The organism is uncultured Rikenella sp. (assembly GCF_947628055.1).
Taxonomy (GTDB): Bacteria; Bacteroidota; Bacteroidia; order Bacteroidales; family Rikenellaceae; genus Rikenella.
In genome coordinates, this window is record NZ_CANQYJ010000005.1 from 1 (window position 1) to 40,782 (window position 40,782).

Annotated in this window: 33 protein-coding genes and 1 tRNA gene; 21 read left to right on the plus strand and 13 right to left on the minus strand. The window is 57.9% G+C overall.

Translation table 11 applies throughout. The annotated features are described in order from the left end of the window. Positions 1–109: 109 nt before the first annotated feature. The gene (gene trkA, locus Q0Z93_RS00845; protein ID WP_298061618.1) at positions 110–1,450 is read right to left on the minus strand and encodes a Trk system potassium transporter TrkA; all 1,341 of its coding nucleotides are present in this window, start codon (positions 1,448–1,450) and stop codon (positions 110–112) included. An 82-nt stretch (positions 1,451–1,532) separates the two neighbouring features. Here trkA and Q0Z93_RS00850 point away from each other — a divergent pair, with 82 nt between their 5' ends. From Q0Z93_RS00850 to Q0Z93_RS00920, 15 genes are all read left to right on the plus strand, one after another. Further along, positions 1,533–1,796: a hypothetical protein gene (locus tag Q0Z93_RS00850; RefSeq protein WP_298061620.1), complete on the plus strand. Its 264-nt coding sequence runs from the start codon at positions 1,533–1,535 to the stop codon at positions 1,794–1,796. 188 nt (positions 1,797–1,984) lie between these two features. After that, positions 1,985–4,300 (plus strand): DUF4493 domain-containing protein, encoded by a 2,316-nt coding sequence (locus tag Q0Z93_RS00855; RefSeq protein WP_298061623.1) that lies wholly within the window; start codon positions 1,985–1,987, stop codon positions 4,298–4,300. Positions 4,301–4,313: 13 nt separating this feature from the next. Next, complete coding sequence (locus Q0Z93_RS00860; RefSeq protein WP_298061626.1) at positions 4,314–5,771, plus strand: DUF4493 domain-containing protein; 1,458 nt, start codon at positions 4,314–4,316, stop codon at positions 5,769–5,771. 77 nt (positions 5,772–5,848) lie between these two features. Next, positions 5,849–8,149 carry a DUF4493 domain-containing protein gene (locus Q0Z93_RS00865; RefSeq protein WP_298061628.1) on the plus strand — a complete coding sequence of 767 codons (2,301 nt, stop codon included), beginning with the start codon at positions 5,849–5,851 and terminating at the stop codon, positions 8,147–8,149. A 137-nt stretch (positions 8,150–8,286) separates the two neighbouring features. Then, positions 8,287–9,030 carry a hypothetical protein gene (locus Q0Z93_RS00870; RefSeq protein WP_298061630.1) on the plus strand — a complete coding sequence of 248 codons (744 nt, stop codon included), beginning with the start codon at positions 8,287–8,289 and terminating at the stop codon, positions 9,028–9,030. Between the two features lie 21 nt (positions 9,031–9,051). After that, positions 9,052–10,704: a PCMD domain-containing protein gene (locus Q0Z93_RS00875; RefSeq protein ID WP_298061632.1), complete on the plus strand. Its 1,653-nt coding sequence runs from the start codon at positions 9,052–9,054 to the stop codon at positions 10,702–10,704. 242 nt (positions 10,705–10,946) lie between these two features. After that, positions 10,947–12,809 (plus strand): YVTN family beta-propeller repeat-containing protein, encoded by a 1,863-nt coding sequence (locus Q0Z93_RS00880; protein ID WP_298061634.1) that lies wholly within the window; start codon positions 10,947–10,949, stop codon positions 12,807–12,809. Between the two features lie 4 nt (positions 12,810–12,813). Beyond that, positions 12,814–14,013, plus strand: a complete 1,200-nt coding sequence (locus Q0Z93_RS00885) for a hypothetical protein (protein WP_298061636.1) — start codon at positions 12,814–12,816, stop codon at positions 14,011–14,013. Between the two features lie 99 nt (positions 14,014–14,112). Beyond that, positions 14,113–14,838, plus strand: a complete 726-nt coding sequence (locus Q0Z93_RS00890; protein ID WP_298061637.1) for a hypothetical protein — start codon at positions 14,113–14,115, stop codon at positions 14,836–14,838. Between the two features lie 104 nt (positions 14,839–14,942). Beyond that, positions 14,943–15,260, plus strand: a complete 318-nt coding sequence (locus Q0Z93_RS00895; RefSeq protein ID WP_298061639.1) for a hypothetical protein — start codon at positions 14,943–14,945, stop codon at positions 15,258–15,260. 28 nt (positions 15,261–15,288) lie between these two features. Continuing rightward, positions 15,289–16,296 (plus strand): dihydroxyacetone kinase subunit DhaK, encoded by a 1,008-nt coding sequence (locus tag Q0Z93_RS00900; protein ID WP_298061640.1) that lies wholly within the window; start codon positions 15,289–15,291, stop codon positions 16,294–16,296. Positions 16,297–16,445: 149 nt separating this feature from the next. Further along, a complete protein-coding gene (locus Q0Z93_RS00905; protein ID WP_298061643.1) occupies positions 16,446–17,084 on the plus strand; it encodes a DAK2 domain-containing protein in 639 nt (212 codons plus the stop codon). A 240-nt stretch (positions 17,085–17,324) separates the two neighbouring features. Beyond that, the gene (gene lsrF / locus Q0Z93_RS00910; protein ID WP_298061646.1) at positions 17,325–18,203 is read left to right on the plus strand and encodes a 3-hydroxy-5-phosphonooxypentane-2,4-dione thiolase; all 879 of its coding nucleotides are present in this window, start codon (positions 17,325–17,327) and stop codon (positions 18,201–18,203) included. A gap of 15 nt (positions 18,204–18,218) precedes the next feature. Next, a complete protein-coding gene (locus Q0Z93_RS00915; protein ID WP_298061648.1) occupies positions 18,219–19,175 on the plus strand; it encodes a hypothetical protein in 957 nt (318 codons plus the stop codon). 28 nt (positions 19,176–19,203) lie between these two features. Beyond that, positions 19,204–23,271, plus strand: coding sequence for an SUMF1/EgtB/PvdO family nonheme iron enzyme (locus Q0Z93_RS00920; protein ID WP_298061650.1), 4,068 nt, complete (start codon positions 19,204–19,206; stop codon positions 23,269–23,271). Positions 23,272–23,478: 207 nt separating this feature from the next. Here Q0Z93_RS00920 and Q0Z93_RS00925 read toward each other — a convergent pair whose 3' ends face one another. Next, entirely contained in the window at positions 23,479–24,651 is a 1,173-nt protein-coding gene (locus Q0Z93_RS00925) for a M20 family metallopeptidase (protein ID WP_298061652.1), read from the minus strand. 135 nt (positions 24,652–24,786) lie between these two features. On the opposite strand from Q0Z93_RS00925, the gene Q0Z93_RS00930 reads away from it, so the two are divergent. The 4 genes from Q0Z93_RS00930 to Q0Z93_RS00945 all read left to right on the plus strand — a co-directional run bounded on the left by Q0Z93_RS00930 (position 24,787) and on the right by Q0Z93_RS00945 (position 28,781). After that, a complete protein-coding gene (locus Q0Z93_RS00930; protein WP_298061655.1) occupies positions 24,787–25,800 on the plus strand; it encodes a 4-phosphoerythronate dehydrogenase in 1,014 nt (337 codons plus the stop codon). A 96-nt stretch (positions 25,801–25,896) separates the two neighbouring features. Beyond that, positions 25,897–26,934, plus strand: a complete 1,038-nt coding sequence (locus tag Q0Z93_RS00935; RefSeq protein ID WP_298061657.1) for a quinone-dependent dihydroorotate dehydrogenase — start codon at positions 25,897–25,899, stop codon at positions 26,932–26,934. 5 nt (positions 26,935–26,939) lie between these two features. Then, positions 26,940–28,250 (plus strand): CinA family nicotinamide mononucleotide deamidase-related protein, encoded by a 1,311-nt coding sequence (locus tag Q0Z93_RS00940; RefSeq protein ID WP_298061659.1) that lies wholly within the window; start codon positions 26,940–26,942, stop codon positions 28,248–28,250. A gap of 15 nt (positions 28,251–28,265) precedes the next feature. Then, a complete protein-coding gene (locus tag Q0Z93_RS00945) occupies positions 28,266–28,781 on the plus strand; it encodes a histidine phosphatase family protein (protein ID WP_298061661.1) in 516 nt (171 codons plus the stop codon). 158 nt (positions 28,782–28,939) lie between these two features. Here the strand turns inward: Q0Z93_RS00945 and Q0Z93_RS00950 are convergent, their stop codons facing one another. The 5 genes from Q0Z93_RS00950 to Q0Z93_RS00970 all read right to left on the minus strand — a co-directional run bounded on the left by Q0Z93_RS00950 (position 28,940) and on the right by Q0Z93_RS00970 (position 33,030). Beyond that, positions 28,940–29,269 carry a hypothetical protein gene (locus tag Q0Z93_RS00950; protein ID WP_298061663.1) on the minus strand — a complete coding sequence of 110 codons (330 nt, stop codon included), beginning with the start codon at positions 29,267–29,269 and terminating at the stop codon, positions 28,940–28,942. Further along, the gene (locus Q0Z93_RS00955; RefSeq protein WP_298061665.1) at positions 29,266–29,802 is read right to left on the minus strand and encodes a sigma-70 family RNA polymerase sigma factor; all 537 of its coding nucleotides are present in this window, start codon (positions 29,800–29,802) and stop codon (positions 29,266–29,268) included. The genes Q0Z93_RS00950 and Q0Z93_RS00955 overlap by 4 nt, the downstream gene beginning before the upstream one ends. Continuing rightward, a complete protein-coding gene (locus Q0Z93_RS00960) occupies positions 29,786–30,445 on the minus strand; it encodes a hypothetical protein (protein ID WP_298061667.1) in 660 nt (219 codons plus the stop codon). The genes Q0Z93_RS00955 and Q0Z93_RS00960 overlap by 17 nt, the downstream gene beginning before the upstream one ends. An 802-nt stretch (positions 30,446–31,247) precedes the next feature. Next, positions 31,248–32,045: a 1,4-dihydroxy-6-naphthoate synthase gene (locus Q0Z93_RS00965; RefSeq protein ID WP_298061669.1), complete on the minus strand. Its 798-nt coding sequence runs from the start codon at positions 32,043–32,045 to the stop codon at positions 31,248–31,250. Positions 32,046–32,199: 154 nt separating this feature from the next. Beyond that, positions 32,200–33,030: a DUF2807 domain-containing protein gene (locus Q0Z93_RS00970; protein ID WP_298061671.1), complete on the minus strand. Its 831-nt coding sequence runs from the start codon at positions 33,028–33,030 to the stop codon at positions 32,200–32,202. A gap of 406 nt (positions 33,031–33,436) precedes the next feature. Here Q0Z93_RS00970 and pdxA point away from each other — a divergent pair, with 406 nt between their 5' ends. Further along, positions 33,437–34,663: a 4-hydroxythreonine-4-phosphate dehydrogenase PdxA gene (pdxA, locus tag Q0Z93_RS00975; RefSeq protein ID WP_363291334.1), complete on the plus strand. Its 1,227-nt coding sequence runs from the start codon at positions 33,437–33,439 to the stop codon at positions 34,661–34,663. Between the two features lie 43 nt (positions 34,664–34,706). Further along, entirely contained in the window at positions 34,707–35,660 is a 954-nt protein-coding gene (metF, locus tag Q0Z93_RS00980; protein WP_298061673.1) for a methylenetetrahydrofolate reductase [NAD(P)H], read from the plus strand. Positions 35,661–35,761: 101 nt separating this feature from the next. Here metF and Q0Z93_RS00985 read toward each other — a convergent pair. The 6 genes from Q0Z93_RS00985 to mnmH all read right to left on the minus strand — a co-directional run bounded on the left by Q0Z93_RS00985 (position 35,762) and on the right by mnmH (position 40,410). After that, positions 35,762–35,833, minus strand: a tRNA-Glu gene (locus Q0Z93_RS00985). Positions 35,834–36,355: 522 nt separating this feature from the next. Next, positions 36,356–37,429 carry a selenide, water dikinase SelD gene (gene selD / locus Q0Z93_RS00990; protein WP_298061675.1) on the minus strand — a complete coding sequence of 358 codons (1,074 nt, stop codon included), beginning with the start codon at positions 37,427–37,429 and terminating at the stop codon, positions 36,356–36,358. Continuing rightward, complete coding sequence (locus Q0Z93_RS00995) at positions 37,416–37,625, minus strand: DUF3343 domain-containing protein (protein WP_298061677.1); 210 nt, start codon at positions 37,623–37,625, stop codon at positions 37,416–37,418. The genes selD and Q0Z93_RS00995 overlap by 14 nt, the downstream gene beginning before the upstream one ends. Next, positions 37,622–38,743 (minus strand): aminotransferase class V-fold PLP-dependent enzyme, encoded by a 1,122-nt coding sequence (locus Q0Z93_RS01000; RefSeq protein WP_298061679.1) that lies wholly within the window; start codon positions 38,741–38,743, stop codon positions 37,622–37,624. Before Q0Z93_RS01000 ends, Q0Z93_RS00995 begins: the two co-directional genes overlap by 4 nt. Before the next feature lie 21 nt (positions 38,744–38,764). Then, a complete protein-coding gene (gene yedF, locus Q0Z93_RS01005; RefSeq protein WP_298061682.1) occupies positions 38,765–39,388 on the minus strand; it encodes a sulfurtransferase-like selenium metabolism protein YedF in 624 nt (207 codons plus the stop codon). Then, positions 39,385–40,410, minus strand: a complete 1,026-nt coding sequence (mnmH, locus tag Q0Z93_RS01010; RefSeq protein ID WP_298061684.1) for a tRNA 2-selenouridine(34) synthase MnmH — start codon at positions 40,408–40,410, stop codon at positions 39,385–39,387. The genes yedF and mnmH overlap by 4 nt, the downstream gene beginning before the upstream one ends. Between the last annotated feature and the right edge of the window lie 372 nt (positions 40,411–40,782).

The window sequence follows — 40,782 nt, forward strand, 5'->3', positions numbered from 1 at the left end:
CGGCAGGCTCAAGAGATGCGCAAGCATCTCAAAAAGTTTTTCTGGTTCTCTTTGTTCACAAAGAGAACAGTTCCCTCCCAAACGCGTACAATAAAACTAACGTACTTAATCAACCGAAGAACGCCCCGACTTTTCCGATCGCGCTCGGCAGAGCGAACACCACCACCCGGTCGTACGCCTTGATCTCCACATTTCCCGTCGCAATCATCGCCTTATCGCCCCGCACAATCCCCCCCACGATCGCCTCGCGCGGGAAATTGATATGTTTGATCTTCCCCCTCGTAACCGGACTACCCGGCTTGACAATGAACTCCAGCACCTCCGCCTCACACCCGTTCAGACATTTGAGCGCCTGCACATCCGTGTTCATCGTAAAACGGAAAATCGAGCTCGCCGTGATCAACTTCTTATTGATGATCGTATCGATGCCGATACTCTCCGCCAGCGAGATATAGTTCATGTTTTCGACCTCCGCGATCACCTTTTTGACCCCCATCCGTTTGGCCAGCATCGCCGCCAGGATATTGGTTTCCGCCCTTCCCGTCAGCGCCACGAAAGCATCCATCTTGTCCAGCCCCTCCTCGATCATCACCTCGCTTTTTCGGCCATCCTCAGCGATGACCAGCGTATTGTCCAGCATCTCCGCCAGCTTGTACGCCTTTTCCGGATTATAGTCCACCAACTTGATATTGATCTCGTTCTGGAGCTCTTTGGCGATGCGCCGCCCGATCCGCGAACCGCCGAGGATCATCAGGTTCTTCACCTCGATATTCGGCCGTCCCGAGAACTCCATGACCTTTCCCACCGAGCCGCGGCCCGAGATGACATACACCGTGTCCCCCTCCTCGAACAGATCCTCCCCGCGCGGGATGATCGTACTTCCGCCGCGAGATATGGCCACCGTGCGGTACTCCAGATTTTCCCTGTCGCGCGTGATCTCGATCAGAGTATGCCCGACCAGCGGCGACGAAGCATCGAGGCGGAACACCACCAGAGACAACTTGCCCCCCGAAAAATCGACATATTCCGACGTAGACGAATGTCCCAGCAGCGTGATGACCTCCTGAGCCGCCACCTTCTCCGGATAGAACAGGTAATCGATCCCCATATTGATGAAGACCTCCTTGTTATTCGGCTTCAGGTACTCATCATTATCGATGCGCGCGATCGCCTTTTTGGCCCCCAGTTGTTTGGCCAGCGTCGCCGAGAGGATATTGGTATTCTCCTCCGGCCCCACCGCCATGAAAAGGTCGCAGTGCTGGACCTCGCCCTGGGTCAGCGCATCGAACGAAGTGACATCGCCCTCGATAGTCAGCACATCGGAGACCGCCGCCAGCTCGTCGAGCCGTTTTTCGTCATCATCGATGATCGTGATGTCATGGTATTCGTTGCTGAGCATCTTGACCAGGTGTCCGCCCACCTCGCCGGCTCCGGCTATGAGAATCTTCATGTTCGTTCAGGTAACAATTTACAAATTTAGGGAAAAATTGCACTATTTTTGTTTTCGACAAGCAGTCTTTTAACACTTAGATATGTCGACCGCACTGATAACCCTGTTGATAGCCATTGCCGCGGTAGCCCTGTTCGTGCTCGGGCTGTCCATCACCCTGATTCGGAAAGGGCATAATATAGAGAGCGACGTGGGGAGCAACCGCGAAATGAAGAAGCGCGGCATCGAATGCGCTTCGGCCCAGATACGCCGCGAAGAAGCCGAGAGGCTGGGCAATAAATCCTATTTGCCGGCCGGCTGCGACGGCACGTGCGGCAGTTGCGGAAAGCAGGGAGAATGTCAGTGATGCTGATAAAGAGGACACTCGTGGTCAGATTTTCGGATAAGTTGGTCTTTTGTTAATTTATTGAAAATAAACGGGTTATTTGCTCATTAATTTCGATGGGAGGTATTGGTGGTTAAGAAAAATCGTGTACCTTTGCCTCGTGAGTATTTGTCAGAAAAGACAGGTTTTGTTTCATCAAAACTCTATAAATGAGCAAACAGAGACTCAGATTTCGGAATGCCTTGTTGGCGGTTGGGGTTGCTGCCGCGGCGGCGGTATCTTGCACTGAGCGCGGCGAGGCGCCGTTCGGGACGACAGGCGACGCGGAAGTGTGTTTGTCGGTGGGCGTGGATGCGACTGAGAATGAACAGGCGATCTCCACGAAGGCGGGACAGCCGACGCTCGATCCGTACAAGGACTTGGCGGTCTATGTGATTAACACCCATGAAGATACGTTGGCCCGGTGGGCATCGTTCGACGCCGTGCCGGCGACTTTGAGATTCACGCCGGGGGCTTACAAAGTGGTGGCGGAATACAGGCCGGCGGGGTTCGATCTGCCGGCTTTTGAAGCCTATCTTTACCGGGCTGAAGAAAAATTCGTCGTCCGGTCGGGCGACCGGCTGCAACTCGATCTCGTGGCGAAACTGGCTGCCTCTAAGATTTCGGTCGAATTCGATCCGAGTTTCGATCATTACTACCGGAGTTATTCTGTGGACATCCGTACCGTAGGTGTGGATTCGCTGCGTTTTAAGAAAGGCGAATCCCGCTGCGGTTTTTTTATGCCGGGGAGCGTGCGGATGCGGTTCAACCTCGTGACCCAGGAGGGGAAGGAGCTGGTATTCTCGCCGGCGCCGCTGGCCAAGGCGAAGGCGGCGGACTATTATAAGCTCAAGTTGAAAGTCACTTCGACACAAGGCGATGCACAGGTGATCGTGGTCGGTTCCGACGGTACGAATCCGGAGAAAGAGGTGATGATCGAAGTGCCGCAGTATTTTCTGCCGAAAGACAAGCCGGAGATTACGTCGATGAAGGGGTTTGTCAGCGGGGCTTCGCAGAGTGTGTTCGAGGGCGAGGTGTCGCAGTGGAGCATGGCGGCGACCGTACCGGGGGGGATTTCGTCGTTCGTCATTCGGATGAATGACGGGGCGAGCGGCGTGTTGGGGCAGAAGTTGGGCGGGGTGGATGCTGTCGATTTGGCAGGGCTGGCGGCCGACGATCCGCTGCGGGGGCTTTTGAAAGAGGCAGGGTTTGTGTGGTGCGAGGGGCTGAACTCGCCGGAAGATGCCGCGATTGCGACGAACGTGTGGCTCGACTTCACGGATGCGATGGTGGCGCAGGCGGACGGGAGTGCGGCGCAGTACGATTTCAATATTGAGCTGACGGACAATTACGGCCAGACCCCGGATGATGGGGGGACGGGAGTTTGCCCGTGCGTGGTGAAGGCGGAGATCAAGATTCCGACGGTGCTTTTTGAAGCGCCGCAGCCGGGAGATGTGTGGACGGCGCAGACCGAATTTACGGTTAAGACTGATTACGACGCGATGAGCGGGGTGAAGCCGAAGCTCCAGTATCGTCGAAAGACGGCGACCGAGTGGAACAACACGACGGAGGGGGACAACGTGACGGTGACGGCGCAGCCGAACGACAACGGGATGTATGTCTTGCGGTATAAGATGACGGGTTTGCAGCCGGGGACGGACTACGTTTTCCGCACGGAGACCAGCGGACGCTACAGCGGCGAACAGGCGGTGACGATGGAAGCGGATACGCAGCTGCCGGGGTTCGAGTATACAGAAGAATCGGTATTGTATGGAAAGAAACTCATCTTCAATTCGTGGCAGACGCGAAATCCGGCTTCGGCGGGACAGATACAGTCAGGAAATTTGGGGGCCAACGAGTTGACCTGTCTCAATACCACTTACCTCGAACAAATTAACGGGGAATCGTGGGTTGCGATGAAAACCGCTTACTGGGGGAGGGCGGAATATCGAGCATACGCATGGAACGCTTGGCAACACGACCCTTCAAAACAGAATATCACGGCTGGAATTCTCTATTTGGGGGCTTATAATTATGAGTTATCGTCCAAAGAATCGAATAAATCTCCGGGTATACAGGTGCATAAATATGAAGAATTGACTTCCGAAACGCTCGACCGGGGGGTGGCATTCGCATCGCGGCCGACGGCGTTGAGCCTCGACTATATCTTCCAGCCCAAAGACGATGACGGCAATCGGGATCAGGGATATATCTGTGTGGTGTTGTACGGGACGGATGCGAATGGTGCGGAAGTCGAAATCGCAAAAAAAGAGGAATATCTCGATCCTCATGATCCGAAATTGTCTTCGACGCCACTGACGATACCGATCACATATACGAATACGGAACTGAAAGCGACCAAAATCGACGTTTTCTTCAGCTCCAGCGAAAATTACGGAAAAGACGACGAACCGAAGTGCAACGGGACGACATACGTCGGGAATATCCTGAAAATCAAGAATCTCAAACTGAATTACGAACGTTAAAGCAACGCAGATAATGAAAAGATATAACTTCCACAGCAGCCTGCTGGCAGCCCTTTCGGGCGTAGGGATCATAGCCGCGGTTTTGACCTCCTGCGTCGATGCCGAAGACCCTTACAATCCGGGCACGAAAAACGAAGGACGCATGGGAACCCTGAGTATCGGCTCGCTGGGGCGCGAAGGCGATTTCATCGTGGTGGAAAAAGGCGCCGACACCAAAGCCGACGGCGCCGCGGTGCCCGACGTGGCGACATTCCGCGTTGCCGTGCTGGACAGCAAGGGAGAGAACGTCGTGCACAACAACCTCACGGGCACAGACTATAAGTGGGACACCTATGCCGAGGTCGAGGGAGAAACGGTGACGATCCCTTCGGGAAAATACAAACTCGAAGCCGCCAGCTTGCCCGAAGAACCGCTCGCAGGGTGGGACACGCCCTATTACTATGGCGTAAAGGACTTTACCGTACGCATTTCCGAACTCACGAAAGTCGATTTGGTCTGCAAATTGGCCAACGTCAAAGTGACCGTCGAATGGGATCAGGAATTCCTTGACAAAGTGGATCAACCGCAGGCGGAAGTCTATTTCGACGACACCGATCCCGCGACGCTTCAGTACAAGCGCCGGAACCTGATCTGGTCGGCGACCGAGACCCGCGCCGGGTATTTCAAAGTGCCGGACGACGCGAAACTCTACATCAAAGTGACCGGTATCCGGAAAGAAGATGGCGCCGCGCTCGGCGAAGGAGCGGGACAGACCGAGATCATTTCGGACGTAGCCGCCATGCAGTGGCATAAGGTCAGGATCGGGTACCAGCAGGCCGGTTCGCTGTCGGCATCGGTCAAAGTGGACGCCACCACGATCGACTCGGAGCATACGGTCGAAATACCGGACGGCGAAGGAGTGATCGACGGCGGCCCGAACAACGAAAACTGGGACAGCGAACCCGGGAACGAGCCTGGAGGCGAACCGGGGGGCGACGGTCAGGACGCTTTGGACATCGTCGGAGCGAACTTCAACGGCGAGGCTTTCGATATTACTCAACAATTGACCGTATCCGTAGCCGATCAGAACCGGATCGACGTGCGCTTCGACGCCGCGAAAGGGATCGACCAGCTCTATGTGACGATTGAATCGGACGCATTGGCGGCTTTGCTGCCGGGGTTGGGGCTGGCCAACGGGGTGGCATTCGACATCGCCAATCCGCCGGCAGCATCCGAAAAGCCGGAAGACGTGAGCGAGGAGATGTGGTGGGTGAATATGTTCGCGAATCCGCAAATCGGCATCCTCGACCCGGCCGTGCCGATCAAAGGGAAAACCACTCATACATTCTCCGTGGGCGGGCTGATGGAATTGCTGGGGGGCGTAGCCGATCCGGCGGGGAACGGACCTGCAGTGCATAAGTTCGGTCTGAAGATGGTCGATGCGGCGGGTGCGGTGAAAGAAGCGACCTTGTCGATCTACCTGACGGAATAATTCACGCGGGGGAATATGCCGCCTGTCGGGCTTGCGTGCCGGAGAGAGCGGGAAAATATCAAAGGAAAAGAGTTGTCATGAAGCGCTTTGTATACAGTAACATACCGATCGTTTGGCTTGCGTGCTTCGTACTGCTGTGCGGGTGTTCGCGCAGCGGGTTGGACGTAGGCGAGGGGGCGGTTTCGTTCTCCTTCACGGAAGACGACGCCGTGCGGGTGAAAAGCGGCAATGCGGGACTTGCGAACCTGCACTACACGGTCGACATCGTCGATCGGCAGGGCGACACGGTAGCGCATTACGACGATTACCACACCGTGCAGACGATCCGGCTGAAAGAGGGCGTCTATACGGTTTATGCGGCCGCAAGCGGAGAACCGTCTGCGGAAAACTCGGCGTTCGGCGCGCCGCGGTACGGCGGGGCGGAGACGGTGACCGTCAGGGCGGGCGAAAACACCTCCGTGGCGATGGTCTGTACCTTGGCGAACGTGAAAGTGACCGTCGTGGATTTCGAGCAGGACATCAAGGACAACTTTCCGGAATACAGCCTCGTGATCAAGCCGACCGAAGATTATACGGGGAGCGATACGCTGACCTTCACGCAGGCCGATGCGGACGCCGGGCAGATCGGGTGGATCGACCGGACGGAGAATGGGCGGTTCGTGTTGATTTTCCGGGCCGTCAATAAGCAGAGCACGGCGAAACGGCAGACCTACATTCGGACGATCACCGATGCCGAGCCGGCCGATTTTTATCGATTCACAGTGAAAATGAATCCCGTCGGCAATCAGTCGGACGGAGGGACGATGTTCCGATTGTCCGTGCAGACCGATACGCAAGAGTACGAGTTCCCGTTCGGAGTGAAAGAGCATACGCAGCCGGTTCCGACCGTGGGCAGGACAGACGGCGGGAATATCCGCGAACCGTTGGTGACCAATGTGGACACGCGGGACGGGGTGATGCGGCTGGATGTGCATGCCGCGGCAGGCATACGGCGGCTGCGGATTCGCCACGAAGATACGAAAGTGCTGCGGGAGTACGGTTTGCCGGGGCTGGTCGAACTGGGCGGAGACAACGATGCGGCGGCAGACGAGGCGCAGCGGGCGGCGCTGGCGGGGATTCTGGCCTGGAGCGACGGCTCGGTGGTGGGCCAGACCGATACATGGCTCGATTTCTCGGGACTGATGAATACGGCGCAGGTGGGGGGAGCGTTGTTGCCGGAGGGAATTTATACGGTGGATGTCGAGATATACGATTTCGACAATCAGTTGGTGACGCAGCGGGTGACGATGTCTGTGGCGCGCGACTTTGCGGCGGGGACGGCATTGGAGGCCGCTTTGGTGAACGGGGTGCCGGGGGTAGGGGCGAAGTATGCCTATGTGACAGCACAGTGGTTAGGGAGCAGCACGCCGGCGGGATTAGGATTCGAGTATCGGGCGGCAGGCAGCGGAGACGACGCATGGGTGAAGGTGCCCGCGGCGAGTGCGGATATAGACGAAGCGCAGAAGAGTTTCCGGGGATTGCTTACGGGATTGCAGCCGGAGACGACGTATGAATTCCGTCCGGTGGGCGACGGCTTGATGCCGGGAGTGAGTGCGAAGTTTACGACCGATGTGCTGACGGAAGTGCCCAATCTCGGTTTTGAATACGGCTCTACCGGATCGTTCGACGGGGCAAATGATGTGTACGATCCGAATATTCCGGGACAGGAACGGTTCTGGGCGACGGGGAATCCGGGAGGAAAATTCAAGATGGCGGGTATGGGTTTGGGCCAAAATGTGACTTTGCCGGTGACAGGTTCCGAGGCGCATACGGGGACGGCTTTGTGGATGAAATCGTATTATGTCAGTATATTGGGCATAACCAGTCTGGCTACGGGATCGGTGTATAGCGGAACGTTCGGGCCGATCAAGTCGGCGCCGACCAACACTACACAACAACGGGCATTGGTGCACTATGGGCAGCCTTATACTGCGCGGCCTCTGGGGTTGAAAGGGTGGTACAAATACATTCCGCAACTGATCAATCGGGACATAGACAATAAATTCCCCGAGTTGCAGGGACAGGAGGACAAGTGTAAAATCTACATCAGTTTGGAAGTTTGGGGGAGCAGCGTTACTTCGCGGCCGGAAAAACCGATCGTGGTGGGGTACGGAGAGTTGTTGTCGGGAGCCACGCAGACAGTTGCGGATAACAACGGCTATGTACCGTTTGAATTCCGGATCCAATACGACGCCGGCAATCTCGTTCGGCCCGACCATATCGTCATGTGCGCCACGTGCAGCTACTTGAGCGACGATTTTTGCGGGGGAGAGGGGAGTGCGCTTTATATCGACGATTTTGAACTGATCTGGGAACCGGATAAGCTGTCCGGCAACTGATCGGCACATGCGAGAACAAGAAAAAAACAAGGCTTTCCGGTCGACAACGACCGCGGAAAGAAACTTTTTGCGCAAAAACCGGCTCCCCATTTTGTGTAAACACCCGACGAAACTTATTCAACGAGCATACGAACCTGATGAGAAAAACCCTATATGCGATCGTTCTGGCCGTCTTCGCGGCCTCCTCGACAGCGAACGAAGCATCCGCCCGCGAGAAATTCGACCGGGGGATCACCGTGCAGACATTCATGCCCAAAGGCATGTGGTTCTTCGGCGGAAATATATCCTACACCCAGCACAACAACGACGATTTCCAGATGTTCGGGCTGCTCAAAGACTTTTCCAGCCGAGGATATACATTCGCCGTGCGGCCGATGGCAGGCTATTCCTTTGCCAATAACCTGGCCGCAGGCGTCGCATTTACCTACGAACGGAGCATGCTCCAGATCGACAACGTCAGTCTGGCATTAGGCGACCTGAGCTTCGACGTCTCCGACTATTACAACATCGAACACGTCTATACCGGCACCATTTTTCTGCGGAATTATATCAACCTTGGGAACAGCCGGCGTTTCGCCCTGATCAACGACCTCAAGCTGCAGCTCGGCGGCGGCCAGGGCAAGATGATCGACGGCGCCGGAGACGATATGAGCGGAACCTATACCAAAATCTATAAACTCGGTTTGGTCTGCTCGCCGGGAGTAGCCGTATTCGTCAACGATTTTGCAGCCGTGGAAGCGACCATCGGCGTACTCGGATTTCAATACAAACGCACCGAACAGACCACCGACCAGATACATCACGCATCGCGGCAGACCAGCGGCGCCAATTTCAAGATCGACATCTTCTCCATCGCCTTGGGGATGACTTTCTATTTATAAAGGATGAAGCCGAAACAGGATATGGAAAACAGATACCGAAAGGTTGTTGCAGGGGCGGCAGGGATGTTGGCCATGCTGGCGACGGGGTGTATAAAGAACGACATCCCCTTCGAGATCGTTCCGGGGAATATAACCGAGATGGACATCCGCGGAGCGGAATCCGTCGAGTTGAGCAACTCCGACCGGACGATCGACGTCGTGCTGGCCGACACGGTGGATCTGAGACAGGTGTTTCTGAACGACTTCCGGATAACCCCGGACTCCCGGATCATCAACAACGTGACCGGACAGGAGCTGGACACCCTCGACTCCTATTACCTCGACCTGACACAAGGCAGCTCTGTATATGCGATACCGGAGGACAAACCTTATACCTTTACCGTCATTACCTACCAGGACTACGTCTGGACACTCAAGGCAAGCCAGAATATCGAGCGCGTATTCACACTGGCCGGCAGCCAGCAGATCGGCGAAGCCAAATTCAGCGCCACGGGATACAGCGTGGTCGCTTACGTGCCCGAGAGCGTGCCCCTCACCGGCATCGACATCCAGGAACTGAAATTAGGGCCTTCCAATGCCACGATGGACTGGGTGCAGGCGGACGGAACCGTGGTCGAGAATGTGGATCCGAAGACGGTTCATGACTTCACCCTGCCGCAGCATTTTATCGTCAAATTTCTCGATATAACCCAGGAATGGACCGTGTCGGTCGAACAGTCGGCACAGTACATTACCGAGATGTCGGTCAATCCGTGGGCGAAATTCGCATATCTGAAAGCGCAGGGCCTGACCTCGGCCGGCGACTGCAAATTCCAGCTGCGCAAAGCCGGAGCCGGGGACGATGCCTGGACGGATGTGCCGGATGTGACGGTCGACGGCGTGACCTTTACGGCGGTAGCCAAAGGGCTCGAGCCGGGGAAAAATTATGAAGTGCGGGGCGTGATCGGCGAAAATTACGGCGACGCGACCGCTTTTACCACCGAAGCGGCGGCAGAGGTGGCCAACCTCAATTTCGACACCTGGACACAGAAAGGCAAGAACTGGTTCCCCAATGCGGACGCTGCCAACTCCTATTGGGCGACAGGGAACGAAGGCGTGACCATTTACACGGCAGCCAACAGCGTCCCGGTGGAAGGCGCGGGGAATGCCGTGGAAGGTAAGGCCGCGCGGCTCGAGACAATCGGCAAAGTGCCCTTGGTGACGATCGCAGCCGGAAACCTCTTTACGGGGATCTACAAGACCAATCTCGGCAATCCGTCCACCAGCGCGACCATGGGACGGCCTTATACCAGCCGGCCGACCCATCTTCGGGGGTGGTACAAATACACGCCGGCCGAAGTGACCACCGAAGGGAATAAATACAGTCCGGCGAAGCATCCCGATGCGGTGGGAAAATTGGATTACTGCACGATCTATATCCGGTTAGAGGACTGGGGCGGCGCGACCGAACGGCCGGCCAATCCGACAGTGATCGCCCGTGCGGGGCTGGAAGACAACCAGGTCGTGTCGGAATACAAGCAATTCGACCTGAAATTGGAATACGACGATATGGAAGCCAAGCCGACCCATATCGTGATCGTTGCGTCATCGAGCCGATACGGCGAGGACTTCTGCGGCGGGCCGGGCAGCGTGCTCTATGTCGATCAATTCTCACTGGGTTTCGACTACGATTGACCTTTCCCGAAAACGGCGATCATAAGGCGAAAAAACCGATAGAGGGCGTCAAATGCAAGGCCGGTGCGGAACTTCGGTTCCGCACCGGCCTTTTGCTGTCGCCGCCATACCTAAAATAAGCAGGCAAACGTTTGCATAAAAAAGGGAAAATCCGTAATATTGTAGGTTTCATTACGGATCAGGCGACGCACTATCCGTAAGAAACACCCAAACACACCACTGCCTAAACTGCTAACATCGATATGAAACGTTCACTATTTCGCACCTGCCTGGCGGGCGGGATGATCTTATGCTGCATCTCGGGCGCAGGGAATCACTTTCCGGCCGTTTCGGCTGCACAGCCGGGTTCGGCCCAAGGAGCGCCGGCCGAGGCTGCGGCGAATGCTCCGCTGTTCGTCACCGACATCGCCGTGCTTTCCGACGGCCGCGTCGTGACCTCCAATAAAGGGAACAAATCCGTGCGGATCTATGCGCCCGCCGACTTTACCGTTCCGGTCAAGGAATGGGTCTTTGAACAAATACCGACAGGCGTGGCGGTCGGGACGGCGAACGGCACGGTCAAGATTTATGCGACCACATTTGAAAAACGGGGGACACTGGAAGTGATCGACCTGGCCTCGGGCCGTGTCGAGCGCTCCATTCCGGTGGGATCGGGAGCGACATCCCCGGTGGTTTCGCCGGACGGGACGAAAGTCTATGTGATGAACCAGTTCGCCAATACCGTCGCCGAAGTCGATCCGGCCGGCGGCGTCGTGCTCCGCACCGCGCAAGTGCTGCGCGAACCGAAAGGCGCCGTAGTGTCGAAAGACGGGAAATACCTCTTCGTCGCCAACTTTCTGCCGCAGCAGCGGGCCGACCTGGACTATGTGGCCGCCGATGTCTCGGTGATCGACCTGGGGACCTTCAAAAAGATAAAAGACATTCAGCTGGCCAACGGAAGCAATGCCCTGCGGGGGATTGCACTCAGTCCGGACGGGAAATACGTGCTCGTTTCGCACAATATGGGGCGGTTCACCGTGCCCACCTCGCAGCTGCAGCAAGGGTGGATGAACACCAGCGCGCTGAGCGTGGTCGACGCCGGGAAACTCACCTTCGAGGGAGGGATCGTGTTAGACGAACCGGAACGCGGGGCGGCAGGCATATGGGACATCAAGAGCGTCGGGGACAAAATCTACGTGACCCATTCGGGAACCCACGACCTCAGCGTGATCGACTATCCGGCCATGAAAGCCAAACTCACCGCCTACACCGGGACAAAAGAGCAGCTCTCGTATGACCTGCGGTTCCTGTACGGGATTCGCGAGCGGATTAAACTGGCAGGTAACGGGCCTCGGAAGATGGCCGTGTCGCAGGACGGCAGCCGTATTTATATTCCGACCTATTTTTCGGATACCCTGAACATCTTCGACGCGGCAGCCGGTAAGACGGGCGGAATCGCGGCTATGGTCGAAAATCGCAGGGAGAGCGACGCACAGGCAGGAGAACGGATATTCAACGACGCTGCATACTGTTTCCAGAACTGGCAGTCCTGCAACGGCTGCCATCCGGGCGAAGCGCGGAGCGACGGCATGAACTGGGACCTGATGAACGATGGGATCGGCAATTCCAAGAACTGCAAAAGCCTGCTGTACTCGCATGTGACCGCCCCGAGCATGATCTCGGGGATACGCGCCGATGCAGAGACCGCGGTGCGCAAAGGCTTTACCCATATCCAATTCCACGACATCCCGGAAGAGATGGCCGAAAAAGTGGACACCTACCTCAAAGGGCTGAAAGCCGTGCCCAGTCCGTATCTGGTCGACGGACAACTGTCGGAAAAAGCCAAAGAAGGGCGGCGGATATTCGAGAAACTCAAATGCGGAGAATGCCACAACGGCGAATACTACACCGACCTGCAGATGCACCGGATCGGGGAAGACATCGAATTTGAAAAAGGCTGGGACACGCCGGCCTTGCGGGAAGTGTGGCGCACCGCGCCGTATCTGTTCGACGGACGCGCGGCTACCATGAAAGAAGTGTTTGAAGTCCACAGACATGGCATCGAAGGCAAGAAAGTGAGCGCCAAGGATATCGACGCATTGGTCGAGTACGTCAATTCGCTGTAGGGTTATGGGATTCAACGTAGTTTATCATATCGACAAAGTCTGGTTCCGGGACTTCGGCGAGATGGTCGGCGAGATGCTCGACAAACTGACCGTGACCTGCGAGCGGGGGCATATTGTGCCGCTGCGGCTGGTGTTTTTCGGCAATCCGGACGACAACAGACAATACACGGCACATCGGGAATGGCTGCTCGGCCTGATCCGGGAGCGGTGCGAACGGTTCGGCTGGCGGATGCCGCTGGTGAGTTACGTGGCCCAGAAATCCCTGGATTCGGGCTTGGTGATGGAATCGCAGTGCATCCCGCAAGAAAAATCGCCGCTCGTGCAGGATAAAGCAATTGTTACGGCTGCAGGCCGCGTGCGTTATTTTACCGTCGAAACCGAAGAAGGGAAACGGCTGTTTACGGAAGGAATCCTGCCATCGTCGATCGATGCACCGATCCTGGAACAGTCGACCGAAGTGCTGGGCAAGTTAGGAACCGTGCTCGACGCCGAACAGATGGACATCAACACGATTGTGCGGCAGTGGAATTACATCGAACGCATCACCCATGTGCCGGAATACGAAGGGGCGAATCAGCATTACCAGGACTTCAACGACGCCCGGTCCCATTTTTACGCTAAGACGCGTTGGGAAAAAGGCTATCCGGCCGCTACCGGGATCGGAACCTCGCACGGAGGGATAATGGTCGAGGTGGATGCAGCGGTTCTCAAATGTCGCAAATGTGCGGCAGTGGCATTGGATAATGCCTTGCAAGTGGCCGCTCATGACTATTCGCAGAACGTGCTGATAGGCGTAGCCGACAAGATATTCCGGCACAAGACCACACCCAAGTTTGAACGGGCCAAAGCCGTGATCACCCCTGCTTCGGGATTGCAAGTCTACATATCCGGCACCGCAGCCATCCGCGGGGAAACGTCCCTGGCGGACGTGGGAATCGAACGGCAGACCTTGACGACCTTGGAGAATATCGAATACCTCATCTCGCGCCGGAATCTGCGCAAACATGGGATCAAAGCAGAAAAGACACCGGAAATACAAATTTTTCGCGTATATTTGAAAAGTGAAAACCTGCTCGAGCCGGCGCGGAAAATCATCTGCGAGAAATATCCGCATGTAGAGGCTTTGTATGTGCTGACAGATGTGTGTCGCGACGAACTGCTGATCGAGATCGAAGGCGTGGCGGTTGCGGAAGATTGCGGATAGGCGGTGCCTTCTGCAAGAGCCTTTCGCTGCCAAAACTTGGCGGCCCGCAGCCTGAAATTGAATGGAAAAACAAACTGAAAAATATAAAAAACTGACACCATGAAAAAAACAAACATGTTCAAAACATCGCTTCTGGCCGCATCCGCAGCGGTCGTGACTTTCGCCATGACCTCGTGCGGCGGCTCTTGTCCCGCAGATGCACAGAAAGGTGATTCCACCGCAGTAAAAACCACAGAAATGAAAAAAGCACCGTACCAGAAAAAGTACACCAACGCCGACTTCTACGACGCACAAGGAAACTTCAAACAGGACGTCGCCAAGGAAGCATTCCTCGACATGTTCGCCTATTACGACGTTCCGTTCACCCCGTTGATGGAAAAAGACATTTGGTTCACCGACTTCGGCCTCGGCGATTTTGAAAACGCAGGGATGGGCGGAATCTTCTGGATCAACGACTCGACCGAAGGGTACTTCGCACACAGCATCTACCTGCTGCCGGGCCAGATGATCCCGGAACACAAACACGTCAAGACCACTTTCCCGGCCAAGAAGGAATCGTGGTTAGTCGACAAGGGATGGGTCTACAACTTCTCCGAAATCGGCGAACCGACCGAAGGGGCGGACGCCTTGATTCCGGCATCGCAGCTGGCTACCACCCTGTCGAAGAATTATGTGAAACAGAACCTCGGCGAAGTGCTCACCATCAAAGCGCCGGAAAGCTGGCACTTCATGATGGCCGGGCCGGAAGGGGCTATCGTATGGGAATTCGCCAACTATCACGACAACGCAGGCCTGCGGTTTACCCAGCCGAAAGCAGCGCTGTAATCTCTTTCATCGAAAGCAAAACCTATGGCGGAGGCGGGGAGCAGACTCCATCGTCCTCCGCCTTGTAACAAAAACTAACCCAACAAAAAATCACAGACCGAGTTATGAGAACATTCGACCATGTAGGCATACCGACCACCGTATCCAAAGCCGGAGAGGTGTATAACGAAGGAATGAAAGTGTGGCTGACCGATTTTTCAAAAAGCCCGAACCGCATCGAGTGGCTCCGGTTCGACCCCGACTCGTGGATGCCGCAGTTGATTCAGAGCACCACCCATATGGCCTACCGGGTGACCGATCCGGAAGCGGAGATGGCCGGGAAGACCGTGCTGCTGCCCCCGACCGACTGCGGGGGAGGAAACTGGATCGCCTTCGTCGAAGAAGAAGGGATCGCCGTGGAACTGATGTGGCAAGTGAAATAATAACTCGATTAAAAGCTTTGATACAGAGATGAATAAATTTATCAACTCGACAGAGAACATTACCGCGGAGTTGTTGGAAGGGTACACCATGGCCTTTGGCGATACGGTACGTCTGGGGGCGGAGAATATTGTCGTGCGGACCCAACCTAAATCAGAGGATAAAGTGGCCATTATCGCATTCGGAGGCTCCGGGCATGAACCCGCAGTAAGCGGATTCGTGGGCGAAGGGATGCTCGACGCTTCGGTGGTCGGCGACATTTTCGCCGCACCGGGAGCGCAACGGTTGTTCCAGGCCTTGCAGATGTTCAAGCGGGACGCCGGAATCTTGCTCTTGATTCTCAACCACTCAGGGGACGTGATGAGCGGGAACATGGCCATGCAGCTCGCGGCACGGGCAGGGATCAAGGTGAAATCCATAATGACCCACGACGACATTTCAGCCGGGCTGGATGCCGCAGATGAAGATCGGCGGGGATTGGCAGGGGCCGTGCCGATGTACAAGATCCTCGGCGCCGCGGCGGAACAAGGGAAATCGCTGGACGAACTGATCGAGATCGGCGAACGGTTCAACAAACAGATTGCGACGCTGGCGGTAGCGATGCGGGCATGCACCCATCCGCAGAACGGAGCGACCATTACCGAACTGCCGGAAGGGATGATGCAGATCGGGATGGGGCAGCACGGTGAAGCGGGACAGGGCGGGAATGAACCGCTCGTTTCGGCGGACGCCACCGCGGAATTTATGGTCGGGCAGCTCATGAAGAAACTCGATTTGAAGGGGGGGGATAAAGTGCTGCTGTATATCGACGGGGTAGGCTCCACGACCTTGATGGAACAATTCATCATCTACCGGGCGGCGGCCAAGAAATTGGCGGCGGCGGGGATTACCGTGGCGGACGGATATGCCGGCGAGCTGCTCACCGTGCAGGAACAAGCCGGATTCCAGATGATTCTGGCCAAATTGGACGACGACCACCTCGACCTGCTCAAGAATTACAAATCCGACGCACCGTACTGGAAACGGTTCGGGAAGTAAGATTTACGGGCGAGATTTTGCATAGTGGGGCGGCTTTGTCTTTCCCCGAGAGACCCTCTGTTCCCTGACCCAACAGGGGGCAGAGGGCATAGGGGTTAAATGAGGAAGCACTTTTGTTACGGGATACTACTAACACTAAAAACAGATATATGACCGGAAAACTGACTGTACCGGATTTCCAGAAGATGATTCAGCGCGCATTGGCAGATGTCACGGCGCGGGCGGGCGAGTTCAGCGAACTCGACGCCGTGATCGGCGACGGAGATCACGGAGAGGCGATCGTCACGGCGTTGAACGCCATAGCGAAAGTCTCGAATGCAGAGGATGCAGCGGGAAAAGATTTCAAAACCCTGTTAGGAGATATGGGCTTCGGCGTGATGATGGAGACCAGCGGCTCGACCTCCACCTTGCTGGGAGGCTTGCTGCTCGGGATGAGCGACGGGGTTCCGGCGGCAGCCAAAGAACTCGATGCACAGCAAGTGAAAGCGATGTTCGGCGGCGGTCTGGCGGGAGTGCAGAAGAATACCAAAGCCATGCCGGGGGACAAGACCATGATGGACGCCTTGTATCCGGCAGTCAAAGCGATCGAAGCATGCGCTTCGGACGATGTGGCGGCGATCTTGAAAGCCGGTGCCGATGCGGCAGCGGACGGAGCAGCCAAAACCGTGCAAATGAAAGCCAACTTCGGACGGGCGCGGAACTACGGCGAAAAATCGGTGGGACATGCCGATAGCGGGGCATCGTCATGGGCTTGCATGTTCGGCGCTTTCGCGGCAGCGGTGGAATAAATCCCGCGGATTATATCGATCGTCTTTTTGCGCGCCGTCGGCCCGAAATATGAAGGGCGATTCCCCTGCTTCGCGGGATGATGGTTAAGTCCTTTTGCGGGCCGCAGCCTTTCCCGCGGAGGCCTGAAACCCTATAATCGCTTGCGCGGATGGTTGCGTTCCCCGCAGGCTGCGTCCGCAGACAAACGCGGATAAGTGTAATTCTTTTAATTAAAACAAACAAGAAAAACAGATACAGTCATGGCAGATATGGATGGGATCCTTGAGAACAAGGACAAAGACTACGGCATCGGGATTCCGGTAGCCCACCAGAACTACTTCGTCAAAGGAGCCGACCACCTCGGCTGGGGGATGAAAGACCGCCTTTCCAGGATATTCCGGCCGGCTACGGGGCGGACCGTGATGCTCGCATTCGACCACGGATATATCATGGGGCCCACCTCAGGGTTGGAACGGCTCGACTTGAACATCGTGCCGCTGATCAAATATGCCGACTCGCTGATGTGCACCCGCGGGTCGCTGCGGGCAGTGGTGCCGCCGACGTTCAACAAAGGGATTTGTCTGCGCTACTCCGCCGGGTCGTCGATCCTGACGGAACTCAACAACGAATGCGTGCTCGATCCGGAAGAAGCCGTGCGGGTCAATGCTTCCGCCATGGCCGTGATGGTGGCCATGGGGAACGACAAATTCGAGGCCAAGACAGTGGAAAATCTTGTCCGGACGGCAGATGCAGGGTACAGATACGGGATTCCGACCATGGGGGTTACTGCCGTCGGGAAAGATATGGCGCGGGACTCGAAATACTTCGGGCTGGCATCGCGGGTATGCGCGGAAAATGGGGCCAATATCGTGAAGACCTACTATTGCGACGGATTCGCCAAAGTGGTCAATGCCTGCCAGGTGCCGATCGTCATCGCCGGCGGCAAGAAACTCGAAGAACGGGAAGCGCTCGAACTGTGCTACAAAGCGATCAACGACGGAGCGATGGGGGTGGACATGGGACGGAACGTCTTCCAGTCGAAATGTCCGGTTGCGATGATCCAGGCGGTTAGCGCGGTGGTGCACGACGGACTGACGCCGGAGCAAGGATATGAAATGTACAAAGACTTGTCGAAATAAATTCCACCTGAAGATATGAAACCAGTGATTCATACCGTTTTCGGAGCAGCGGCCCTGCTGGCCGTGTCTGCGGCAGCCTTGACATCGTGCGGCCCACAGCCAGCGGCACCGCAGGACAAGATATTGATTGCAGGATCGTTCTGGGACACCATTGCAGTGGTGAACCGCAGCGCAGGGGATGCGATCGAGTGGAAATACGGGCTCCCGAAAGGATCGGAATGCAACAGCGTCGAGATTGTTCCGGGGACGGGCGATGTGCTCTTGTCTTATCGGCGGGGCGCGCGCGTCGTGCGGCGCGACTCGACGAATGGCGGGGGGACGATCGTATGGGATTATACGGATGTGGCGGATACAGCCGAGCTGCAGACCGCCACACGGCTTCCGGACGGAGGCTACCTGCTCGCCATTTGCGGAACCCCGGCGCGGATCGTCGAACTGGATTCGACGGGATTGAATGTGCGGCGCGAAGTGCGCTATGACTTAGGCATTCAGCCGGCCCATGCCCAATTCCGCAGGGTCGCCAAATCGCGGAACGGAAACTACCTGATCCCGATTATTTCCAACGGCAAAGTGCTGGAAATCAAGGACGACTCCACCTTGGTGATGGAATACAATGTGGGAGGAAGCCCTTTCTCCGTGCAGGAACTGGCGAACGGGAACTTGTTCGTGGCATTGGGCGACGGACACTGCTCCATCGAGATCGAACGGGCCGGAGGGAACCTCGTGCAGCGGATCGACTCGATTTCCGGCGTGCCGATGCACTTTATCGCCCAGTCGGAACGTTTGAACAACGGACATACCCTGATCTCCAACTGGCAGGGGCACCTGCCGGCGAAGCGGCAGACCGCCGCGCAGCTCGTCGAGATCGACTCGGCAGGCCTTGTGGTCTGGGCTTACGACGGGCGCAGCGGACGTCCGGTGAAAGGAGGAGGCGTAGATTTTATATCGGCTTTTTATCCATTCACGGAATAACAACACACATACTAACACCAAACAACAGATGATAAAGAAGACAATTTTCACAGCAAGTCTGGCCTGGATGATGGCCGTTGCAGCGCCTTTCGCCTCGATCGGCGAGGCAGCGGCGACGCCTGTCATGCCGGCCGCTGCTGCACCCGCCAAGAAAAAGGCGCAGCAGCAGAGCTGGCTCCAGCAGGCATTGGCAGTCAAAGCGAAAATGGCAGCCGAGTCGCCGAAAGGACTGCCCTATGTTTCAACCGAATACCGCCGGGGGACGGCACCGGGCAAAGTCTCTGTCGATTTGACAGGGCTGAAAGAAATCTCGCTGGTGACATGGGGGACGCCGGATGGGGTGGACTATGACCACGCCGTGTGGGCCGACGCCCGGTTTACCAAGAAAGACGGAACCACGATCTGGATCGGCGACATGAAACCGAAAGTGAAGCGGATTCAAGGTAACTGGACCAGCACGGATAAGAATTTAGACGGCAAGAAACTCCAGATTCGGGACAAAAAATACGATCACGGGATCATCGCCCATGCCAACAGTTTGCTGACTTACGAACTCAACGGCGAATACACCCGCTTCGACTCCGAGATCGGGATTGACGAAGGATCGAGCGGCGGGAGCGCTATTTTCAAGATCATGGTGACCAACGGCCGCAAAGAAGCGGAGGCGTTGGTCAAGGCATGTCCGGAAGTGCAGGAAAAGCTCGGGACCTTTATCGGCGCCCCGATCTCAGACTGGCTCACCTCGCCCGGAACCACACTCGAACGGGCGGCCGCGACCAAAGTAGTCGGGCAACTCGACAAACCCGCCTACTTCAATGCCCGGATCGAAGAATTGGAGGCCAACCCGGACGTCGAAAAACGGATCCTGGGCTACATGGAACTGACCGAACAGGCGGAAGCCGTGCTCAACCTGCAGGATCAACTGGCCTGGCTGAATGTGCCGGCGATCGGCAAGGCATTGGCCGACATGAAGACCATGGACGGATTCGACGGAAATAAGTACGACGCGGTTTATGCCCAGCTCAAGACTTTGGCGGCAGGCGGGTTCGACGGCATTTACCGGGCCGACAAGGCTGCGATGGAGGCTGCGGCGCAGGTCTTGGCATTGAAACGGGAAATCTTGATGGCCAATCCGCTGCTGGACGTGGACAAGATCGTCGTGACCAAATACGACCTCGGAAAGAGTGCGCGGTATGTGATGGCTCCGGCCTTGGGGACACAGCCCAACAACTGGTCGAATCAGTATTCCGCCTCGCGCGGCGGCTTCAGCGCTTCGATCGTGGAGCTGTCGAACCTGCGGGGGGACAAGCTCAAGGAACGGCTTATTTACAAACCGGCGACCGATGCGCCGGTGACCGACGTGCACATGCACTGGGACGCAGATCGCATGCTGTTTACTTCGGTGGACTCCGCGCGGCGGTGGCACGTATTCGAAATCAAGACCGACGGGACGGGCTTTAAGAATATCACCGCAGCCATTCCGGAGCCGGACGTCGAATTTGCGGACGGGGCATACCTGCCGGACGGGCGGCTGATCATCAACACTACATTGGGGTATCATGGCGTGCCGTGCGTAGACGGGGCGGATGCCGTGGGGAACTTCGCGCTGTACGACCCGAAGACAGGATATTTGCGGAGACTGACCTTCGACCAGGACAACAACTGGAACGCGACAGTGATGAACAACGGCCGCGTGATGTACACCCGGTGGGAATACACCGACTTGATCCACTACTTCTCGCGGTTCGTGATGCACATGAACCCGGACGGGACGGAAAACAAAAACTTGTACGGGAGCGGCTCGTATTTTCCGAACTCGACTTTTGATATGCAGCCGCTGCCCGGCGGATCGAGCGCATTCATCGGGATTATTTCCGGACACCACGGGATCGCGCGGTCGGGGCGGTTGATCATCTTCGACCCCGCCAAGTCGCGCAAGGAAGAGAAAGGGATGGTGCAGGAGATCCCGTTCAGCAGCCGTCCGATCGAACCGATCATCAAAGACGAAATGGTCAACGGCGTATGGCCCCAGTTCCTCAAGCCGCAGCCGCTGAGCGACAAATACTTCCTCGTGACGGCGAAATTGACGCCCAACTCGTTGTGGGGGATTTATTTAGTGGACATTTACGACAACGTGACCCTGCTCGTCGAGGGAGAAGGGGAAGGGTACATCAACGCCATTCCGGTGGTGAAAAAAGTGACCCCGCCGATCATTCCCGACAAAGTCAATGAAAAAAGCAAAGAAGCGACCGTCTTCATCCAGGACATTTACGAAGGAGAGGGATTGCCCGGCGTTCCGCGCGGGACGGTCAAGAAATTGCGTATCTTGACCTATGAATACGCCTATCGCAATTCGCCGTCGAACCATGCCGCACAAGGGATTCAGTCCGGCTGGGACATCAAGCGGCTGCTGGGTGAAGTGCCCGTAGAGGCCGACGGGTCGGCGATCTTCACCATTCCGGCCAATACCCCGATCTCGCTGCAGCCGCTCGACTCGCTGGGGCGCGCAATACAGTGGATGCGCAGCTGGTTCGTCGGCATGCCGGGCGAGACCGTATCGTGCGTCGGCTGCCATGAAGACCAGAACCTGATGCCGATACCGAAGCGAACCATCGCCTCGAAGAAAACCGCCTCGAAAATCGAGATACCGGAGGGCGGTGTGCGGCCGTTTACCTTTGAACTCGAAATCCAGCCGATTCTGGATCGGGCTTGCGTGGCCTGCCACAACAACGAAAATGCAGCCGGCGGCAAGAACTTCACCGGCGGACGGTATAACAACCTCTATCGGTTCAGCGACAGCTACCTCGATTTCCACCCCTACTTCTACCGCCAGGGGCCGGAAGCCGATATGTATGTCTTAGTGCCGTACGAATTCAACGCATCGAACAGCGAAATGGTGCAGATGCTCCAGAACGGGCATCATGGGGTGAAGCTCACGGACAAGGAGTGGAAGACCTTGTATAACTGGATCGACTTCAACGCCCCGTACCACAGCCAGTTCTTCAACGTGCGCGAGTTGAAAGTCGGGCAGCACGGATACGACCAGGTTCAGCGGCGGAAAGAGCTGGCAGACAAATATGCCAACGGGATGGCAGTGGACTGGCAGAAAGAGATCCGCGACTACGCGGCCTATCTCGAAAAGCAGCCCAAGCCGGAGCCGGTGATGCCGGAACCTGTGGCTGAGCCTAAGGTGAAGAATATCAAGGTAAAAGGATGGCCCTTCTCGGCCGATGCGGCGAAGGCGATGGTGGGGGACGATGCGGCGGCACGGCGGAGCGTCGAGATAGCACCGGGGATTACGATGAATTTCGTGCGGATTCCGGCGGGGACATTCGTGATGGGAGCGGACAAAGGCATTGCCGCACCGAAAACGAAAGTGAAAGTCGAAAAACCGTTCTGGATGGGCGAGATCGAAGTGAGCAACGAACAATTCCGCGCTTTGTATCCGGAACATGACAACCGCCTGCTCGGTCAGCACTGGAAAGACCACACCGGGCCGAACTACTTGGTGAACGAAGACTGGCGGCCGGCGATCCGCGTGAGCTGGGAACAGGCGATGGAATACTGCCGCAAACTCAGCGAACAGACCGGATTGAAGATCACCCTGCCGACGGAGGCACAGTGGGAATGGGCTGCCCGCGCCGGTTCCGACGGGGACAACTGGTGGGGTGTCGATACCGACTTCTCGCCGTATGAAAATCTGGCCGACAAACAGTTGCAGAAGATGGCCGTGAGTGGCGTCGACCCGCAGCCGATGAACCCGAACAGCCGGATTTTCAAGTACTGGGATTTCTTGCCGAAAGATGCGTCGGTGGACGACGGCAATATGCTGCTCGGCAAGAGCGGAACCTACAAGCCGAATGCGTGGGGGCTGTACGATATGCAGGGGAATGTGGCCGAGTGGACGCGGTCGGACTACCGTCCGTATCCGTACAGTGCCAAAGCCGATGCGACCCAGGTTTCCAATGCGGAAAAAGTGGTTCGCGGCGGATCGTGGATCGACCGGACGAAGAACGCGAGCTTGTCGAGCCGGCGCCATTTCCTGCCGTGGCAGGCGGTGCGCAACGTCGGTTTCCGGGTGATTATCGAAGAGTAGACGACACATGGGTTTTGAATGAAACGTCCGGCCTTCCGATTCGGAAGGTCGGACGTTTTTGTTTGGCCCATCGGTTTCCGCGGTGACAGTCAGCTCCGGTCGTCATCCGAGCCGCATTCTCCGCGCCGATTCGACCCGTCCGGAACAGACAAGGCTGCTTCCCGATCAAAGGAAACAGCCTTGTGCGATTTCGAGCCGCAAGCGACATCACTCCCCAGCCTGCAAGATTTTCAGCGCCATAGCCGCCAGCATAGCCACCCCGTAAGGAATCGCACGTTCGTCCGCCACGAACGCCGCATTATGGAGCGGCACCTCGCATTCCACGCCCCAGCGGAAAAAGACCGACGGATAGCGCACCGAATAAAAGCCGAAATCCTCAGCCGTCATGCGCCTCGGAATATCCGTCCGCGCAGCCTCGCCGAAAGTATCCGCAATCACCCGTCGGGCTACCTCCGTCAGCCGTTCGTCGTTCAGCACGCACGGGTATCCCACCGACAGTTCCACCTCCGCCGCGCAGCCGTAAGCCGCCGCCGTCTGTTCCGCCACCTCGCGGATACGCCGGTGCGCCTCCGTCCGCCACCCCTCATCCATCGTCCGGAACGTCCCCTCCATCTCGACCCGGTCCGGAATGATATTGGTCGCCCCGTCCGCGATGACCCGCCCGAACGACAGCACCGACGGCGTGAAAGCATAATTGTTCCGGCTCACGATCTGCTGCATCGCCACGATCATCGCCGCCGCCGCCAGCACCGGATCCCGCAGCAGATGGGGCAGTGCGCCGTGCCCCCCCCGCCCGTTCACCGTGATGTGGATCTCGTCCGTCGAAGCCATGAACGTGCCGCTGCGCACCCCGATCTGTCCCACCTTCAGCTCCGGCGACACATGCCCCCCCACGAACGCCCGCGGTTCCAAGCCGTCGAACACCCCCTCTTTCAGCACCACTGAAGCTCCGCCCGGCCAAAGCTCCTCGCCCGGCTGGAAAAGGCCCAGCACCGTCCCGTCGAACGCCTCGCTCCGCTCCTGCAATAAGATCAGCGCCCCGAGCAGAGCTGCCGTGTGCATATCGTGCCCGCAGGCATGCATCGCACCCGTCGTACATGCGAAATCCAGTCCGGTCGTTTCGGTGATGGGGAGCGCATCCATGTCCGCCCGCAGCACCACCGGGTGCTTCGGGTCGGCTACCCGTCCGTCGATGCGGGCCAATACGCCCGTTCCGGCGACCCGTTCGTAAGGGATACCGTATTTATCTAATATTCCCCGGATAAAGGCCGACGTCCGATGTTCCTCGAATGAAAGTTCGGCATTCCGGTGTATCTCGCGCCGCCACTCGGTCGCTTGTGCCGCCAGTTTTTGTGCGGCACCGAAAATATCATGCGTCATAACGCCTGCTAAGATACGTAATTGTATCGTCCCGGTTTGTATCTTGGACAGCTTTTGTCGGAAGAAAGATTACAAAAACGGCCTCCAGTCCGGCACGAAAGACGCCGAACGGGGAAAAATCGTACATTTGAGTTCATGAGAATCGTGATAGATGACAAAATCCCCTTCATCCGGGGAGTGTTCGAGCCATACGCCGAGGTGCTGTACAGGCCCGGAACGGAGATAGACGCGGCAGAAGTGCAGCAGGCGGACATTCTGATCGTCCGCACCCGCACCCGGTGCGGCGCAGCGCTTCTGGACGGAAGCGCCGTGCGGATGATCGCCACGGCGACCATCGGTTACGACCATATCGACCTGGATTATTGCCGGAAACGGGGCATCCGGGTAGCGACGGCGGCGGGATGCAACGCGCGGGGCGTCCTGCAATGGGTATTCGCCGCACTTCTGGCGACAGGCGTTCAGCCGCAGGGCACGACATTGGGCATTATCGGCGTGGGGAATGTGGGAAATGCCGTGCGGGAGGCGGCTGCGGCAGCCGGATTCCGGGTCGTCTGCTGCGACCCGCCGCGTCGGAGCCGCTGCGAAAAAGGGACGGAAGATTTCGTCCCGTTGCCCGAACTGCTCCGGCAGGCAGATGCGGTGACGATGCACGTGCTGCTGGACGAGACGACGCGAGGCATGGCTTCGGAAAGCTTTTTTGCGGCAGCCAGACCGGGACTGGTGTTTCTGAACAGTTCGCGCGGAGAAGTGGTGGACGAACGAGCCTTGAAAGAAGCGATACGGAGTGGGGCAGTGTCCCGCGCCGCAATCGACGTTTGGAACGGCGAACCGCATATCGACCGGGAACTTTTGGAGCTGACAGCCGTCGCTACGCCGCATATCGCCGGTTATTCGCTCCAGGGCAAGGCCATGGGCACGGCGCTGTCGGTGCGGGCAGTGGCCTCGTTTTTGCGGCTGCCGATCCCGCAGGACTGGTATCCGGACCATGTCCTCCGACAGCATCCGCGCATCGGGTTGTCGTGGGACGCGATCCGGACAGAGATGCCTCGATATTACAATATATTGTCGGACGATGCGGCGTTGAGGAGTGCGCCCGAGCGGTTCGAGGAACTGCGCGGCGATTACCGCTTCCGGGAAGAGTTCTTTTAGGAGCATCATCCCCGGCTCCGCCCCGCGGGCAGCTTCAGGCACCCGGACAAAAACCTGAATTTTATAGTACCTTTGCGCCAGATTTACGATTATCTCATGTATAAACTTTTCAGACCCCTTCTGTTCAAGCTCCAGCCCGAGACCATACACCGCCTGACCGTGCGGCTGCTTCGCGTGCTGCATTACGTGCCGTTTGCGCGGAGCATCATGCGGGCGGTTTTCGTGCACCGTTCGCCGGAACTGGAGCGGGAAGTTTTGGGATTGAAATTCCCGAACCCGGTGGGGCTGGCAGCCGGTTTCGACAAGGACGCCGAGGTGTACGATATGCTGGGCGCGCTGGGATTCGGGTTCGTCGAGATCGGTACGGTGACGCCGAAAGCCCAGAACGGGAACCCGAAGCCCCGCTGTTTCCGGCTGCCGAAAGACCGGGCGATCGTCAACCGCATGGGGTTCAACAACCGCGGAGTACAGAATGCGGTGAAAAGCCTCCGGCGCCGCAAGCCGGGGCTGATCGTCGGGGGAAATATCGGCAAAAACACCCTGACCCCGAACGAACAGGCGCCGAGCGACTATCTCAAGGCTTTCCGGGCGCTGTACGACTATGTGGACTATTTCGTGGTGAACGTCAGCTGTCCGAACGTGGCGTGCCTGACGGCTTTGCAGAGCAAGGAGTCTACCGTTGCCATTCTCGAACCTTTGAAAGAGTTCAGGCAGGGGCAGAGCGATTACCGGCCGATCCTGCTGAAAATCTCGCCCGATCTGACAGACGAGCAGGTCGACCAGATGATCGAGGTGGCCCGGGAGTCGAAGATCGACGGTATCGTAGCGACCAACACCACCACCTCGCGCGAAGGGCTGGAAACCGATCCGGCGCGGGTTATGGCCATCGGCAAAGGAGGATTGAGCGGAGGACCGCTGACCCGGCGGTCGAGGGAAATGGTGCGCTATATCTGCGAAAAGACCGAAGGGAAGCTGCCCGTTATCGGAGTGGGCGGAATCATGTCGGTAGAGGATGCCGAGGCGATGCTGGAGGCGGGAGCCTCGCTGGTGCAAGTCTATTCGGGTTTTATCTATGAAGGGCCCGGCTTCGTGAAACGGATTTGCAAACGATTGGCGGGCCGGTCCAAATCGTAACGGATATGGTTAGCGTTGAATTGATTACGGTGGGTGACGAGCTGCTGATCGGGCAGGTGGTCGACACCAATTCGGCCTGGCTCGGTCGGGAGTTGGGCCATGTTGGGGCCCAGGTGGATCGAATCGTCTCGGTGCACGATGCGGCCTCGGACATTCGGGAAGCCGTGGAGACCGCGCTGTCGAGGGCCGACGCGGTCATCATGACAGGCGGCCTGGGGCCTACTCAGGATGATATTACGAAGAAAACGTTGGCAGACCTTTTTTCCGGCGGCGTCATGCGGCGCGACCAGAGCGTCTTTGAACATGTGCGGCGAATGACAGCGGAGCGGGGACTGGCGTTCAACGACCTGAATCAGGCGCAGGCGCTGGTGCCGGACGGCGCCACCGTGTTGCCGAACCGGGTGGGGACAGCTCCGGGGATGATGTTCGTCAGACCGGGTTCGGCTCCGGGGCGGGAGAAATTGCTTTTTTCTCTGCCGGGCGTGCCGTTCGAGATGAAACAGCTTGTCACAGAGCAGGTTATCCCTCTTGTCAAGTCGCATTTCGCTTTGCGGTCGGTGGTTCACCGGACGATGATTACGTTCGGATTGGCCGAGTCGGCTTTGGCTTTGGCTATCGCCCCGTGGGAGGAGGCGCTGCCGGAGTGGCTGCATCTGGCCTACCTGCCTAACGCGCGGGGGATCAGGCTGCGGCTGTCGGCTTATGACGTGGAGGCGGATTCCGCCGCAAAAGAGATCGAAAGCCGGTTCGCCGGACTGAGGGAATATATTGCGCCTTATATGCTGGGTTTCGAGCCGGCGAGCGTAGAGGCTGCGGTGGCGTCGATCCTTTTGGAACGCGGCCAGACTTTGGCCGTGGCGGAATCGTGCACCGGCGGTTCGATTTCGGCCCGTATTACGGCGATGGCGGGGGCATCGCAGTACTATCTCGGCGGAGTGACTTCTTACAGCAACGAGGCGAAAGCACAGGTGCTGGGGGTATCTATGCCGGATATCGAGCAGTTCGGGGCGGTGAGCGAGCCGGTGGCGCGACAGATGGCGGCGGGGGCTTTGACCCGTTTCGGGGCGGACTATGCCGTTTCGACGACGGGAGTGGCCGGGCCGGGCGGCGGCACGCCGGAAAAACCGGTGGGGACGGTATGGATGGCCATCGCGTGGCGGACTTCCGATAACGGAACGGAGACTTTTGCCCGGCAGATGCGGTTCAGCGAACTGCGGGAGCAGAATATCGAGCGGGCGGCGACCCATGCCTTGAATATGCTCAGGTTGCATCTTCTGGGGCTGTCCGATGCGTTCCAACAGACGGGGATGCTATAATCTTTACGACACCTGATGAAACGGCTTTATATCGTCCGCCACGGGGCGGCTCAATCTTCCTATGAAGCGGGGAGCGATTTTGCACGGAGGCTCACGGCGGAGGGTGCATCGCGGGTGCGGGCCGTTTCGCAGAGGCTGGCATCCCGGCCGGAAGGAACAGTGCCGCAGCGGATCGTTGCCAGTGCAGCGCCCCGGGCGTGGGAGACGGCCTCTATCCATGCGGAGACTTTTGCTTTGCCTGAAAGCGCGCTCTCCCGGGTGGAGGAGTTATATCGCGGCGGTCCGAACGATTATCTCCATATCCTGATCCGTTCTTTACCGGACGATATTTCTTGTGCAATGGTTGTCGGCCATAATCCGGCGGTATCGGAGTTGCTGGCCGTACTGACGGGGTCGATGGCGGGGGAGTATTGCATGCGCAAAGGGGATGCGGCGTGCGTGGCTTTCGATTTGCCGGACGGCGCTTCGTGGGAGGAGATATACGTTTCGGACGGGAAATTGGAAAAATATATCATCGCCTCGGCGGTTTAAAGATTTTGCCTGCCGATCGGCCCCGGGTCTCCGCTGCGGGAGGTTGCGGCCCGTGTGGCCAAAGGTCGCAGAAAACAGAAGTGCCAGACATCGTCCGAGAGTTTCCGGAACAGGCAGGAACCGCCGTAATCGTTGCGGCAGCTCCGATCAGCCAGAATTTAATTATCCGCATGTTCGGAAGTTCGGGTTGACGTGTGCGGTATGATCCAGGCCTTGGGAACGAGCCGCACGCCATTGTCCTGCAAGTTATCGGCCAACTGCCCGGCAAAGCCGATGAAGTTTTCCCCCCACAGGGCCACCCAGACGATCAGCAGCACCGAAGCGAAAGCCGTAGCGAGAGTCGGAATCCGGTACAAGTTCCGCGACGGCGGAACCGGCTCGATACGCCCCACGACCCGCTCCGTAAATCCCCCGTCCGACACATGCTGCTCCCGCGCTGCGGCAAACAGCCGTTCCAGCGGATCATTCTGTATCAGGTTTCGTTTCATAGCTCTTCATTTTTCAGGTACTTCCTCAGTTTGGCCTTCGCCCGCGCCACCACGCTCTTGACCGTCCCTATCGGCATGTCCGCCACCTGCGCGATCTGGCTGTGCGAGAGACGCTCAACCGCCGACAGCAGAATCACGTTGCGCTCCGTATCGTCTAAACAGGCCAAAGCGTTCTGCAAGATCGTATTTTCGACCGACATTTCGCACCCTGCGGTGACTTTGTCCAACTCCTGCGCCGGTCTGAGGCTGCGGCAGCTGTCGAGGAAAGTGCGGTAAGCGATGCGGAACAGCCACGCGCGGAACGATCCCAAGCCCGAGAATTGGCGGATCGAGGTGAACGCTTTGATAAACGTCTCCTGCGCCAAATCGTCGGCCCGGAACCGGTCGCCCGCCGTCAGGTGGAGCAGATAGCGCCTCAGGGGAGACTGATACCGTTCGACTAACCTCCCGAAAGCAGCGCGGTCGCCCGAGCGTTTGACCCGCTGCACCAACAGCAGCTCCCCGACGGAACCGTATTTATCGGTTGTCGTCACGACGCTGCACGTACTGGCGGAACAAATAGACCACCGCGTACCCAACGCCGGCGATCAATGCCCACAACAGGATGGCCGAGAAAAACCGCATATAGCTCAGGTTGACAACCCCCACCCAGGCCAGAAAGGTGAATCCGACGATGGCGAAGATCAGCAAACGGCGGATAAACGTGGTCACCGGAAGTTCCTCTTTTGCGGCTGTCAAAACCGGCTGTTCGCCGCGTTCGATGCGCATCCGCTCCAGTTCGTATTTTTTTTCGTGTCTGCGGAAACGGTATTTCAGCGAGAAAAAGACCGTCAGCACTACCACCGCCGCGATCACTGCCATGACCAGCACAACCTGGATATTGTCGCCGTCCAGCCCGGAGCGGGAATAGGATATATTGCGCATTTGGCCGACCGCCTGTTCCACCCCGGCGAGGCGTTCGCCGAGCGCCTGCAACAGGCTGTCGGCTGCGGCCACGGTCGGCGCCGGCACGGCAAGTACCGTCAGCGTGTCGGCCGGCGCCTCCACAGCAGCCGTATCGCCCGGTTCAGAAGCCGGAACCGCATCGGCAGGGTTCCCCGCCAGCAAGGCGGAAGTGCTTCCGAGCGTCAGGCCCAGAGCGAGCAGGGCGCCAAGCAGAATTCTTTTCATGTGCATATTTTTATGTGTTTTTTGTTTTTCTGTCTATAAGACGCAGCGAGGGGGACTTTCGGATGTCGTTTCGATATTTTTTGCATCGTTTTTTACGAGGACATCGGGACGAAGCCTGCGCGAAATGCCATAACGGGGCGCAGGCAACTTCGGCGGAGCTCGTTGCTCTTTCCGCTGGCGGCGACCCGATACTATCCAGAATCATTCTTTGCCCACGCGCCGGGATGAACATGCTTTGTCCGCGCGCTGGCGGAAATCCTGTTCAAAAGCGCAAGCTGCTTTTGAACGATTTCTTTCTCTATCCGTCGCGCGTGGGTGTCGGTGCCGCTGGGCACACGATCCGCACCCTTCGGGTGTTTTATTGGCCTGCCGGCAGCAAGATAAACTACCCTAAAGTACGGAATCGCTCTCGGGCCGGGCAGGCCCCGTCTAAATAAGTCCTCTCAAACTCCAACAAAAGCCCCACTGGGGCCCCGCGGTGGGCTTGCAAAACTTCGTTTTGCTTGGATCTGAACTACCTCAAACAACTTCCGCGCGCCGGGAAAATCGTTCGGTTTCAACGCGAGTTGAAACCGTCGATTTTCCTTTTTCAGCGTGGCGCGGTGCCGCTAGGCACTCCAGCCAGGGTTTGTATTACTTCAACCGGAGGAAACTGTCTTCAGGCCAGACAAAGGGCTGTAACTACCTTAACTAAAGCAACGCAAGCCCCAATAAAAGCGCAGGCAAGGAACCGTAATTACCTTAACTAAAGCCGCGCAAACCCACTCCACCCCCAACGGCCCCGGCCAGGCAGGTAGACCTAAATTCTTCAGAACACCTGCTCGATCGGAAGACCCGTCAGACGTTCCACCGCCCTGCGCCCCTCGGCGCCCAAAGAGAGAGAATAATCATTCACGAAATAAGAGATATGCTTGCGCCGCACCACCGGATCGAGCTCCTGCGCATGAGCCTGCACATACGCCGCCGAAGCCTCCGGATACCCCTGCGCATACTCGATGCTCCGCCGGATAATGCGCCCCACCCGGTCCGCCGTTTCCGATGAATATTTCCGATTCAGCAAAATACCGCCCAGCGGGATCGGCAATCCCGTAAGCATTTCCCACTCCCGCCCCAGGTCGGCGACCAGCTTCAACCCCCGCGAAGCATAAGTGAAACGTCCCTCATGGATCAGCACCCCGGCATCCAGTTCCCCATCCGCCACCGCCCCCGCAATCTCCGAAAAAAGATAGACCCTCTTCCGCTTTGCCCCCGGAAAAACGATCGAGAGCAGCCGATTGGCAGTGGTCAGCTCGCCCGGAATGCCGATCAGCACATCGTACAGTTCGTCAGGATATATCTTATGCCGGCTCACTAACAGCGGCCCATTGCCATGCCCCAAAGCGCTGCCGCTCTCCAGCAGCCGGAAATGACCGGCCGCCTCCGGCAACGCCGCATAACTGATCTTAATGACCTCCTCGTCCTGCGGACGACGGACAGCGGCCCCGTTCAGCACGTCGATATCGTCGAACACCGGCTCGAAAACCAGACCCTCCGTGTCCACCAGCGCATGTATCATGGCATGGAAAGTGAACGTATCGTTCGGACAAGGCGAAATATGCAGTTTCATGAATCGTATGCGATATAAAAATCCGGCTTTGGGCCGTCCCCTCAAAGCCGTACAGAATCACGCCGTCCCGGGCGCTTTCGCTCGGCAAACTGAACGGCGAATCCCAAAGCCCTCCGAGAATCAAGCCGTTCGCCGAAACAATCGAACGAGGCGATCAGTCGAGCTGTTTCACCCCCTTGCCCGTCACTAACCCGGCCCCTTTGTACCGGAACGAGCCCATCGTACTCACTTCCGCCGTGCCGCCGCCGATCACATGGGCCTTGACCTTGCCCATGCCCGAGACCTTGGCATTCACCGTACCGATGTTGAAATTCTCCAGATCGGCCGATGACGTGCCGCTGACGTCCAGCACCGCCTCCCCCGCACTTCCGGAAAGGGTAAGCCCCGCCAGACCCGACACCGTGCACACCGCCGTCCCGGCTTTTAATTCGCCGCCCGCTTTGGAAGTCCCGCTCAGAACGACCTCCGCCTTCTCCTGCACCGTCAGTTTGGCATCGTTCAACGCCGACGTCCCCGACAGATCGACATGAAGCGTCTGTGCCGAAACCTCTAACAGATTGACCGATGCGCTCCCCGAAGTGAGAATGCGCAGGTCGCCTTTCGCGGAGCACACGCCTGTGCAAACCACATGGCTCGCCCCGGTCACGTTCAGATATTTCAAGTCGCTGACTGTCACCCATGCCTGCGGCTTTTTCTTGCTCCGGGTAAAATATTTGCCCATATCGTTCTTGAATGTGAGCCGGACGTAGCCTTCGTCGGTCAGCTCGAAAACCAGCTTGTCTGCCAGTTCTTTTTCGATTTCGACTTTGGCTCCGACGGTGCGCGAGGCGCCGTCGGCCTGCGCGAGCTGCACGTCGAACGCCCCGGCGACGATCACGCCGTTAATGGTTTTATCCGCATATTTTTCGATCACCGCAGTTTCCTGCGCCGCTGCCAACACTGGCAGTACTGCCGCGCACAGCGCGAGCAAAAACATCTTTTTCATCTTCGGTTCCCCGATTTTATTTAACTTTGTCCAAAGGTAATAAATGTCGCCGGATATTTATCCCCTCGTTTATTTGTATGTACCCGCATGGAACCGTTCTTTCTTTGAAAAGAAAGAACCAAAGAAACTTCCGAAGGCTCTGCCGACGAACCTCAGTCTGCCGAACGCCTCTGTCTCGGAAGTTGCTTTTGGGTCGGGGCAAGGGCGCGCTAAACCGAGTTTTGTTTTACTGCGCGCCCTTGCTCCCGGCCCAAAGTAAAGGTTTCGATGCAAAAGGACTGCGGAGCCTAAGGAGTAGCGCAGCTTCAGAAAGTTTTTCTGGTTCTCTTTGTTCACAAAGAGAACAGTACCCTCCGGCACAATGCAAAATAAACGAGAGATTAAAAAACAGAGAGATTCAATAGATATGGAAAAGATAAAAGTGGGGATCACCCACGGAGATTTCAACGGAATCAGCTACGAAATCATCATCAAATCGCTGCTGGATCCGCGGATTTTCGACCTCTGCACACCGGTAGTGTACGGATCGGCCAAAGTGGCCGGATACTACAAAGGGATGATATCGGACGCCGAGAATTTCAGTTTCAACATCATTACCGACCCGGCGCAGGCCAACCCCAAACGAGCCAACATGATCGTCTGCGTCGACGAAAACGTCAAGATCGACCCCGGCCAGCCGACGGTCATCAGCGGGCAATACGCCATCGCCTCGCTGAATGCCGCAGTGCGGGACCTCAAGGCAGGGAAGATCGACGTGCTGGTGACCTGTCCGATCAACAAGAAAAATACCACCGGCGACGATTTCGGATTCATCGGGCATACGGAATACTTAGCCGCAGAATTCGGAGATGCCGAGCCGCTGATGTTCATGATCAGCGACGTGCTCAAGGTCGGGTTAGTGACCATGCACATCCCGCTCGCGAAAGTGCCCGGCGCTGTTACCACAGAAGCCGTCTTGAACCATATCCGGGCGATCAGGCGGTCGCTGGAGCGAGATTTCGGCATCGTCGGGCCGAAAATCGCCGTGCTGGGGCTCAATCCGCACGCCGGAGACGACGGACTGCTGGGGCCGGAAGAGCAGGAGATCATCATTCCCGCTATCCAGTCCGCCAAATACGAAAATATACTGGCCTTCGGGCCGTTCGCGGCAGACGGATTCTTCGGCAGCGGGGCATACCGGAAATTCGACGCCGTGCTCGCGATGTACCACGACCAGGGGCTCGCGCCGTTCAAGGCACTGACTTTTGCAGACGGGGTCAATTTTACGGCGGGGTTGTCCGTGGTGCGGACTTCGCCGGCACACGGGGTCGGGTTCGATATTGCCGGGAAAATGGTGGCCGACCCTTCGCCGATGCGGGCAGCCATTTACCAGGCGATCGACATTTTCCGCAACCGGCAGGTATTCGACGAGGCAGCAGCCGACCCGTTGCAGCATTTCTCGAAAAACGAGCGCAGTCATGCCGAGGGAGGAGGACGCGGCGGCAACCGGCGGGGCGGGGCAGATCGGGATGCAGACGTGGCCGATTTGCTGAAAGACACCCCGGATATGACGGTGGCGGCGGATACGGATGCAGCTGCTGCGGCCTTAGCGGCGGAACGGCAGAACGGCGAAGCCGCTTCGGCCGAACAGTAAAAACGGGAGTACGGATTTTGCCTGTACATTTTCGACCGACACGATGAAAATCACGGACAAACTCAACCGGGGCAAGACCCTGTTCGCTTTCGAACTGCTGCCGCCGCTCAAGGGAGACAATATCGACACCGTTTTCGACACGATCGGGCGGCTGGCCCCTTACGATCCTTCGTACATCAACGTCACCTACCACCGCGAGGAAATCAAGCTCATCGAACGGGCGGACGGCCTGTTGGAGCGGCGCGTGGTGCGCAAGAGGCCGGGGACGGTGGGAATCGCGGCGGCCATTATGGCACGCTATGGTATTGATGTGGTGCCTCATCTGATCTGCGGCGGGTTCTCGAAATTCGACGTCGAGGATGCGTTGATCGACCTCAGTTTTCTGGGGATCGACAACGTGCTGGCCTTGCGGGGGGATCATATCCGGGGGGAGCGCACTTTTCGGCCGGCCCGGGGCGGACACCTGCATGCAGTGGAGCTCGTGCGGCAGATCATGGCCATGAATCGGGGCGAATACCTCGACTCGGAGTTGGAACATGCCAAGCCGACTTCGTTCTGCGTGGGCGTGGCAGGCTATCCGGAGAAACACGCCGAGGCGCCGAACTTAGCGGCCGACATCGCGCATCTCAAGGCCAAGATCGACGCGGGGGCGGAGTATGTGGTGACGCAGATGTTTTTCGACAACTCGAAATATTTCGCCTACGTCGAGGCATGCCGGGCGGCGGGGATCACGGTGCCGATCGTGGCGGGGATCAAGCCTTTCACCACCCGGACGCAGTTGTCGCTGCTGCCGCAGACTTTCGGGGTGGACTTGCCGGACGAGTTGGTGCGGGCGGTGGAGGCTTGCAAGGACAATGCGGCTGTGCGCGAGGTGGGGATCGAGTGGGCGATTGCCCAGGGGCGGGAATTGATAGCGGCGGGGGTGCCGGCGCTGCATTTTTACACGATGGGCAAGGCGGACAATGTGGAACGGATTGCAAAAGCGTTGTTCGGATAGCCGGATCGAACGATCGTTGTCTTTCCCCCCCGTTTTGCAAAAAACCGTTTGCAGAAAACACGAAACGGCTTCTTCGTACGAAGAAGCCGTTAAATTATTTGTAGTCCCTAGGAGAATCGAACTCCTCTTCCAAGAATGAAAATCTTGTGTCCTAACCGATAGACGAAGGGACCTTTTTCAAATGCACTGCAAAGGTAATGCTAAATCCGAAAATTCCAAACGCTCTCCGAAAGTTTAATGTGGAAAATAAAAATCAGGGTGCCGGTAAATGCTTGGAGGCACCGCACCTGGATACCGTGGGCACGATACTCTGTGTAGCTGGCATTAAAGCCCGTAGCCTCGAAAAGCAAGTACACACTATTGGCGCCACGGATTGACGAAGACCAATGGTACCCGCCGCTGCCAACGTGCCACAAGTCGCCTCCCGACCGCGCACCGGCATCGCGGAAGCCCGGGGCAGGAACCGCGCGCAGCCGAAAAACAGCAGCGGCCGCTCATTGGGGCTGAAGCAACGTCATGGCGTGGCTCCAGTCGCTTTTTATAACTAATCCCGGCCGATCGGCGCGGGATCAGTGGGCCGCTGAATTTACCGTTCACTCTGCCGGCAGTTTCGTTTGAACCCGACGGCACTCCGGAGGATAACACCCTGAAATTTAAAATCCGATACAAAACACGGCATAATACCGCCATAGTCGTCAAGATACCAGATACACCGACTTGTCCCCTCGCGGCACGACCTCGCCGACAACTGCCGCCCGGGGATGCACGCCCGAAGCCTTCAGTTCGGCCAAAGCACTCTCCGCCTTGTCCGCATCCACCGCCATCAGCAGTCCGCCCGACGTCTGCGCATCGAGAGCCAGCATCCGGCTGTCCGTATCGCATTCGAGTTCCACCCGCTCACGCACATACTCTCGGTTGCGGAACACCGCACCCGGGAGGCACCCCTCCGCGATCAGCTCCCGTACTCCCGCCAAAGCCGGCAGCATCGCCGCCCGCAACCGGAAAGTAGTCCCGCTCGCGTCCGCCATCGACACCGCATGACCCAGCAAACCGAACCCCGTGATGTCCGTCGCACCCGTCACCCCGTACTTGCGCATCACCTCCGCCCCTACCCGGTTCAGCAGCTTCATCTGCTCCAAAGCTCCGCGATAGACCGTGTCCGAGGCCAGCCCCAAGCGCCGCGCAGCCACGATCACCCCCGTTCCCAGCGGTTTGGTCAGAATCAGCCGCTGCCCCGCCTTCGCCCCGCGGTTGGTCACCAACCGCGACGGCTCGACCGTCCCGACTACGGCCAGTCCGTACTTCGGCGGAAAATCATCGATCGTGTGGCCCCCCATCGTCAGCGCCCCCGCCTCGTCGATTTTGCTCTGGCCGCCCAGCAGTATCTCCCGCAGCACCCGCAGCGGAATCTTCTCCGCCGGAAACATGTTCAGGTTCAGCGCCAACAGCGGCCGTCCCCCCATCGCATACACGTCGCTCAGCGAATTGGCCGCCGCGATCTGGCCGAACTCGAACGGATCGGAGCATACCGGCGGGAAGAAATCGGTCGTCACGATCAGCGCCGTGTCGTCATTCAGGCGATAGACCCCCGCATCGTCGTGGGTCGAAATGTCGACCATCACATTCGGATCGCCCGGTATCGGGATGCCGCCCAGCAGTTCGGCCAGTCTCGACGCCGGAAGTTTGGCCGAGCATCCCCCGTATTCCACCGTGGAAAGCAGGTCGAAAGGCTCGCCGCTCTCCGGAACTGAATTTTCATTTTTCTTCATGGTAAGTCGCTTCGATGCCGTTCGCCGACATCAATTCTTTAAAAGGTTCCGCCTGCGTATCGTTCACATAAAGACACATGCCGCACTCGGTGGAATACTCTTCCGGCACGGGTTTCACCCGGTGTTCCAATCCGGCCCGGGAGGCAGCCGCATCGGCCCGGATCACCTCGCGGGCATTTCTGAAAAGCACGATCATCGTTTTTGCGATATTTCCGTCAACGCCCTCAGCAACCGGTCGAAATCCCCGGATGTATGGTACGGCCCCGCGGCGATCCGCACCGTCCCGTAAGGAAAGGTACCGATCGTCCGGTGGGCGGCCGGCGCGCAATGAAGACCCGTCCGCACCTCTATCCCATACTCTTCCCACAGCAAAGCCCCCAGCCCGGACGGGGCCAGCCGCTCGTGCGTCAGCGAGAACAGCTCGCCTTGTGCCGACGCAGACAAGGCTCCGTAGACCCTGAATCCCGGCAACTTCCTCACGGCGGCCGCCAAGTCCGTAAATTCCGCCCGTGAATGAGCCGCCTGCGGTCTGTTTTCCAACGCCGCCCCCAAGCCCGCCAGCCCCACTAAGTTCGGCGTTCCCGCCTCGAAACGATCCGGCCACTGGCCGGGCATCCGGAAACTGTCGGAATGGCTTCCCGTGCCGCCGTAAATCAACGGTGCGACGCCTGCCGGTTCGCGGGCGTAGAATCCGCCCGTTCCGGCAGGCCCCAACAGCCCTTTATGCCCGGTGAAAACCGCGAAGTCCAGCCCCCATTCATCCGCCGCCACCGTTGCGCCGGGCAGCGACTGGGCGCAATCGGCCATCACTTTCAGATTTCGTTCATGCGCCCAGCGGCAGATCGCCTCCATCGGCTGAATCACGCCGTTGACATTGCTTTGGTGATCGACGATCACCAACCCGGCGCCTTTCGTATCGACCAGCGGCAATTTTTCGACGTCGATACAGCCGTCGCACGAAGCGGGCAGCGTACTGACCGAAGCCCCCAATGCGACTAAAGGGCGCATCACGGCATTGTGTTCCAGCGGCGAGACCAGCACACGGCCGTTCTCGACATCCGGCAGCCCCCGCAGGATCGTATTCACGGCCATCGTCGCCCCGGTGGTAAAAGCGATTTTGGAAGCATCGCCCACTCCCATGACGGCGGCTATGGCATCGCGGCACTCTTCGACGATCCGCGTGGCGTCCACTACCCGCGGATAGGCCGCCCGGCCGTATGTCCCGCCTATCTCCGTCAGGAAATGCGCCATCGCCGCCGCGACCTGCGGCGGCTTGGGAAAACTGGTACTGGCATTGTCGAAATACAGATTCATTCCCCGTTCCTCAGCATAACCTTACGGATAGACCACATGCCCGGCCTGGGAGAGCACTTCCGTAATGCGGAACATATTGCTTACCCGTCCCACCGCTAACCGCTCTTTCATTCCGTAAAAATCCAGGCAGGTGCCGCATACCAGGATTTCCACCCCGCGTTTTTCCAATTCCTGCAAAGCGGGGATCGTGTCGCTCCCCTCGAGGGCGGCATGTATGCCGCTGTTGTAAAACACCATATGGCTCGGCAACCGTTCCGCTTCGCCTAACGAATTGATAAATGCCCGCAGCAGGATCTTTCCCAGGTCGTCATTTCCCCGCCCCATGCGGTCTGCTGTCACCGCCACGCAATAGTCTCCCCGTTCGGCGTGCGAACCGGCGACAGGTTCCCGGGCTGTCCCGCATACCGGCTCCGGAGCCGACGGCCCGGCTCCTGCCGGCACTTCGGACAGAGTAAAGCGGATCGTATCGCCTTCGGTACGGTATTCGATTCCCAATTCGGCGAGGTAGCTCCGCAGGTTTGAAAAGGCGGTCTCGTTGTCTGTCAGCACTTCAAATTCGTCGCCCGGCACGGCCTGAGCGATCGCCCGCCGGGTCATAATCAACGGTTGGGGGCAGAGTTGGCCCCGTGTGTCGATGGGTTTCATTTTATTTTTCTGAATTTTTCGATCAACAGTTCCGCTGCTCGCTCCGGATCGTCTTCCGGCATAAAAAACTCGCGGAACGAGTGGTTTTCTTTCCCGATGGAGCGGGTATAGCACTTGTCGTAGTAGTGCATGGCGATTCGCGCCGCGCCTGCCGTATCCCCTGCTTCGAGGCTCTGCAAGGCCCGCGGATAGCCGTCGCCCAGCCGTTTGGCGATCTTGGCGAAGGCTGCTGCCAGCTCTTCGGTGCTGAAAGCGCCGTATTCTCTCACCAACCGCTGCAACCGGGCTTCCGGATCGAGCGAAAAGAGCACCAGCGGCGCCGACTGCATCATCCGGTACAGTTCGACCGGCACGACCACATGACCGATGGTCTGGCTTTCGCCTTCGATCCAAACGGGCTGCGCGGGGTCGAATCGGCGCAAACTGGCGTGTATCCGGTTGATGAATTCTTCGGTGGTGGGTTGCTCTTCCTGTCCCAGGGCGCCGAAAACGGAGCCTTTGTGGTTGGCTAAGGCCTCCAAATCGAGCACTTGCTCTCCTTTGCGGGCCATCGCCCGGAGCACGTCGCTTTTCCCGCAGCCGGTAAATCCGCCGAGGATGAAAAATTGCCAGGGCTTGGCTGCCAGCAGGGGGGCAAACAACCGCCGGTATGCCCGGTAGCCGCCTTCCAACACTACGGCGGACATGCCTGCGGTGCGGAATAACCAGGCCATGCTCCCGCTGCGCATTCCTCCGCGCCAACAGTAAACGTAGAGTGTCTTCCCGGCAGCTTGTTTCCGGGCTGTCTGGACGAACCGGGCCATTTTCGGGCCGACGATGGCCAACCCGCGCTCGATGGCTTCGTTCTTCCCGACGCGTGTGTACAATGTCCCTACCTCGGCGCGCTCGGCGTCTGTGAATAGGGGCAGGCTGTGGGCGCCGGGAATATGCCCGGCTTGGTATTCGGAGGGGCTGCGAACGTCGATCATTATGCCTCGAATGCTTTCGCTGAGAAAAGCTTCGGCCGAAAGGGTCTCTCTCATCCGTCTGTCATAAAATGATTCGTTCATTTCGCTACCCTATGTTTGAGGGTACTGTTCTCTTTAACTGCGCTTTGCTTGTTTTGCCTCCGGCTTCCTCGCGCTACCTCGGCATAGTCCGCCAGCGGCCTCTGCCCTCGGAACGCTGCTCGGTTCCTCCTCGCCGCTCGGCAAAGCGTGCAAGCCCGCTCTGCTCTCGCTGGCAGCGTCGGTTGTGAACAAAGAGAACCAGAAAACCGACGCAACAGCCGAGAGCCATCGAGCTTGCTCGAATGGCCGAGGCGTCAGGAGGAAGGCGAAGCCAAACTTTTTGAGATGCTTGCGCATCTCTTGAGCCTGCCGGGTACCCTTGTCTTCGATTCTCTTGGGCCGGGA

Excerpts from the sequence above, each read along its gene's own strand:
- Q0Z93_RS00965 (WP_298061669.1), bottom strand. The coding sequence starts at position 32,045 with ATGAAACTGCATATTTCGCCTTGTCCGAACGATACGTTCACTTTCCAT.
- Q0Z93_RS00945 (WP_298061661.1), top strand. The coding sequence starts at position 28,266 with ATGAAACGGCTTTATATCGTCCGCCACGGGGCGGCTCAATCTTCCTAT.
- yedF (WP_298061682.1), bottom strand. The coding sequence starts at position 39,388 with ATGAAACCCATCGACACACGGGGCCAACTCTGCCCCCAACCGTTGATT.
- Q0Z93_RS00915 (WP_298061648.1), top strand. The coding sequence starts at position 18,219 with ATGAAACCAGTGATTCATACCGTTTTCGGAGCAGCGGCCCTGCTGGCC.
- Q0Z93_RS00850 (WP_298061620.1), top strand. The coding sequence starts at position 1,533 with ATGTCGACCGCACTGATAACCCTGTTGATAGCCATTGCCGCGGTAGCC.
- Q0Z93_RS00995 (WP_298061677.1), bottom strand. The coding sequence starts at position 37,625 with ATGATCGTGCTTTTCAGAAATGCCCGCGAGGTGATCCGGGCCGATGCG.
- Q0Z93_RS00960 (WP_298061667.1), bottom strand. The coding sequence starts at position 30,445 with ATGCACATGAAAAGAATTCTGCTTGGCGCCCTGCTCGCTCTGGGCCTG.
- mnmH (WP_298061684.1), bottom strand. The coding sequence starts at position 40,410 with ATGAGAGAGACCCTTTCGGCCGAAGCTTTTCTCAGCGAAAGCATTCGA.
- Q0Z93_RS00935 (WP_298061657.1), top strand. The coding sequence starts at position 25,897 with ATGTATAAACTTTTCAGACCCCTTCTGTTCAAGCTCCAGCCCGAGACC.
- Q0Z93_RS00950 (WP_298061663.1), bottom strand. The coding sequence starts at position 29,269 with ATGAAACGAAACCTGATACAGAATGATCCGCTGGAACGGCTGTTTGCC.
- Q0Z93_RS00855 (WP_298061623.1), top strand. The coding sequence starts at position 1,985 with ATGAGCAAACAGAGACTCAGATTTCGGAATGCCTTGTTGGCGGTTGGG.
- Q0Z93_RS00865 (WP_298061628.1), top strand. The coding sequence starts at position 5,849 with ATGAAGCGCTTTGTATACAGTAACATACCGATCGTTTGGCTTGCGTGC.
- Q0Z93_RS00930 (WP_298061655.1), top strand. The coding sequence starts at position 24,787 with ATGAGAATCGTGATAGATGACAAAATCCCCTTCATCCGGGGAGTGTTC.
- Q0Z93_RS01000 (WP_298061679.1), bottom strand. The coding sequence starts at position 38,743 with ATGAATCTGTATTTCGACAATGCCAGTACCAGTTTTCCCAAGCCGCCG.
- Q0Z93_RS00940 (WP_298061659.1), top strand. The coding sequence starts at position 26,940 with ATGGTTAGCGTTGAATTGATTACGGTGGGTGACGAGCTGCTGATCGGG.
- Q0Z93_RS00890 (WP_298061637.1), top strand. The coding sequence starts at position 14,113 with ATGAAAAAAACAAACATGTTCAAAACATCGCTTCTGGCCGCATCCGCA.
- selD (WP_298061675.1), bottom strand. The coding sequence starts at position 37,429 with ATGAAGAAAAATGAAAATTCAGTTCCGGAGAGCGGCGAGCCTTTCGAC.
- Q0Z93_RS00885 (WP_298061636.1), top strand. The coding sequence starts at position 12,814 with ATGGGATTCAACGTAGTTTATCATATCGACAAAGTCTGGTTCCGGGAC.
- Q0Z93_RS00880 (WP_298061634.1), top strand. The coding sequence starts at position 10,947 with ATGAAACGTTCACTATTTCGCACCTGCCTGGCGGGCGGGATGATCTTA.
- Q0Z93_RS00875 (WP_298061632.1), top strand. The coding sequence starts at position 9,052 with ATGGAAAACAGATACCGAAAGGTTGTTGCAGGGGCGGCAGGGATGTTG.
- Q0Z93_RS00970 (WP_298061671.1), bottom strand. The coding sequence starts at position 33,030 with ATGAAAAAGATGTTTTTGCTCGCGCTGTGCGCGGCAGTACTGCCAGTG.
- Q0Z93_RS00870 (WP_298061630.1), top strand. The coding sequence starts at position 8,287 with ATGAGAAAAACCCTATATGCGATCGTTCTGGCCGTCTTCGCGGCCTCC.
- pdxA (WP_363291334.1), top strand. The coding sequence starts at position 33,437 with ATGGAAAAGATAAAAGTGGGGATCACCCACGGAGATTTCAACGGAATC.
- metF (WP_298061673.1), top strand. The coding sequence starts at position 34,707 with ATGAAAATCACGGACAAACTCAACCGGGGCAAGACCCTGTTCGCTTTC.
- Q0Z93_RS00920 (WP_298061650.1), top strand. The coding sequence starts at position 19,204 with ATGATAAAGAAGACAATTTTCACAGCAAGTCTGGCCTGGATGATGGCC.
- lsrF (WP_298061646.1), top strand. The coding sequence starts at position 17,325 with ATGGCAGATATGGATGGGATCCTTGAGAACAAGGACAAAGACTACGGC.
- Q0Z93_RS00925 (WP_298061652.1), bottom strand. The coding sequence starts at position 24,651 with ATGACGCATGATATTTTCGGTGCCGCACAAAAACTGGCGGCACAAGCG.
- Q0Z93_RS00895 (WP_298061639.1), top strand. The coding sequence starts at position 14,943 with ATGAGAACATTCGACCATGTAGGCATACCGACCACCGTATCCAAAGCC.
- Q0Z93_RS00860 (WP_298061626.1), top strand. The coding sequence starts at position 4,314 with ATGAAAAGATATAACTTCCACAGCAGCCTGCTGGCAGCCCTTTCGGGC.
- trkA (WP_298061618.1), bottom strand. The coding sequence starts at position 1,450 with ATGAAGATTCTCATAGCCGGAGCCGGCGAGGTGGGCGGACACCTGGTC.
- Q0Z93_RS00900 (WP_298061640.1), top strand. The coding sequence starts at position 15,289 with ATGAATAAATTTATCAACTCGACAGAGAACATTACCGCGGAGTTGTTG.
- Q0Z93_RS00905 (WP_298061643.1), top strand. The coding sequence starts at position 16,446 with ATGACCGGAAAACTGACTGTACCGGATTTCCAGAAGATGATTCAGCGC.